Annotated in this window: 38 protein-coding genes (1 of these 38 running past the window's edge); 18 read left to right on the top strand and 20 right to left on the bottom strand. The window is 72.3% G+C overall.

Translation table 11 applies throughout. The features are described from left to right. The 7 genes from VIS07_09970 to VIS07_09940 all read right to left on the bottom strand — a co-directional run. On the bottom strand, positions 1-1,673 hold the 5' portion of the coding sequence (locus tag VIS07_09970) for a PBP1A family penicillin-binding protein (protein HEY8515825.1). The gene continues 595 nt to the left of window position 1, outside the view; 1,673 of the gene's 2,268 nt are visible here — the first part of the coding sequence; its start codon is at positions 1,671-1,673; its stop codon lies off the left edge, out of view. Then, the gene (locus VIS07_09965) at positions 1,667-4,570 is read right to left on the bottom strand and encodes a DUF748 domain-containing protein (protein ID HEY8515824.1); all 2,904 of its coding nucleotides are present in this window, start codon (positions 4,568-4,570) and stop codon (positions 1,667-1,669) included. The genes VIS07_09970 and VIS07_09965 overlap by 7 nt, the downstream gene beginning before the upstream one ends. Before the next feature lie 330 nt (positions 4,571-4,900). Then, positions 4,901-6,535, bottom strand: coding sequence for a 4-alpha-glucanotransferase (malQ, locus tag VIS07_09960; GenBank protein ID HEY8515823.1), 1,635 nt, complete (start codon positions 6,533-6,535; stop codon positions 4,901-4,903). A 316-nt stretch (positions 6,536-6,851) separates the two neighbouring features. Then, positions 6,852-8,060, bottom strand: coding sequence for a serine hydrolase domain-containing protein (locus VIS07_09955; protein ID HEY8515822.1), 1,209 nt, complete (start codon positions 8,058-8,060; stop codon positions 6,852-6,854). 47 nt (positions 8,061-8,107) lie between these two features. Further along, a complete protein-coding gene (locus VIS07_09950) occupies positions 8,108-8,785 on the bottom strand; it encodes a sterol desaturase family protein (GenBank protein ID HEY8515821.1) in 678 nt (225 codons plus the stop codon). Continuing rightward, positions 8,782-9,525 carry a GntR family transcriptional regulator gene (locus VIS07_09945; protein HEY8515820.1) on the bottom strand — a complete coding sequence of 248 codons (744 nt, stop codon included), beginning with the start codon at positions 9,523-9,525 and terminating at the stop codon, positions 8,782-8,784. Before VIS07_09945 ends, VIS07_09950 begins: the two co-directional genes overlap by 4 nt. Positions 9,526-10,301: 776 nt before the next feature. Then, entirely contained in the window at positions 10,302-10,979 is a 678-nt protein-coding gene (locus tag VIS07_09940) for an HAD-IA family hydrolase (GenBank protein HEY8515819.1), read from the bottom strand. A gap of 94 nt (positions 10,980-11,073) precedes the next feature. Between VIS07_09940 and VIS07_09935 the strand changes: the two genes are divergently transcribed. From VIS07_09935 to VIS07_09900, 8 genes are all read left to right on the top strand, one after another. After that, on the top strand, positions 11,074-12,471 hold the full coding sequence (locus VIS07_09935) for a hypothetical protein (GenBank protein ID HEY8515818.1): 1,398 nt from the start codon (positions 11,074-11,076) through the stop codon (positions 12,469-12,471). Positions 12,472-12,508: 37 nt separating this feature from the next. Beyond that, on the top strand, positions 12,509-12,898 hold the full coding sequence (locus VIS07_09930; GenBank protein ID HEY8515817.1) for a hypothetical protein: 390 nt from the start codon (positions 12,509-12,511) through the stop codon (positions 12,896-12,898). After that, complete coding sequence (locus tag VIS07_09925; protein ID HEY8515816.1) at positions 12,882-14,360, top strand: TldD/PmbA family protein; 1,479 nt, start codon at positions 12,882-12,884, stop codon at positions 14,358-14,360. Before VIS07_09930 ends, VIS07_09925 begins: the two co-directional genes overlap by 17 nt. Positions 14,361-14,364: 4 nt before the next feature. Next, the gene (locus tag VIS07_09920; GenBank protein ID HEY8515815.1) at positions 14,365-15,687 is read left to right on the top strand and encodes a metallopeptidase TldD-related protein; all 1,323 of its coding nucleotides are present in this window, start codon (positions 14,365-14,367) and stop codon (positions 15,685-15,687) included. A gap of 108 nt (positions 15,688-15,795) precedes the next feature. Beyond that, positions 15,796-16,764 (top strand): peptidylprolyl isomerase, encoded by a 969-nt coding sequence (locus VIS07_09915; GenBank protein HEY8515814.1) that lies wholly within the window; start codon positions 15,796-15,798, stop codon positions 16,762-16,764. A gap of 53 nt (positions 16,765-16,817) precedes the next feature. Next, positions 16,818-17,948 (top strand): 4-hydroxythreonine-4-phosphate dehydrogenase PdxA, encoded by a 1,131-nt coding sequence (gene pdxA, locus VIS07_09910; protein ID HEY8515813.1) that lies wholly within the window; start codon positions 16,818-16,820, stop codon positions 17,946-17,948. Positions 17,949-17,958: 10 nt separating this feature from the next. Then, a complete protein-coding gene (locus VIS07_09905; protein HEY8515812.1) occupies positions 17,959-19,344 on the top strand; it encodes a phosphomannomutase/phosphoglucomutase in 1,386 nt (461 codons plus the stop codon). 4 nt (positions 19,345-19,348) lie between these two features. After that, the gene (locus VIS07_09900; protein ID HEY8515811.1) at positions 19,349-20,260 is read left to right on the top strand and encodes a cyclase family protein; all 912 of its coding nucleotides are present in this window, start codon (positions 19,349-19,351) and stop codon (positions 20,258-20,260) included. Here the strand turns inward: VIS07_09900 and VIS07_09895 are convergent. Both VIS07_09895 and VIS07_09890 read right to left on the bottom strand, forming a co-directional pair. Then, positions 20,238-22,166 carry a HAMP domain-containing sensor histidine kinase gene (locus tag VIS07_09895; GenBank protein HEY8515810.1) on the bottom strand — a complete coding sequence of 643 codons (1,929 nt, stop codon included), beginning with the start codon at positions 22,164-22,166 and terminating at the stop codon, positions 20,238-20,240. The two genes, VIS07_09900 and VIS07_09895, sit on opposite strands and share 23 nt — an antisense overlap. Before the next feature lie 307 nt (positions 22,167-22,473). Continuing rightward, complete coding sequence (locus VIS07_09890; GenBank protein HEY8515809.1) at positions 22,474-24,396, bottom strand: hypothetical protein; 1,923 nt, start codon at positions 24,394-24,396, stop codon at positions 22,474-22,476. A 184-nt stretch (positions 24,397-24,580) separates the two neighbouring features. Between VIS07_09890 and VIS07_09885 the strand changes: the two genes are divergently transcribed. Next, complete coding sequence (locus tag VIS07_09885) at positions 24,581-26,374, top strand: hypothetical protein (protein ID HEY8515808.1); 1,794 nt, start codon at positions 24,581-24,583, stop codon at positions 26,372-26,374. Here VIS07_09885 and VIS07_09880 read toward each other — a convergent pair. Beyond that, entirely contained in the window at positions 26,268-27,794 is a 1,527-nt protein-coding gene (locus VIS07_09880; protein ID HEY8515807.1) for a sulfatase, read from the bottom strand. The genes VIS07_09885 and VIS07_09880 overlap by 107 nt on opposite strands. Before the next feature lie 185 nt (positions 27,795-27,979). Between VIS07_09880 and VIS07_09875 the strand changes: the two genes are divergently transcribed. Beyond that, on the top strand, positions 27,980-29,530 hold the full coding sequence (locus VIS07_09875; protein ID HEY8515806.1) for a hypothetical protein: 1,551 nt from the start codon (positions 27,980-27,982) through the stop codon (positions 29,528-29,530). Here VIS07_09875 and VIS07_09870 read toward each other — a convergent pair. Continuing rightward, positions 29,500-30,741 (bottom strand): sulfatase-like hydrolase/transferase, encoded by a 1,242-nt coding sequence (locus tag VIS07_09870; protein ID HEY8515805.1) that lies wholly within the window; start codon positions 30,739-30,741, stop codon positions 29,500-29,502. The genes VIS07_09875 and VIS07_09870 overlap by 31 nt on opposite strands. Before the next feature lie 37 nt (positions 30,742-30,778). Here VIS07_09870 and VIS07_09865 point away from each other — a divergent pair, with 37 nt between their 5' ends. The 4 genes from VIS07_09865 (at position 30,779) to VIS07_09850 (ending at position 37,670) form a co-directional block, all read left to right on the top strand. Then, positions 30,779-32,284 (top strand): DUF2142 domain-containing protein, encoded by a 1,506-nt coding sequence (locus tag VIS07_09865; GenBank protein ID HEY8515804.1) that lies wholly within the window; start codon positions 30,779-30,781, stop codon positions 32,282-32,284. A 112-nt stretch (positions 32,285-32,396) separates the two neighbouring features. Beyond that, positions 32,397-33,740, top strand: coding sequence for a sulfatase (locus VIS07_09860; GenBank protein HEY8515803.1), 1,344 nt, complete (start codon positions 32,397-32,399; stop codon positions 33,738-33,740). Then, a complete protein-coding gene (locus VIS07_09855; GenBank protein HEY8515802.1) occupies positions 33,730-36,333 on the top strand; it encodes a sulfatase-like hydrolase/transferase in 2,604 nt (867 codons plus the stop codon). The genes VIS07_09860 and VIS07_09855 overlap by 11 nt, the downstream gene beginning before the upstream one ends. Next, on the top strand, positions 36,330-37,670 hold the full coding sequence (locus VIS07_09850) for a glycosyltransferase family 39 protein (protein ID HEY8515801.1): 1,341 nt from the start codon (positions 36,330-36,332) through the stop codon (positions 37,668-37,670). Before VIS07_09855 ends, VIS07_09850 begins: the two co-directional genes overlap by 4 nt. 22 nt (positions 37,671-37,692) lie before the next feature. Here the strand turns inward: VIS07_09850 and VIS07_09845 are convergent, their stop codons facing one another. From VIS07_09845 to VIS07_09835, 3 genes are read right to left on the bottom strand one after another with little or no spacing between them, the layout of a single operon-like run. Continuing rightward, complete coding sequence (locus tag VIS07_09845; protein HEY8515800.1) at positions 37,693-40,827, bottom strand: multidrug efflux RND transporter permease subunit; 3,135 nt, start codon at positions 40,825-40,827, stop codon at positions 37,693-37,695. Next, a complete protein-coding gene (locus tag VIS07_09840; GenBank protein HEY8515799.1) occupies positions 40,824-42,038 on the bottom strand; it encodes an efflux RND transporter periplasmic adaptor subunit in 1,215 nt (404 codons plus the stop codon). The genes VIS07_09845 and VIS07_09840 overlap by 4 nt, the downstream gene beginning before the upstream one ends. Continuing rightward, a complete protein-coding gene (locus VIS07_09835; protein ID HEY8515798.1) occupies positions 42,035-43,510 on the bottom strand; it encodes an efflux transporter outer membrane subunit in 1,476 nt (491 codons plus the stop codon). Before VIS07_09835 ends, VIS07_09840 begins: the two co-directional genes overlap by 4 nt. A gap of 55 nt (positions 43,511-43,565) precedes the next feature. On the opposite strand from VIS07_09835, the gene VIS07_09830 reads away from it, so the two are divergent. Continuing rightward, complete coding sequence (locus VIS07_09830; GenBank protein HEY8515797.1) at positions 43,566-44,360, top strand: TetR/AcrR family transcriptional regulator; 795 nt, start codon at positions 43,566-43,568, stop codon at positions 44,358-44,360. Here VIS07_09830 and VIS07_09825 read toward each other — a convergent pair. After that, the gene (locus VIS07_09825; protein ID HEY8515796.1) at positions 44,266-45,873 is read right to left on the bottom strand and encodes an amidase family protein; all 1,608 of its coding nucleotides are present in this window, start codon (positions 45,871-45,873) and stop codon (positions 44,266-44,268) included. The genes VIS07_09830 and VIS07_09825 overlap by 95 nt on opposite strands. 124 nt (positions 45,874-45,997) lie before the next feature. After that, positions 45,998-47,542 (bottom strand): hypothetical protein, encoded by a 1,545-nt coding sequence (locus VIS07_09820; protein ID HEY8515795.1) that lies wholly within the window; start codon positions 47,540-47,542, stop codon positions 45,998-46,000. Positions 47,543-47,579: 37 nt separating this feature from the next. On the opposite strand from VIS07_09820, the gene VIS07_09815 reads away from it, so the two are divergent. Then, positions 47,580-48,926 (top strand): aryl-sulfate sulfotransferase, encoded by a 1,347-nt coding sequence (locus VIS07_09815; protein HEY8515794.1) that lies wholly within the window; start codon positions 47,580-47,582, stop codon positions 48,924-48,926. Positions 48,927-48,980: 54 nt separating this feature from the next. Here VIS07_09815 and VIS07_09810 read toward each other — a convergent pair whose 3' ends face one another. From VIS07_09810 to VIS07_09795, 4 genes are read right to left on the bottom strand one after another with little or no spacing between them, the layout of a single operon-like run. Continuing rightward, positions 48,981-50,399: a sulfatase gene (locus VIS07_09810; GenBank protein HEY8515793.1), complete on the bottom strand. Its 1,419-nt coding sequence runs from the start codon at positions 50,397-50,399 to the stop codon at positions 48,981-48,983. Beyond that, positions 50,399-52,927 (bottom strand): hypothetical protein, encoded by a 2,529-nt coding sequence (locus VIS07_09805; protein HEY8515792.1) that lies wholly within the window; start codon positions 52,925-52,927, stop codon positions 50,399-50,401. Before VIS07_09805 ends, VIS07_09810 begins: the two co-directional genes overlap by 1 nt. Positions 52,928-52,949: 22 nt before the next feature. Continuing rightward, the gene (locus VIS07_09800; GenBank protein ID HEY8515791.1) at positions 52,950-54,380 is read right to left on the bottom strand and encodes a sulfatase; all 1,431 of its coding nucleotides are present in this window, start codon (positions 54,378-54,380) and stop codon (positions 52,950-52,952) included. Further along, positions 54,377-55,675 (bottom strand): sulfatase, encoded by a 1,299-nt coding sequence (locus VIS07_09795; GenBank protein HEY8515790.1) that lies wholly within the window; start codon positions 55,673-55,675, stop codon positions 54,377-54,379. Before VIS07_09795 ends, VIS07_09800 begins: the two co-directional genes overlap by 4 nt. On the opposite strand from VIS07_09795, the gene VIS07_09790 reads away from it, so the two are divergent. Beyond that, positions 55,662-55,931, top strand: a complete 270-nt coding sequence (locus tag VIS07_09790; protein HEY8515789.1) for a hypothetical protein — start codon at positions 55,662-55,664, stop codon at positions 55,929-55,931. The genes VIS07_09795 and VIS07_09790 overlap by 14 nt on opposite strands. Positions 55,932-56,075: 144 nt before the next feature. Beyond that, positions 56,076-57,239: a steroid 3-ketoacyl-CoA thiolase gene (locus tag VIS07_09785; GenBank protein HEY8515788.1), complete on the top strand. Its 1,164-nt coding sequence runs from the start codon at positions 56,076-56,078 to the stop codon at positions 57,237-57,239. Positions 57,240-57,671: the final 432 nt, after the last annotated feature.

Below are 57,671 nucleotides of genomic sequence, written 5' to 3'. Positions count from 1 at the left end.
TCGAGCAGCGTCACCTCGCTCGTGCCGAGCGCCAGCGACAGGTGGCGCGGGAACTCGGTCGGGAAGCCGAAGATGCGCAGGTGCTCGCGCAGGCGGTCGATGCCCACGTCCATCGCCACCCGGATCGACGCCGTGTTCAGCGACTTGACGAGCGCCGTCCGCAGCGGCACCGCGCCCATGTAGCGGTGGTCGAAGTTCTTCGGCGTCCAGCGGCCGCGCCGTCCGTCGGGCAGCGAGAGCGGCGCGTCCTGCACGATGGTGGTCGCGGTGTAGCCGTTGTCGATCGCCGCCGCGTAGACGAACGGCTTGAACGCGGATCCCGGCTGACGACGCGCCTGCACCGCGCGGTTGAACTGGCTGCGTCGGTAGTCGACGCCGCCGACCATCGCCTTGACCTCGCCGGTCTCGAGGTCGATCGCGACCAGCGCGCCCTCGAGCTGCGGGTCGGTGTCGAGCGCGAACCGCATGACGCCGTCGTCGCCGCGCGCGACCGGATCGACCGAGATCACGTCGCCGCGCTTGAACGAGCTCGTGGCGCGCTTCGCCGCATCCTCGGTGCGCGGCACGATGCCGTCCTCCCACGGCGTGCGGATGTGCACCGCGTTCGCGTCGACGCTGGTGACCACCGCCTCCTGCGGACCGTCGGGCGTGCGGCTTCGACGCTGCCGGGCGAGGAAGTCCTCGATCTCGTCCGCGGCGATCCGCCGCACGACGCGCCGCTTGCCGAGCCGGCGCTCGATCTTCGTGAGGCCGTCGCGCAGCACCTCCTCGGCGATCGCCTGCAGCCGGAGGTCGAGCGCGGTCTGCACCTGCAGGCCGAGCGTCGCGAACGCGCTGCCGTACTCCTCCTCGAGCAGCGTGCGGACGTGGTCGACGTACCAGGGCGCGGCCTCGTAGCGCACCGACTTGCGCTCGGCGATCGTCAGCGGCTCGGCGAGCGCCACGGCGTGCTCCTCGGGCGTGATGAAGCCGACCGCGAGCATGCGATCGAGGACGTAGCGCTGACGGCGACGCGCGGCCTCGGGGTAGCGGCGCGGATCGTAGCGGCTCGGCGCCTTCGGCAAGCCCGCGAGCAGCGCCGCCTGCGCGAGCGTCAGCGACGCCGGCTCGACGTCGAAGAACGAGCGCGACGCGGCCGAGATGCCGTAGGTCCCGGAGCCGAAGTAGATGTGGTTCAGGTAGAGGTAGAAGATCTCGTCCTTGGTGAGCTTCGACTCGAGCTCGATCGCGAGGATCATCTCCTTCGACTTGCGCTCGAAGCTCCGCTCCGGCGACAGCAGGAGTTGCTTGACGACCTGCTGCGTGATCGTGCTCGCACCCTGCACGATCTGACCCGAGCGGACGTTCGCGACGATCGCGCGCGCGATGCCCATCGGGTCGATGCCGCGGTGCTGGTAGAACTCGGCGTCCTCCGCGGCGAGAAATGCGCGCTTGACGTGCTCCGGGATCGCCGCGATCGGCACGAGGTAGCGCCGCTCGACGTAGAACTCGCCGATCGGCGTGCCGTCGGACGCGTACACCCGCGTCGCCGTCGGCGGCCGGTAGTCGAGCAGCTCGGTGACCGCGGGCAGGTCCTGCGTGAGCTCGCGCCACACGGCGACCGCCGCGAGCAGGACGAGCAGCGTCGCGCCGACGATCGTCCACAGCACGATCCGCAGCGCGAGCCTCACCATCGCCGCACCTCCGCGCGCGTCGCCGACGCCTCGAGCGTCGTGTCGAGCTCGACCGACGCCCGCACGGTGGGCGGCCCGGCGCTCGCTGCCGTCGGCGACACCTCGTTCACCATGATGCGCGAGGGCTCGACGCCGTGCCGGTCGACGAGCTCGCGTGCGACCTTCGCGACCCGCGCGCGCGCCAGCGCCGTCAGCCGGTGCGGATCGATCGGCGGAGCCGCCGCCACGATCTCGCGCAGCACCGCCTCGTCCTCGGGGCTGAGCCGTCCGGGCCGTCCCGCGCGCCGCTCGGCGAGCGCCTCGCGGATGCGCGTGTCCTGATCGCGGACGCCGAACACGCGCAGCACGCCCATGAATCCTTCCGGCTCCTCGAGGTACTGCGCCGCGGCCTGCTCGGCGAGGAAGCGCCGGTCGTGCTCGGACACCGTGCTGCTGAGCTCGACCACCGCGTCGCTTCGCGACGCGAGCAGGTAGGCGATCTCGCCGAGCTCCTGCTTGGCGCGAACGCCGAGCTCGTCGCTGCCGGGCGCGAAGCGGATCTCGATCGGTCTGTCGGGGAGCGGCGCGAGCCGCGCGCGCGTGACCGCCGAGCGCAGCGCGCTCGCCACCATGGTCGGCACGTCGCCGCGCGAGCCGAGCGTGAGGCGCAGCGTGATGTCGCCGTCGGAGTCGCGCAGCGTCGCGATCGCGTCGCGCACCGGCATGCCGAGCGCGCGTCGCAGCGCGTCCTCGTCGCCGACGATCTCGGGGCGCTGCAGAGCGACCGTCGCGTCGGCGCTCCAGCCGTCCTGACGCAGCCAGATGCGCGCGAGGAAGCGCGCGGTCCCGCCGGCGAAGCCGTAGGGCAGCTCCGCCTGCTGCAGGTACGGCGTGAGCGCGGCGAGCGGCACGTCCTGCGCCGAGAGCTCGATCTCGCTCGTGCCGCCGGAGCGCGATGCCGCGACCGTCATCCGTCCGAGGCGGCGGTCGCGGCCCTGCACGACGAGCTGCGACGCCCCGAGCCCGGGCAGGCGGACGTCGCGCGCCCAGCCCTCGAGCAGATCGACGTCGAGCGCGGTGCGCCGCTCGTGCGCGAAGTCGAGCACGATCACGCGACCGCCGATGGTGGTGAGCTCGCCGAGGACGATCGGTGTCGCGGCATCGAGCGTTTGCGCGGGCGACGGCGCCGGCGGCTCGGCTGGCGCGGCGGCCGCGGGGACGACGGCCGCGTCCGTCTCGGGCGCCGATTCCGACTCGGCGCGCACGGGCATGAGACGCGCCCAGAGCAGCGCCGGATCCTCGGCGAAGGGCGGCACGAGCCAGCCGTCGGGGGCGCGCGTCAAGAGCACGTACGGCCGCCGGACGGTCGCCCTGCGGAAGTGCAGCGCCGCGGGACGCACCGTGCCGCGCGGACCCGCCGCCGGACGGACGCCGTCGAGCTGCAGCTCGAGCGTCGAGGCGCCGATCGCGAACAGTCCTGGATCGGGCGCTGCGAGCCAGAGCCCGTCGACCGCGAGCTTGCCGCGCACGGCGACCGGCGGACCGTCGGTGGCGCCCGGCGCCACGTCGACCGTGAGATCGGCCGAGGCGACGCCCGCCTGCACGAGCTCCGCGAACGGCAGCTTGAACGCGCGCGCGAACAGCGCGGCGTCGATGCCGTCGGCGGTGAGGCGGCCGTCGATCGTGAAGCCGCGCGTCAAGCGCGCGGTGCCGTCGAAGGTCGCGATCTGGTCGCCGCGTCCGAGCCACGCGCGCAGCGGCGACCAGTACGCGGCGGGCCCGAGGTTCTCGCCGACGACGCTCGCCGGAAGCACGATCGCGGGCTCGGCGCCGACGACCTCGACGCGCGCGTACGGCGCCGCAAACCGCGCCACGGACCACGTCCAGCGCGGGCTCGCGGCGGCGCTGCTCGCCGCGCGCCGCTTGCCGTCCGTCGCGGCCGGCTGCACGGCGGTCGCGTCGAACAGCGGCACCGGCGCCGTCAGGTCGGGACGCACGGCGAGCCGTGCGCCGTGCAGCGTCAGCGCCTCGAGCACGACGCGCTGGCGGCGAAAATCGATCTTGTCGAGCTCCGCCTCGACGCGGCGGATCGCGAGGGCCGGCGCGTCGAACGTCGGCACGTGCACCGTCACGCGACGCGCGCGCAGGCGGCCGCTCAGCGTGTCGCGCCGTCCGGGCTCGCGCTGGTAGTGCAGCTGCCCCGAGAGCCTTCCGGCGACGAGCGCGCCGCCTGGCTCCGGCAGGTACTCGCGCAGGCGCTCGAGCGGCACGTCCTTGACGCGCAGGAGCGCGTCCACCACGAGGCTGCCGTCGTCGAGCACGTCCGTCGTGCCGTCGATGCGGATGCGTCCGCCCTCGACGAGCACGTCGACGTGCAGGTTCGGCGCGCGCTTGAACGCGCTTGCGCGCCGCCGCATGGTCGAGAACTCGGCGTCGCGCACCCCGAGCTCGAGCGGCGCGCCGTCGTCGCCCGTGTCGCGCACGCGGACGAGCGAGTCGCGCAGCATCACGCGGTCGATCGCGAAGCTCCAGCCGGGCGGCAGCTCCGGCGCCGCGTCGACGTTCAGCAAGCGGTCGAGGCTCGTGCCGCCGTCCGCCGTGCGCTCGACCTCGATGCGCGCCGACTCGAGCGCGACCTCGCGCACGACGAGCGCGCGGTGCAGCAGCGGCAGCCACTGCAGGTCGAGGCGCACGCGCGCCGCGTGGATCGCGGGCTCGAGCTCGTCGCCGTCGGAAGCCGGCGCGCCCGGACGGTCGACGCGGACGTTGCCGAGCGTGACCACCGCGTCGATCGGCGCGAAGCTGACGTCGCCGACCTGCACGCGCGCGCCGAGCGCGCGCGACAGACGCTCCTCGAGAAACGGCCCGACGACGAAGGGCGCCGCGATGCGCAGCCCGACGAGCAGCGCCAGCAGCACCAGCCACGCTCCCCAGCGCCGACGATGCCGCGCATCGAGAGATGGCGTCGCCGCTTCGTTCGGTGGCGCTGTGTCGTCTGCGAGATCGACCGAGGCAGGAGAAGCGTGATCCTGCAAAGCACTACGATCGTATCGCCGACCAAAGGGGAGACAAGCGGGTCGGCCGAATCTTTGGCGCGCCGGGCGGGGCGGGCGCGCAGACGGGGCTGGCGAGGGGGAGGCTGCCGTGCGCAGCGCGCAGTCGAGCTAGGTGCGGCGAGCAGGATCGTTGCGCACGTCGCTGCTGCAGCGCACGGTCGGTGCGGCTGCGGACGTTCGGGGCTCGCGCGCTCACCTCGGCGCGCGCTCGTCGGACGGCGGCTCGTCGAGGTCCTCGTCGTCCTCGTCGGGCGCCCCGCCGTCGGTCGCGGCCCGGACCACGGTGCCGGTCGCCGCCGATGGTTTCTTGACGGCGCCCGGCTTCTCGGGCGCGCGGCCGTAGAGCTCGGCCATCTCGGCGAGCCGCCCGACGTGCCAGTCGGTGATCGCGTCGGCGCGCATGCGCCACTGCCAGTTCCCCGACGGGCGTCCCGGGTGGTTCATGCGCGCCTCGCTGCCGAGGCAGAGCACGTCCTGCATCGGGATGATCGCGGTGTCGGCGACCGAGCTCAGCACGCCGCGGATGAAGTCGTAGGCGATGTCCTCGCCGCTACGCGCGAAGTAGCGCTGCGCGTTCGAGCGCTCCTCGGGCGTCGTGGCGTGGAACCAGCCGACGGTGGTGTCGTTGTCGTGCGTGCCGGTGTAGGCGACGCAGCGCCGCGGGTAGTTGTGCGGCAGGAAGGGGTTGGTCGCGTCGCTGTCGAAGGCGAACTGCAGGAGCTTCATCCCGGGCAGCTCGAAGGCGTCGCGCAGCTCCTCGACCTCGGGCGTGATCGCGCCGAGATCCTCGGCGATGATCGGCAGGTCGCCGAGGGCGTTGCGCGCCGCCTGCAGGAAGTCGGCGCCGGGCCCGGGGCGGTAGCGTCCCTTGATCGCGGTCTTGGCGCGCGCCGGGATCTCCCAGTAGCGGTGGATGCCGATGAAGTGGTCGATGCGCAGAATGTCGACCTGCGCGAACGTCGTGCGCAGCCGGTCGAGCCACCACGCGTAGCCCTGCCGCGCGAGCACGTCCCAGCGGTAGAGCGGGTTGCCCCAGAGCTGTCCGGTCGCGCTGAAGTAGTCGGGCGGCACGCCGGCGACGACCGTCGGCTTGCCCTCCTCGTCGAGGAAGAAGAGCTCGGGGTGCGCCCAGACGTCGGCGCTGTCGTAGGCGACGAAGATCGGGATGTCGCCGATGATGCGCACCCCCGCCTGGTTCGCGTAGCGCCGCACCTCGTCCCACTGGCGGAAGAACATGAACTGGATGAATTTGTGCTTGAAGATCGCCTCGGCGTGCTGCTCGCGCGCCGCGGCGAGCGCGTCGGGCTCACGACGCGCGAGCGGACGCGGCCACGCGCTCCAGGTCCGCAGCTCGTGCGCTTCCTTGAGCGCCATGAAGAGCGCGAAGTCGTCGAGCCAGTGCGTCTGCGCGCGGCAGAAGGCGTCGAAGTCGGGCGCGAGCGCCGCGCCCGCGTGCCCGCGGTGGAAGGCCTCGGCGGCACGCGCGAGCAGCGCCATGCGGTACGGGATCACCGCCGCGTAGTCGACGCGCTCCTCGGGGAAGGGCGGCGGGTCGCGCAGGTCGTCCTCGGACAGGAGCCCGTCCGCGACCAGGCCCTCGAGGCTGACCAGCAGCGGGTTCCCCGCGAACGCCGAGAAGCACTGGTAGGGCGAGTCGCCGTAGCCGGTCGGTCCGAGCGGCAGGACCTGCCACAAGGTCTGGCCCGTGCGCACCAGGAAGTCGACGAAGCGCTTGGTCTCGGGGCCGAGGTCGCCGATGCCGAAGCGACCGGGCAGGGACGTCGGGTGGAGAAGGATGCCGCTCGCGCGCTGCTGGATCTTCTTCAAAGCCGGGTCCTCTCGCTGCAAGACGGGGCGTCGGATGCCGGAGCCGACTTGCGCCTAGCATTCGGCGCTGTGCGCGGCTGCAAAGTCGAGGCCAGTGGGGACGACGCGACCGCGCGCACGACGCGCGGGCCACGCGTGCGCACCCGCGTGCGACGCATGCACACCCGCAAGCGTGGGCCGCGACGGCGCCGACATCGCGTGCGGATGATGTCATGCGGAGCCGGCCGACGTGAAGCGGCGGCGCGTGAACGGACGGAGCGCGAGTGGGCCGCGAAGACTTCGGCGACGCCGCCCACCCGTGCGCCCGCGACGCGGCTCAGAGACTCGCATAGACCGCGTCGAGCAGCGCGCGGTTGCGCGGGTTCTGCCAGCGCGGCCCCATGTCGTTCATCACGTAGCCGAGCGCGACGTCGGCGTCGGGGTCGCAGAAGCCGAGCGCGCCGCCCGAGCCGAAGTGGCCGAAGGCGCGCGGGTTCGGACCCAGCGGGCGCTCGGCCTGGGTGAGCTGGAAGCCGAGCCCGAAGCGCGACGGGCGCTCGAGGATCAGGTCCATGCCCGAGGAGTGCTCGACGATCGCCTGCTCGAGCGTCTCGCGCGCGAGCACGTGCACGCCGTCGAGCGCGCGTCCGTGGCGCAGCGCCGCGACCAGCGCCGCGTAGACGCGCGCCACGCCGCGCGCGGTCGCGTGTCCGTTCGCCGACGGGATCTCGGCGAGGCGCCACTCCGGCCGGTTCACCCAGCCGTCCTCGCCGGAAAGCCCCGGCGGGTTGAGGTACGCGCAGTAGCGCAGCGCCTGGGCGTCGGGCAGCATCGTCGGGTCGGTGCGCGGGAACGGCAGCGTCGCGTTCCAGAGGAAGGTGGCGATCCGCGCGTGCTCGCTGCGCGGCACGCCGAGGTGGACGTCGGCGCCGAGCGGTCCCGTGATCACGTCGCGCAGGAACGTCCCGATCGACGTGCCGCTCGCCCGGCGCACCGCCTCCCCGACCAGGAAGCCGAAGGTGTTGACGTGGTAGCCGTGCTGCGTGCCGGGCGGCCACCATGGTGCTTGACGCTCGAGCGCGCGCGTCATCGTCGCCCACTCCAGCATCGCGCCCTCGGGAAGCGGCGCGCGGATCGCCGGCAGCCCGGCGCGGTGCGCGAGCACCTGGCGCAGCGTGACGCCTTCCTTGCCTGCGGCCGCGAAGCCCGGCCAGGCGCGCGCGAGCGGCTCGTCGAGCCCGAGGCGACCTTCCTCGACGAGGCGCAGCGCGCAGATCGTGACCAGCGCCTTGGTCACCGAGAAGACGTTGACCAGCGTGTCCTCGCGCCACGGCGTGCCGCGCGCGGGATCGGCGAGGCCGCCCCACAGGTCGACGACGACGCGCCCCTCGACGACCACGGTCACCGCCGCGCCGACCTCGCCGTGCTGCGCGAAGTTGGCGGCGAACGCGTCGCGCACGGCGGCGAAGCGCGGGTCGCAGCGCCCGCCGATCTCTGGGACCGGCGCAGACCGCGGCGCGGGCGGGCTTGGCGGCGCTTCGCTCACGCTTCTCGATAGCGGCGCCGCCGCGCCGAGAGAAGCCGCCGCCGCGATTACGCGTTCGCCGGGCTGCTCGCGCCGAGCGTGTCCTCGAGGCCGAGCGTACGGCAGGTCGGCGAGGTCGGCACCTCGTTCAGCGCCGGCGCGGTGCCGAGCAGACGGTCGCCCGACAGCATGCTGACGCCGAACCAGTAGTTCTCGTTCTTGCAGTGGTGCAGGCGGTGGTTGCGCCACAGCCGGTCGTAGAGCCACGACTTCGGCCGGTAGCGCGTGTGCACGAGGTAGTGCACCCACTCGTAGTGCAGCGTCAAGAGGAAAAACGTCGCGAGCCCGGTGAAGGCGAGCTCGAGCGTCGGCGCGAGCGTGATCCAGAGGAAGAACTCGAGCGGGATCGCGTACAGGAAGACGTGCGACGGGATGAACAGGATGTCGATGTTCCAGGGATCGCGGTGGTGGCGGCGGTGCGAGCGCGGCACCGGGAAGTCGATCGTGCGGCCGAACAGCGTGATCGGCTTGTAGTGCAGGATGAAGACGTGGATCAGCCACTCCTGCAGCGGCCAGAAGGCGACGATGCCGGCGACGATCGCGAGATCCCACCAGGAGAAGCCGTCGAGCGCGAGCCGGACGCCGAGCGTCACGGCGCTCGCGGTCACGAGGACCCGCGGGCTCAGGTAGCGGAAGAAGCAGCGCGCGGCTGCGGGCAGCGTGTTCGGGCTCTCGCTGACGGTCATACGGCAACTCCCTTCGGGCTGCGGCCGGCCTCGAGCAGCTCGGCCGCGGCGAGCAGGCGCTCCTCGCCGCGTCGCGTGAGCGTGCGCGCGACGCGCTCCGCGCGCTTCGCGTCGCCCCGGCGCACGGCGTCGGCGATCGCGGCGTAGCTGCGCAGGTCGCGCAGCTCGTCCTCGAGCACGCCGGTCAGGATGTCCATGCACTTCTCGTAGGTCTGGCGCAGCGAGTTGTAGGCGAGGCGGTAGGCGACGTTGTCGGTGCCGTCGACCAGCGCCGACCAGAACTCCATCGCGAGCGTCTGCAGCGTGCGGTTGTCCTCGCCCGCGGCGCGCATGCGCTCGACGATCGGCTCGAGCAGGTCCGCGACGCGCTCGCCGCCGCGCAGCGCCGCGAGCCGCGCGATGTCGGGTGCGAGCGCCGAGCGCATCTCGATGACGCTGCGCACGACCTTCGGATCGAAGCCGCCTTCGGTCACCAGCAGGTCGGAGAGCAGCTCGAGCCCGGCCGACGAGCGGTAGTCGAGGACGCGCGACGCGCCGCCGTGCTGGACCGAGACCAAACGCGCCTGCGCGAGCCGCTTCAGCGCCTCGCGCACCGCGCCTCGGTTGACGCCGAGCGCCTCGCACAGGGCGCGCTCGGCGGGCAGGCTGTCGCCGGCCTGGAAGGCGCCGCGCACGATCTGCTCGCGGAGCTGCTCGAACACGGCGTCGGAAAGGGAGCGCTTCTGCACGGGCCTCAGCACGAGCCTCGTCCTAGCAGCAGCTCATCTGCTGGTCAACTGGTATGACCAATTGCGCGGCGATGCAGCCGGTTTGGAGCGGGTGGTGTGAGCGCGTCGGTTTGGGCGCGTCGACGGTGACGCTGAGCACGACGTGAGCTCGCGCGACCACCGCGCGACCAGCAGCGGCGACGGCGGGCGCGCAGGGGCTGCCCGCACGCCGGCCCGCTGGGCGTTTCAGGCAGGCCGGGGCGAACGTGGTGCATGCGATGCGCCAAGTTCCGTGCGTCCAGAGCGGCGGCAGGTTGGCTTCCGGGGTGTCTCGCCAGGGGTGGTCGCGGCCCGTCGTCGCGTGAAATGAGCCCGTGCCGTCGCCACCCGACCCGCAGGAGCCACGTGCGTGCCGGACGCGTCGACGGCGGCGTCGTCGGTGGAGCAAGCTGCTCGCGATAGCCGTCGAACCCAGGGCCCCGACGAGCACGGATCGATGCCTGCCACGGCGCGCAGGTGCTTCCGAGCGTTGGCAAGAACATGAATCAACGCGTTGCGCACCATGCGCGGCGTCGACAGGGCGAGGGCATGGTACCGGTCGCGACCGCGGCCGCTCCTACGCGGTGATAGGGAGCCGAGCGACTGAAGCTGCAGCTCGGTGGTTGGCCTGCGTGCGCACCGCCCTCACTCCGAGCGTGGTGATCCGCGCGATCGCAAGGCTCCTCAGGCGCCTGCGTCCCAGTTCTCGAACCGCTTCCACGTGCGCCGCGATCGCCCAGTCTCCGCGACGACGTTCAGAGCAACGCCACCTACCGCACGGGCTCGAGCGGCAGATCCTCGACCCTGAGCTCGCGCAGCGACCCCAGCACCACGTCCGCCGCCGCGAGCCGCGCCGCATCCATCCCCGGGTAGGGCACGCCGATCACCTGCATGCCGGCCGCGCGCGCCGCGGCGATGCCCGACGGCGCGTCCTCGAGCACGAGGCAGGTCGCAGGATCCGCGCCGAGCTCGCGCGCCGCGAGCAGGAAGATGTCGGGCTCGGGCTTGCCGCGCGCGATCCGCGGGTCGTCGCCGGTCACGACGGCATCGAAGGTCGAGAACCAGTCGCGGTGGCGCGTCGTCTTGAGCTCGAAGAAGCGACGGTTCGAGCTGGTCGCGACCGCCTGCGGCACGCCACGCTCGCGCAGCGCGCGCGTCAGCTCGACGGCGCCGGGCATGGGCTCGGCGCTCGGCATCCGCGCGGCGAGCAGCTCCTCGCGCTCGCGCAGGTAGTCCTCGGGCGTGATCGGCAGGTCGAGCGTCGCCACCAGGTAGCGCGCCGACTCCATCGCCGGTCGGCCGACCATGTGGCTCTTCACCGACCAGTCGAACACCTTGCCCCAGCGGCCGACGATCTGCTGCGTCACCTCGGTGTAGAAGCGCTCGGTGTCGAGCAGCAGACCGTCCATGTCCCAGATGACGTGGCGCACCGGGCGCTCGAGCAGCATGCGGGAGCGCTTGCACGCGCAACCGCGAGCCGCAAGCATGCTCGAGCGACGGACGGCCGCACGCGAGCGCGGCCCGAAGGTCATCGGAGGGAACATGCGGCGATCGCACGCGGTCGCGGCGCTGGTACTGGCCGCGCTCTGCTTCGGATGCTCGGACGCGGAGCGCGCGCCCGCGCTGCTGGTCGGCGTCGCGCGACGCGACATCACGCCGAGCCCGGCGACCGCGCCGCCCGACGGCAGCGTGTACCTCGGTGGCTACGGCTTCGGACCGGAGCGTCCGTCGACCGGCGTGCTGGCGCCGATCCACGTGCGCGCCTTCGTCGTCGAAGGCGAGGGCGGTGCGGTCGCGTTCGCCGAGAACGAGACGCAGGGCGCGTTCGCCGCCTACCGCTCGGGTCCGTACGGCGCGGTCGACATCGCGGCCGAGGTCGAGCGCGCGACCGGCGGCGCGATCGCGCGCACCGCGGTGATCGTCGGCTCGAGCCACAGCCACGCCGGACCGGACACGACCGGCGTCTGGGGCGGGCTGCCCGACACCTACCTCGAGTTCCTGCGCGAGCAGACGATCGGCGCGATCCTCGACGCGTGGAGCGCGCGCCGTCCCGCGCGCCTGTGGACCGGCACCACCGACGCAACCGATCTCATCCGCAGCCAGTTCTCGGAGCCGCCGAACGACCAGGTCGACGGCGAGCTGCGCGTCCTGCTCGCGACCGACCCGGGCGGCGATCCCGCGCGTCCCTTCGGCATGCTCGTCAACTACGCGGCGCACGCGACCGTCATGGGCGGCGGCAACACGCTGATCTCCGGCGACTGGCCGGCGGTGGTCGCGGACGCGCTCGAGCGCGGGCTCGGCGTCGAGACCGCGCTCGTCATGGTGGCGGACGTCGGCCGCACGCAGCCGCGCGACGGCGACGTGCCGGGCGACACCGACGTCGAGAAGCTCGACGCGTACTCGGCCGTCGTCGAGCAGCGCGTGCTCGACGCCGTCGCCGCCGCGCGACCGCACGAGGGCGCGACCGTCGCCGCGACGCAGCTCTTCCTGCGCGAGCCGTACGCGAACCCGTTCTTCCCGCTGTCGTTTTTGGGCCAGCAGATCTCGCGCAAGGATTCGCCGCCGTGGCTCGACGGCGAGACCGTCGGGACGTTGGTGTCGGCGGCGCGCGTCGGCGACCTGCTGTTCGTCGCGGTCCCGGGCGAGGGCTACCCTGCGATCCAGTTCACGCTCGAGCAGAACGTCGACGCCCGGGAGCACTTCGTCTTCGGCCTCGGCAACGACCAGCTCGGCTACCTGATCGCGCCCGAGAGCGGCTACCCGCAGGTCGCGGCCGCCGCGCCCGACAACGACAACGCGATCTTCAACGTGAGCCCGAAGATCGGCGACCACGTCGCCTGCACCGCGCTCGCCGCGGCGCGCGCGGTCGGCTTCGCGGTCGGCGACGATCCCGAGTTCTGCGCGCCGTACGCCGCGGAGGACCGATCGCTACCGTTCTGAGCCGCGTGCCGAGCCACCTGCCGAGCCGCGTACGCCGATGACCGAGCTCGTCGTCCTGGTCGCCGCCATGCTGGCCGTCGACGGGCTCGTGTGGGGCGGCGCGGGCTACTTCGTCTTCCGCCTGCTCGGCGGACGGCGACGCTGGTGGATCGGCATCCTCGTCACGGTCGCCGCGCGGCTCGCGCAGCAGGCGTTCATCCTGCTGCCGCTGATCCGGCTCCTCGACCTGCGCGTCGGCGACGAGCAGATGGAGTGGCTGCTCAGCACGGATCGCATGGTCGACCTGCTGACGCTCGACCCGCTGTCGGACGTCTTCCTCACCGCGCTCGCGACCGTGCTGGGCTTTCTGCTGGCGGGCTGGCTCGACGAGCTTCGCGAGCGTCGCGCCGCGCGTCGCGCCATGGCGCGCGATGACGCCCGTCGCTAGCCTGCACGCGGTGTCCGCGTCGCTCGAGTCGCTCGCCCGACGTTTCTCGGCGCTCGCGCCGCGCGCCGAGTTCTGGTCGCTGCGCGCGGTCGAGGAGCGCGACGACCAGATCGCCGTGCGGCGCGGCGTCGTGCAGCCGCCGCGCACGACGCTCGACCTCGGCGTGATGGTGACCGTCGCCGACCAGGGCGGCATCGGCTACGCCGCGACCTGCGACGTGAGCGACGCGGGGCTGCGCCGCGCCGCCGAGCAGGCGCGCGCCTGGGCCGCGAGCAGCGGGCGCTACGGTCTCTTCGACCGCGCGTGCCTCGAGCGTCTCCTGCGCGCGCCCGCGCGTGGCACGTACGAGAGCGTCGTGCGCCGGCCGTGGGACGCGCTCTCGCTCGCCGACAAGGTCGACCTGCTGCGCGCGCAGTGCGAGCGCTTGAAGCGCGACGAGCGCATCGTCGACTGGTCGGCGGCGCTGTGGCGCACCGAGAGCACGACGCTGCTCGTCACCAGCACCGGCAGCGAGATCCGGCAGACCTTCCACTGCCTCCTGCCGATGCTGAGCGCGACCGCGGCGGCGGACGGCGAGTCGGTGACGCGCAGCCTCGGCGGCCACCACATGGCGCGTCAGGGCGGGCTCGAGATCCTCGACGACGTCGGCTTCCTGGATGCCGCGCCGCGCGTCGCCGAGCAGGCGCTCGAGCTGCTCGCCGCGCCCGACTGCCCGACCGCGACGCAGGACCTGCTGCTCGCGCCCGACCAGATGATTCTGCAGATCCACGAGTCGATCGGGCACCCGCTCGAGCTCGACCGCATCCTCGGCGACGAGCGCAACTATGCCGGCACGAGCTTCGTCACGCCGGACATGTTCGGCCGCTACCGCTACGGCTCGGAGCTGCTCAACGTCACCTTCGATCCGACGCGCGCGGGCGAGCTCGCGAGCTACGCCTTCGATGACGAGGGCACGCCCGCCGAGCGCACGTGGATCATCCGCAACGGCATCCTGCTGCAGCCGCTCGGCGGCGCGCTGTCGCAGGCGCGCGCGGGGCTGCCGGGCGTCGCCAACGCGCGCGCCAACGGCTGGAACCGTCCGCCGATCGACCGCATGGCGAATCTCAACCTCGAGCCCGGCACGTCGAGCTTCGAGGACATGGTGCGCGCCGTCGAGCGCGGCGTCTACATGGAGAGCAACTGCTCGTGGTCGATCGACGACTCGCGCAACAAGTTCCAGTTCGGCTGCGAGTGGGGACGCGTGATCGTCGACGGCGAGCTGCGCCACGTCGTCAAGAAGCCGAACTACCGCGGCGTGTCGGCGAGCTTCTGGCGGAGCCTCGCGATGGTCGGCGACGAGAGCACGGTGCAGGTGCTCGGCACGCCGTTCTGCGGCAAGGGCGAGCCCAATCAGGTGATCCGCGTCGGACACGCGTCGCCCGCGTGCCTGTTCCGCAACGTCGAGACCTTCGGAGGTGCTTGACGGCATGCGCGACTACTTCGAGGAGCTGGCGCGCGCCGCGAGCACCCTGCTGCGCGGCGACGAGAGCTTCGACCTCGGGCTCGCGGCCGAGGAGTCCGACTTCGTGCGCCTGAGCCGCGGCGCCGTGCGTCAAGCAGGGACGGTCACGCAGCGCATGCTCACGCTCGACCTCGCCGAAGGACGCCGTCACGCCGCCGGCACGCTGACGCTGTCCGGCGACCTCGAGGTCGATCGCGCGCGGCTCGGCGAGCTCGTGCGGACGCTGCGCGAGCAGCGCGCCGCGCTGCCGGAGGATCCCTGGCTGCTGCACCCCGACGAGGTCGCGTCGAGCGAGCGGACGCGCACCGGGCGTCTGCCCGAGCGCGCCGAGGTGCTCGAGAGCCTGCGCCGCGCGGGCGAGGGGAGGGACCTCGTCGGCCTCTGGGCGGCCGGACCCGTGCACGTCGGCTACGCGAGCTCGCGCGGGCAGCGCTGCTGGCTCACGCAGACGAGCTTCAACTTCGACTGGAGCTTCCATCTCGACGGCGATCGCGCGGTGAAGGCGAGCTACGCGGGGCTCGAGTGGAGCGCGGACGAGCTCGAGCGCAAGGTCGCGCAGGCCGCGGCGCAGCTCGAGCTGCTCGCGCGCCCGACGGTGCAGCTCCCGCCCGGACGCTACGACGTCGCGCTCGCGCCCGATGCCGTCGCCGAGCTGCTCGGGATGCTCTGCTGGGGCGGCTTCAGCCTGCGCGCGCTGCGCACCAAGACGAGCCCGCTCGTCCGCATGGCGGAGGAGGGCGCGACGCTGCACCCGAGCGTGACGCTCACCGAGGACACGGCGAACGGCTTCGCGCCGGACTTCCAGGAGCAGGGCTTCCGCCGTCCGCCGCGCGTGGCGCTGATCGAGCGCGGCGTGCTGCGCGAGAGCCTGGTGTCGCCGCGCTCGGCGGCGGAGTTCGGGGTCGCGTGCAACGGCGCGAGCGCGGACGAGGCGCCGCAGTCGCTCGACATGGCCGCGGGCGACGTGCCGCGCGCCGAGCTCGTGCGTCGCCTCGGACGCGGCATCCTGGTGAGCAATCTGCACTACCTGAACTACTCGGACCGCGTGCAGGCGCGCGTCACCGGCATGACGCGCTTCGCGTGCTTCCAGGTCGAGGACGGCGAGATCGTGGCGCCGATCGGCGTCCTGCGCTTCGACGACACGATCTACCGCATGCTCGGCACGAACCTGCTCGGCCTCACCGCCGAGCGCGACACGATCCTCGACCCGCTGACCTACGGTGGGCGCTCGCTCGCCAGCATGCGCGTCCCGGGCGCGCTCGTCGCGGACGTGGCGTTCACGCTCTGACCCCGTCGTCCGCGGCGTGTGGCCAGCGCGGTCGGCAGCAGGTAGAACGGCCGGAGCTCCCGCGGGCGAGGGCCCGGCGGAGCAACGAGGAACAGGAGAGAGACGGCAGTGAGGCGAGAATCGATCTTCCGTGGACGCGCTTGCGCGGCCGCGCTCGCAGTGGCGCTGCTGCTCGCGGCCGGACCGGCGAAGGCGGTGGTGGTGGTGAATCGCGTCGTCGCGACGGTCGACGGTGAGCCGATCACCTCCTACCAGGTCGACGCCTTCATCGCGGCCAACGTGCGCGGCGTCGACCCCTCCACGATCAGCGAGGCCGATCGCAGGAAGGTCCTCGACCTGCTGATCAACGACATGATCGTCGAGCTCGAGAGCTCGCGGCTCGGCGTCGGCGTGAGCAACGAAGAGGTCAACGCCTACATCGAGCAGATCAAGAAGCAGAACAACCTGGACGACGCGAAGCTCGCCGCCGCACTCGAGCAGCAGGGGCTCACGATGGAGAGCTACCGCGCGCAGGTGCGCAAGGAGATCCAGCGCAGCCAGCTGCTCGCGCGCAACGTCCGCTCGCAGGTCAACATCACGCCCGAGCAGATCCAGAAGTACTACGACGAGCACAAGGAACAGTTCTCCGAGGCCGACGCCGTCACCGTGCGGCACATCTTCTTCACGATCCCGCAGGAGGGCGGGCAGGCGGCGATCGAGCAGCTCGGCCAGAAGGCGCAGCGCGCCTACGAGCGTCTGCAGAAGGGCGAGCCCTTCGCGCAGGTCGCGCGCGACATGTCCGAAAGCCCCGACGCGAGCCAGGGCGGCATGCTCGGCACGCTGAAGCGCGGTCAGATGCGGCCCGAGCTCGAGCAGGTCGCGTTCTCGCTGCGCAAGGGCCAGTACAGCCAGCCGATCCAGAGCCCGTTCGGCCTGCACATCCTCTACATCGAGGACCGCCAGCTCGGCACCAGCGTCCCGCTCGAAGAGGTGCAGGACAAGATCCGCGAGCGCCTCTACGCGCAGGCGGTCGAGCAGCGCTTCCAGGAATGGGTCACCGAGGACCTGCGCAAGGGGCACTCGGTGGTGATCAAGTAGCGCTCACGCTGCGCTGAACCAGCATGCGATCGCCGCGGGCAGCGACACTGGCCGTGACGCTCGGCGACCCGGTCGGTGTCGGGCCGGAGGTCGCACTGCGCGCGGTGCGCGACCTCGTCGTCGAGGCGCGCCGGCGCGGCGAGCGCGCGCCGGCGCACGTCGTGCTGATCGGCGACGCCGAGGCGACGCGCGAGACCATCGAACGGCTCGGCCTCGCGATCGAGCTCGAGCCGACGTCGCCGGACGAGCTCGCGCGTCATCTCGCTGCGCAGCCGGGCGCCAAGGATGCCGGCGCGCGCTCGGGACGCGCGCGCTCCGCGCGGACACGCGGCGCGCTGCGCCTGCCGCTGGTCGCCCCCGACGCGGCGCTCGCGCGCCCGCTGCGCGCGCGCGAGCGGCGTCCGGGAAAGCCGAGCGTCGCCGCGGCGCACGTCGCGTACGGCTCGATCCGCCGCGCGGTGGAGCTCGCGCAGGCAGGCCTCGTCGACGGCATCTGCACGGCGCCGATCAGCAAGGAGTGGCTCGACCGCGCCGGCGTCGCCTCGACCGGGCACACCGAGATCCTGGCCGAGCTGACCCGCTCCGACGTGCGGCTGATGATGGCCTACCGCGACGAGCTGCGCGTCGTGCTCGCGACGACGCACCTCGCGCTGCGCGACGTGCCGCGCGCGCTCACCGTCGACGGCATCCGCGACACGATCCTCATCACCGCGCGCCACCTCGAGCGCTGGTTCGGGATCGCTCGTCCGCGCGTCGCGGTGTGCGCGTTGAACCCGCACGCGAGCGACGGCGGCGTCTACGGCGACGAGGAAGCGCGGATCATCGCGCCGGCGATCGCGCGCGCACGCGCCGCGCGCGTCGACGCGTTCGGGCCGGTGCCGGCCGACACGCTGTTCTCCGCGATCGGCCCGCGTCACGACGCGGTCGTCGCGATGTACCACGACCAGGGCTTGATCCCCGTCAAGCAGCTCGACGTGCACCACACGGTCAACGTCACGCTCGGGCTGCCGTTCATCCGCACCTCGCCCGACCACGGCACGGCGTACGATCTCGCCGGCCGCGGCACCGCCGACCCGCGCAGCATGCGGGCAGCGCTCGACATGGCGCTCACGCTCGCCCGCATCGAGCGGCGTGCGCGCGCGTCGTCGGGCAGGTCGCACCGACGTTCCGCCCCCGCGGCTTGAGGCTCCGCCCATGAAGATGAATCCCACGATCTTTCGCGAGTACGACATCCGCGGCGTCGCCGGCGCGGACTTCGACGAGGAGTTCGCCTACGCGCTCGGGCGTGCCATCGGCACGCGGCTGCGCGCGCGTCACCCGGGCGAGACGCCGACGATGGCGGTCGGGCGCGACTGCCGCCTCACCTCCGACGCCTACGCCGACGCCGTGATCCGCGGCCTCTGCGAGACCGGCGTCGACGTCGCGGACATCGGCATGTGCCCGACGCCGCTCATGTACTTCTCGCTCTTCGAGCTGCCGGTGCAGGGCGGTATCGAGGTGACGGCGAGCCACAACGCGTCCGAGTACAACGGCTTCAAGATTTGCCTCGGGCGCGAGGCGATCTACGGCGAGGCGATCGCCACGCTGCGCGGCGAGATCGAGCGCGGCGAGTTCGCGCAGGGCGCGGGTAAGGTCACCAAGCACGACATCGTCACGCCGTACGTCGAGTACTGCCGCAAGCAGTTCGGCACGCTGCCGCGCAAGCTGCGCGTCGTGGTCGACGCCGGCAACGGCGCCGCGGGGCGCATCGGTCCGACCATCATGCGCGCGCTCGGCTGCGAGGTGATCGAGCTCTACTGCGAGCCCGACGGACGCTTCCCGAACCACCACCCCGACCCGACGATGCCGGAGAACCTCGCCGACGTGATCCGCAAGGTCGCGGAGACGAACGCCGACGTCGGCATCGCTTACGACGGCGACGCGGACCGCATCGGCGTCGTCGCGCCGGGCGGGCGGATCCTCTGGGGCGACGAGCTGCTGGTGATCTTTGCACGCGAGATCTTGTCTCGTCGTCCGGGCGCGATCGTGATCAGCGAGGTCAAGTGCTCGCAGCGCCTGTTCGACGACGTCGAGCGTCGCGGCGGCAAGCCGATCATGTGGAAGGCCGGGCACTCGCTGATCAAGGCGAAGATGAAGGAGACCGGCGCCGCGGTGGGCGGCGAGATGAGCGGCCACATGTTCTTCGCCGACCGCTTCCTCGGCTACGACGACGCGATCTACGCGTCGTGCCGGCTGCTCGAGATCCTGGCGCGCTCGGAGGGCGGCGTGCTCGACCTGCTCGAGGGCCTGCCGCCCGCGTTCAACACGCCGGAGATCCGCGTCGACTGCCCGGACGACGTCAAGTTCGCGGTCGCCGAGCGCGTGCGCGACGTGCTGAAGAAGGACTACCCGGTGAACGAGGTCGACGGCGTGCGCGTCAGCTTCCCGGACGGCTGGGGGCTGGTGCGCGCGTCCAACACGCAGCCCGCGCTGGTGCTGCGCTTCGAGGCGTCGAGCGAGGCGAAGCGCGACGAGTACCGCGCGTTCGTCGAGCGCATCGTCGCCGACGCGCGGCGCGCCGTCGAAGGCGCGAAGGCGTGACGCCGTGGCCGTGCGACCGCCGCTGACCCGCGAGCAGGTTCTCGAGCTGCACCGCACGCTCTCGAACTGGGGACGCTTCGGCGAGCGCGACCAGCTCGGCACGCTGAACCTGATCACGCCGGAGAAGCGGCTCGCGGCGACGCGGCTCGTGCGCAGCGGTCGCACGGTGTCGTGCGCGCGCCCGCTGCCGACCGAGCCCGCGATCGACAACCCGCACCCGGTCGTGCACCTGATGACCGGGACCGCGACCGAGAGCTACGGCGGCGACTACTTCGCGCTCGCCTCGCACGGCTACGCGACGTCGCACATCGACGCGCTCTGCCACATCTTCCACGAGGGCAATCTGTACAACGGCTATCCGGCGACGCGCGTCACCGCGCACGGCGCGCTCGAGCTCGCGATTCACGAGCTGCGCGACGGCGTCGTGACGCGCGGCGTGCTGCTCGACGTGCCGCGGCTGCGCGGCGTACGCTGGCTCGAGCCCGGAGAGCCGATCTACGTCGACGACCTCGAGGGCTGCGAGCGCGCGCAGGGCGTGCGCGTCGAGCCGGGCGACGCGCTGCTGATCCCGACCGGACGCTGGGACTACCGCGACGTGCACGGCCCGTGGGAGCCGCACGCGAAGCTCGCCGGACTCGACGCCTCGTGCTTGCCGTGGCTGCACGAGCGCGGCGTGGCGGCGCTCGGCTCGGACGGCATCTCGGACGTCGTGCCGTCGCGCATCGAGGGCGTGCGCCTGCCGATCCACAACGTGGCGATCGTCGCGATGGGCCTGCACCTGCTCGACAACCTCGAGCTGCGCGACCTCGCGCGCGCCTGCGCCGAGGAGGGGCGCTGGGAGTTCCTGCTGACGATCGCCCCGCTCGTCGTGCGGCGCGGCACCGCCTCGCCGGTCAACCCGATCGCGCTGTTGTAGACGTCGGGGTGCGGACGCCGGCGTCGGCGAGCGCGCGCGCAACCAGCGCTTGCGGCGACGTCGTCGTGACGCGCGTGAGCGGTAGGCGGACGACGAACGTGGACCCGACCCCCGGCTCGCTCTCGACCGTGATCCTTCCGTGCATCCGGTCGACGAGCTGGCGCACGATGTAGAGCCCGAGCCCGACGCCGCCGTACGTGCGGGTCGCGGAGCCGTCGATCTGGCGGAACATCTCGAAGATCGTCGTCAGGTGGTCGGGCTCGATGCCGATGCCGGTGTCGGACACCGTCAACACGACGTCCTCGCGGTCGCGCCCGATCCGCACGTCGACCGTGCCCTGCGGCGTGTACTTGATCGCGTTGCCGACCAGGTTCTTGATGATCGTCTTGAGCTTGACGCGATCCGCGGCGACGACCTCGCCCGGACAGCCATCGTGCCAGCGGACCTCGAGTCCGGCGCGCTGCGACAGCGGCTCGAACTCGCGCTGCACTTCCTGCAGCAGCGCCGCGAGCTCGACCGGCTCGACGTGCAGCTCGTCGCGACCGGACTCGATGCGCGCGAGGTCGAGCGTCGCCGTGACCAGCTCGAGGAGCTCGGTCGCGCTGCGCCGGATGCCCTGCGCGAGCTGCTGCAGCTCCTGCGGCGAGACGTCGGACGAGTCGCCGAGCATCTCGGCGTAGCCGAGGATGACGTTCAGCGGCGTGCGCAGCTCGTGCGACATGGTCGACACGAAGTCCGACTTGAGGCGGTTCGCGGCGCGCAGGTCGCGGATCAGACGCTCGTTCTCGACCCCGACGGCGACCGCCTGCGCGATGCCGACCGCGAGCCGACGCTGCTTGCGCGAGAACGGCCCGGTCCGCGTCCGGTAGCCGCAGGCGATGAAGCCGATCAGGTGCTCGTTGCGGCAGATCGGCACGCACAGCATGGACGCGACCTCCCAGCGTGCGAGCAGGTCGGGCGGCACGAGGCTCTGCGTGTTGCGGTCGGCGATCTCGACCAGGCGACCGCGGTGCAGCTCGTCGAACAGCGGCAGGCTGCCGAACGGGAAGTCGATGTGCTCGAACTCGGTGCGCACGTCTTCGGGCGAGCCGACGTTGGCGACGAAGCGCAGCGACTTGGTCTGCTCGTCGAGCACGAAGGTCGAGCACCAGTCGCAGCCGAGCGCCCGGGTGACGAGCTGGTTCACCTCCTGCAGCACGCCCGCGCGGCCGACGAACTCGTTCAGCGTCTGTCCGGCGTAGAGCAGCGCGGTCGAGATCTCGGCTTCTTCTTCCTGCAGCGCGTACGCGCGCGAGCGCTCGGCGGCGCGGGTGAAGGCCTCGAAGCGGTAGCGCTCGAGCAGGAACGCGGCGACGCACGACGACGCGACGCCCGCCGACAGGCCGATGAGCGAGAACAGCGCAGGCGTCGTCCGGCTGAACAGCGGCAGCAGCAAGGTGAAGCCCGCGAACGAGATCGCCGCGAGCACGAGCTGCGCCCGCACGCCCCACGGCAGGACGACCGCGAGACAGGTGATGAGACACACCTGGCCGATCACGACCGCCTCGGCCGGCGCGGCGATCGTCGCGCTGTAGCCGAGCATGATGAGCGCGAGGCCCGACGTCGCGCCGACGGCGAGCGGGATCGTGTGGCGCGCGAGCCTCCGGACGCGGGTGAGAAGGCAGGCGACGACGCAGAGCAAAATTTCGAGACCGTACGCGCCGACGACGCCCTCGTGGCCGGGCATCCGGTGCTCGAACAGCACGTCGATGCCCATGAGGAGCGAGAACAGCGCCAGCGAGACGTCGAGCCGCGAGCGCACGAGACGCATCGTCTCGGCGGCGTACGAGCGCCGAAGGCCCAGCGGCTCCGTGGCGAGCGTGGTGTCGCCGGAGTCAGCGGCCGAGCCGTCGAAAGCTCCGGTCATCGCCCTCACATCGGCCTGATGGGGCCGTTTCTTGAGCGTTCGCGGGGGGCCGCAGGGCCGCGCCACGTCCGGTCCGCAAAGGCGAGAGCACGCGTCGGGACGCCTCGACCGGACGTCGAGAAGCGCGAGCCCACGACGCTCCCCGACGAGGATGCGGCGGCGCCAGTCGCCCCAGCGACGCCGTCAAGCAATCCCACGCGCGTCATCGCTCTTGCTGTGGCAACTGCCAGATGGTCGCCGCGATGCGATGGACGGCGGGGCTGGAGACTCTGGCGGCGCTGCAGAAGCGCGCCGCCGTCGCGGCGCCTCAGCGCAGGTCGACGAGCCGCGCCCCGAGCCGCTCGCCCGCCGGCGGCTCGCGCACGAAGGTGATCGGGTTGCTGAACACCTTGGCCTTGCCGTCGGCGGTGAACACCTCGACGCGCACCACCGTCGGCCGCGTCTCGTCGAGCGTGACCTCGTACGGCTCGACGAGCAGCGGCGTCGTCGCGCTCCAGCGCGCCGCCTCGTTGCCGGAGACGATCAGGCGGACGTCGTCGCCGACCGCGAGACCGTCGATCCGCACCTGCACCACCTCGCTCGGCGCGTCGGTGACGACGATCTGGCCCATGCGCGCGCCGCCCTTGGTGATCAGGTCGAGCGAGCCGTCGAACAGCACGAGGTCGCCGAAGAACACGCGGCCCGCGCGCAGGCCTTCGAGGAGGTCCGCCTTCTCCGGCGAGCGCGCGTAGATCCAGCTCACGAAGTTGTTGGCGTCGGTGCGCCAGCGCTGATCGGGGCCGCCGTGCGAGTCGCTGACGCCGGTGCCGACCAGGAACAGCCCGTGCTGCGCGAGCTGGTCCCACACCCAGAGGTGGTCGGCGAGCGGGTGGCCGCCGCGGTCGCGGTAGCCGACCTCGAGGATGTCGGCGCCGTACGCCTCGTTCGCGACCAGCTCGTCGAGCACTTCCTCGCGCGTCGCGTGCGGCCTGGCGCCCTCCATCATGGCGCCGAACATGTGGTTGTAGGAGACGAGCCCGCCGCGCGCGTGGACGTCTTCGATCAGACGACGCGTCAAGCGCATGCGCCAGCTCTCGTCACCCGGCGGCGGCAGCTCCTGTCGGATGCGCTCGTAGTCGACGAGCCGGGTGTCGACGCTGAACTCGTTCAGGTGGTGTCCGAGCCACGACAGCTCGACGCCCTGGAGCTGGCGCAGCTTCGGGTAGTCGCGTGCGACCTCGTCGATCAGGCGCCCCTGACGCTCGAAGGCGGCCGTGCCGCTCAGCTCCTGCTGGATGCGCAGGTCGTCGAAGCGGACGCGCGCGGTCGCGCCGCGGCGCGCCTCGACGCCGAGCACGATGGCGCTCAAGCTGTTGTCCTCGCCGTGAATGAACGGGAAGCCGCGCACGGCGTCGCGGCTCACCGGCAGCGCGAGGTCGTTCCACTCGCCGGGACGCCACGGCACCGGCACGACGAAGGTCGTGCCGTCGCGGTACGGCTGCTCGGTGTCGCCGCCGAGCACGTAGCGCAGGTGGTAGACCGTGAACGGCAGCCCCTCGCGCGGCGGGTGCTCGGAGAGCGTGATGTCGATCACCGCGCGCGCATCCTCGCCGAGCGCTTCCGGCAGCACCGACAGCTCGAGCGTCACCTCGGAGGCGAGCGGCCGCTTGAAGAGCCCGCGATCCGCGGTGAGCGCGTAGCGCCGTCCGACGAAGTCGTCGCTCTCGTTCGTCGTCTCGACGCGCAGGCTCTTCGCGCCCTCGCGCGGCTCGTCGGTGACGAACTCCTCCGTGCCCTCGAGCATCGTCGTGCCGCCGAGCGGCACGAGCTGCTTCTTGCGCTCCCGCGCGCCCTTGCGCCGCCGCCGTCCCGGCAGCCCGGCTTCGGGCATGTCCTCGCTCCAGTCCTCGAAGCCGAAGGTCGAGACGTGGCCCCAGGTCGCGATGCGGAAGTCGTGGTCGCTCCACCAGATGACGTCCGCGCCGACGTCGGTCGCCTCGTAGCTGTGCGAGTCGATGCTGCCGATGCCCTCGCTGAACGAGCCGTGCACGTGGAGCTGCACGGAGTACGGGCGCTCGCCGTCCTCTGCGGACGCGCCCGGCGCGGTCGCCGGCGAGATCGCCGTCGTGGTCGCCGTCGCCGCGGCCGCGGGTGCGGCCGCCGTCGCTGCGACCGTGGCTGTCGCCGCCGGCTCCTCGGCGCGGTCGCGGCACGCGCTCGACGCGCACGCGACGAGCAGCAGCGCGAGCACGGCGACACACGCTCGCGGCCGTGAAGCGCCGCGTCGGGTGCGGTCTCGACGGCCACGGGGACCGTTCTTGCAAAACGTCTCGTACACGGTCGCTCGTGTGACCGGGGGGCGTCGGTGCATTACACTCGCCCGCTCGTTTCGCCCTCGCGCGACGAGCCGGCGAGGCGCTTTGGTTACCAGGGGCATGGACGAGCCTCAACGTCGCCACCGCATCCAGCGCGCGCTGTTGCTGGCGCTGCTGCTCGCGACGTTCGTCGCGGTCGTCCTTCGCGATCGCCCGATCCCCGGCGGCTTCGGCGTCGACGGCAGCTACTACGTCCACGTCGCGCGCCACGTCGCAGACGGCGACGGCCTGGTCACCCGCGTGTCGATGCACAACCAGGGGCTGCGCGAGCTGCCGAGCCCCGCGACGGTGTATCCGCTGTGGCCTCTCGTGCTCGGTCTCGGCGGGCGGCTGATCGGCGTCGAGCTCGCCGCGATTGCGTTGCCGATCGTCCTTGCGGCCGTCGCGCTGAGCTTGCTCTACGCGCTCGCGAACGCGCTCGCGCGTGGCTTCGGACCACGCGCGGACGTGCTTGCGTCGCTCGGACCGCTCGAGGTGACCTACGGCCACGTCGCCGTGCTGCTGCTCGCGTCGAGCCGGTCTTTCGTCGACGCCACCCTCCAGCCGCTCACCGAGCCGCTCGCGTTCACGATGCTGCTCGCCTCGCTGCTCGCGCTCGAGCGGGCGCTCGGAAGCACGCGTCCGCTCGGCTGGGCGGTGGCGTGTGGCGCGCTTGCGGCCGGGGCGTATCTCACGCGCTACCAGCTCGCCGCGGCCATTCCCGCCGTCGTCGTGGCGCTCGCGCTCGCCGCACGCCGCGAGCGGCGCTTCGTGGCGAGCGTCCTCGGGGCTCTCGCCGGCGCCGCCCTGGTGCTGGCGCCGTGGATCGTGCACCTCGCGGCGCGCGTCGGTGACCTCAACCCCGCGTTGCTCGTCGACTTCGCCGCGCACCGCGAGACACCGGAGCTGCCGCCGGGGCCGGTGAGCCTCGGCGGCGACGCGCTCGCGAGCATCGCGGCCGGCTTCCTGCCGGGCGCGCCGTCGCGGGTGTCGTACGTCGCGAGGTTCGGCATCGCGGCGCTCGCCGTGCCGCTCGCGACGCTCGTTGCCTTGGGCCAGCGGCTCGTTTCAGGGCGCTGGCCGCTCGCCGGGCGCTCGGCCGACCTCGCCGTCGCCGTCGTTCTCGTGGGCTTGGGGTCTCTCTTGCCCGGGCACCTGTCGCCGCTGCTGAACGCGCGCCACCGGCTGCCGTTCATCCTGCTCGTCGCGGTCGCGCTCCCCGTGGTCGGGCACGGTTTGCTCGCGCCGCAGGGGGATCGTGCGGCGCGGACGCGTTGGCGCGCGCTCGTCGCCGGCATCCTGCTCGTGGTGATCGCGCTGCCCGCAGCCGGCGCGCTTCCGCGCTCGCGCGGCGGTCGCTCCCGCGTCCTCGAGCTGATTGCGCCACCGCCGGCGCACGACGTGCTGGCGGCGGCGTGGCTCGATCGGAACGCGAAGCTCGTGGCGATGGTGATTCCGCAGCGGCTCGCGGCGCTGACGACCTCGACCGGTTTCCACTGGATCGGCTGTCGGAGCGCGCCCAGCGACGTGCGCGCGCTGCTCGAGCACCTTCCCATCGAGATGGTGGTCGTCCGGCAAAGCCAGCGCCGCTGCCGCTGGGCGTCGTCGCTTCCGCCGCCCCGGGACGCCTTGGTCGAGCTCGGGACCGGGCCCGATGCGATCGCCGTCTATCCCGCCGCTGTCGTTCGTTCGAGCTTGACGCACGTCGGCGACGACGACCGGCGACGTCGTCGCGACAGGCGACGCAAACGGCGGTCTCCGGCGCAGTTCAATGAGGCGCCGGCGCACTCGGAGGCGTCGGCGCGGCCGTCGCCTCCGGCGCCGGTTGCGTCGCGGCGGCCTTGCGACGCTGGCGCCTCTTGCTCCTTGGCTTGACGTAGCCGAGCGCCTCGAGGCGCCTTTCCAGCTCGGGCTCGAGCGTGAGCCGCTTGTACGCACGCGGCAGCGTGGGGATCTCGCGCCGCCAGCCCGTGACCAGCTCCATCAAGCGCGCCTGCACGTCGGCGGTCGGCGACGACGGGTCGTCGGAAGCGAGGTTCTTGGTCTCGGCGCGGTCGGCGACCAGGTCGAACAGGTACGGCGGGTGGTGGTTCTTCAGGTGCACGATGAGCTTGTGCTCGTTGGTACGCACCGCGATGAGCCCCTTGCGCAGCTCGAGGATCGCCGGCAGGTCGGGCAGGTCGCCGATCCGCTCGGGGTCGGTGATCCACGGCGTGAGGTCGCGCCCGCCGACGTCCGGGAACGACGTCCGGCTGCCGAAGCCCGGCGGCGGCGTCACGCCGACGAGACCGAGGACGGTCGGCGCGACGTCGACCAGGCGCACCTGCCGCTCGACCACCTGACCCGCCGGCACGCGCCGCGGGTAGCGGATGACGAGCGGGATGTGCACGACCTCCTCGAACAGCGTGTGGCCGTGGCCCTTGCCGCCGTGCTCGAAGAACTCGTCGCCGTGATCGGCGGTCACCACGACCAGCGTGTCGTCGAGCACGCCGAGGCGATCGAGCAGCGCGATCACCCGCCCGATGTGCTCGTCGGTGAAGCGCAGCTCGCCGTCGTAGAGCGCGAGCAGGTGCTGGAGGTCCTCCTCCGGCATGCCGGCATGGATCGCCGGGTTCATCTCGAAGCCGTCCGAGGTGATCGTCCCGCGGTAGTCCGGGTCGAACATGCGGTCGTAGGGCGGGGGCGGCTCGTAGTCGTAGTGCACGTCCCACCAGTGGAGGAACAGGAAGAACGGCTTGCGCTCGTCGCTCGCGTGCCAGCGCTCGAGCCAGCCGCTGGCCAGCTCGGCGATGGTCGGCGACGTGATGCCCTTTTGCGACAGCAGCCGGTTCGGCGCGACGATGGTGTCGTCGTCGTAGGTTTCGAAGCCTTGGGCGAAGCCGTACACCCCGCGCACCGTCGGGCCCGAGACGAAGCCTGCGGTGGCGTAGCCGTTGACGCGGAACGCGTCGGCGAGCGTCACCACGTCCTCGCGGAGCTGGCGCGTCGGTGCGATCACGCCGTGCTCGCCCGGCAGCATCCCGGTGAGCAGCGTCATGTGCGCGGGGATCGTCCACGACGACGACGAGACCGCGTTGCGAAACAGCACGCCATCACGCGCCAGCGCGTCGATGGTCGGCGAGGTCTCGTGCGGATTGCCCATCGCGTGCACGCGATCCGCGCGCAGCGAGTCGATCGAGACCAGCAACACGTTGGGCGGCGCTTGGGGCGCAGGGGAGGGCGTGCTCGCCCAACGCCAGCCGAGCAGCGCAATGCCGATCGCGGCCGGCAGCAGAAGCAGCTTCCAGATTCGCAAGGTGGATCCTTCCGCTCGACGGTGCATTCAGGTCCCGCGCGAGCTTGTCAACCTGTCGCCGCCGCGCACGTGCAGGGCGCGGGCTTCGCGCGCGCGGACCCGCGAGCCGACGTCGCGTGACGCGCGTCGCGCTCGCGCACGGTGCACACCTTGACGTGCGCGGCGCGCTTCTCCAAACGCTGCGCATGGACGGAGGCGGGCGCTCCGCGCGCTCCACCTGGGTCGTCGCGCTGGCGCTCGTGCTGCTGACCCTGGCGAGCCTGCCCTGGCTCGTGCAGGACTGGTGGGACGACCGGCCGGACGCGGCGCGCTACCTGCTCGCCGCGCGCTCGCTCGCGAACGGCGAGGGCTACACGGTGATGGGCGAGCCGTTCCGTCTGCGGCCGCCCGGCTTCAGCTCGACCCTCGCGCCGCTCGTCGCCTGGCGCGGCTTCGACTTCCTCGCGCTCAACGTGTTCGTGAGCCTGTTCGCGGTCGCGGCGGTGGTGCTGCTCTTCCTGCTGCTCGCGCCACGCATCGGCACGACGCTCGCCTTCGCGACCGCGCTCGTCGTGTGGGTGAACCCGCTCCTGCAGTCGCTCGCCAACCAGGTGATGTCCGACGTGCCGGCACTCGCGCTCGCGCTGCTCGCGCTGCTCGCCATGCGCTGGGCGAACGCCGCACCGGGCTTCGCGCGCGACGCCGTGGTCGCCGTCGCGATCGCGCTCGCGTGCTACTTCCGCACGGCGAACCTCGTGCTGCTGCCGGCCTTCGTCGCGGAGCGCGCGGTGCGCTGGCTCTTCGCGGACGCGCGCGAGCCCGCGGCGCGCTTCGCGGCGCGACGGCTCGCGGCGCCGAGCGCGCTCTTCGTCCTCCTCTACCTGCCGTGGGCGCTCGAGCCGTCGTACGCGTCGCAGTACGACTCGCCCGACCTGTACTCGTACACGACGGCGTTTCTGCGGCGCGACCCGAACGATCCGACGGCGAGCTTCGTCGACGTCGGGCTGCTGCTCGAGCGCCTCGAGCGCAACGCGACGGGCTACGCCGCGACCTTCGCGAGCGCCGGCACGACGCGCCGCCCGTCGCCCTGGGCGCCGCTCGCGGGAGCGATCGGTGTCGGCGCGCTCCTCGTGACGCTCGTGCGCAGGCGCGAGAGCCCGGAGTGGTTCGCGCTCGGCACGCTCGCCGTCCTGATCGGCTACTACGTCGCGGCCGTGCGGCTCCTGCTGCCGGTCATGGTGCTGGCGCTCGGCGCGCTGGTCGACACGCTGCGCTGGCTCGGCCGGAAGATCGCGCCGGCGCGCGCCGTCGACGCGGTGCTGCTCGGCGCGCTCGTCGTGCTCGGCATCGCGATGCTGCCCCTCGAGGTCGAGCACTCGCGCGGACCCGAGCACTGGGCGAGCCTGCGCGCGACGACCGAGCACCTGCGCGCGACGGTTCCGGCCGACGCACCGCTCGGCGGCGACGTCGGCGCGGTGTACGCGCTGATGCTCGACCGCCCGGTGTACAGCCTGCGGCCGATCAGCCGCCGTCACCGCCGCAAGGAGCTCTTCGCGATGCTCGAGAAGACGCCGCTCGACGCGATCGTCGCGCGGCGCGAGGGGCCGCTCGCGCCGGTGCTCGCCGGCCTCGCGCGCTCCGGGCGCGGCGAGCTCGTCGAGCTGCCCGAGCACGTGGTGCTGCACTTCGCGCCCGCGGCGCGGAGCGAGACCGAGAGCTCCCGAGATCAGAACGTGGGCAGCGGCGACAGCTCGTAGGGGTCGTTGCGTAGATCGAAGGTCGTGATCGTGCCGTCGTCCCAGGTGATGCGCTTGCGCGTCGTGCTGCGCACGGCGCTCGAGCTGCTCGCGCGGATCGACACCTCGTCGTGCCCCGGCGCCGTCAGCAGATCGGTGCCGTCGATGTCGCCAACCGCAACGCCCGCGAGCGCGAGCACCGTCGCCGCCACGTCCTCGTGGATGGTCTGCACGTCGCGCACGCCCGGCTCGATGTCGGAGCCGAGGACGACGAGCGGGACACGGATCGACTCCTCCCAGACGACGTCCTTGTGCAGCAAGCCGTGCGCGCCCTGCTGTATGCCGTTGTCGACGGTGAAGATCAGCCGCCACGGGCGATCGCTCGACTCGAGCTGGTCACGCACCGCCTCGACCATCTCGCCGAGCGCGAGCGAGGTGCGCATGAGGCGCCGATGCCTCGACCGCGCGATCGCCTCGTTCGCCGCGAACGACGGCGGGAGCTCGAGGGGCGGGACGTCCACGTTGGCGTGTCGCGAGGGCGGATCCATCGGTCCGTGCGGCGCGGGCGGCGCGAGGTAGACGAACGTGGGCCGCTCGTCCGCCTCGCGCAGGAACTCGAGCGTGGCGTCGCGCAGGAAGTCGGTCTGGTAGACGCGCGACCAGTAGACGCGTCCGTCATTGCTGATTTTGTACCTGCGCGCGTCGTAGAGCGAGCGGCAGACGCAGAGCCAGCGGTCCCAGCCATCGGGGCGGTGGTTGCACGGCGTCGCGTTGATGTACTTGCCGGCGAGCATCGTGCGGTAGCCGGCTGCCTGCAGCAGCGGGCCGAGCGTCCGCTGCTCGTGCTCGAGCATCGTCTGGAAGGAGCGGCCCTTCTCGCCGACCCCGACGCCGTGCCGCTCCCAGCCGAGCCCGGTGAGCAGCGACGCGCGCGATGGCGCGCACACGGGCGTGCGCGTGACGTGCTGGCGGAACTCGAGCCCTTGCGCCGCGAGGCGCTGGTAGAACGGCATGCTGCGCGCCGAGCGCAGGTCGAGGTCGTCGGCGACCACGACGACGATGTCCGGCCGGCGCTCCTCTCCCGTCTCGCTGCTTGGCCGCCACTCGGCCGGTGAGTCGTCCGCAAGGGGTTGTTCGCGCGCCGCGCAGCCCAGCGTCGCCGCCACGGCGAGCAGGATCAAAATTGGCGCCCGGTGGCGCGCGGTCCTGGCCGTGCCTGGCGAGGGTCTCACGGTACGCGTAAAAAGGGCCGCTCGCGGAGGGGCGTGAGTGTCAGGCCTCCGTCGAGCGACTCGGAGGAACGAGACCATCGACACTACGGGCTCGACCAACTACGCGAAGTTCGCGACCTCGGCAACGGATCGCACGTCTGAGCGCGCCGACGACGCAACGTTCGCGACGCGTCCACGCGTCGCGTGGTGGCTCGATCCCGCGCGCCTGTTCGCGGTGCTCGCGATCCCGCTCGGCCTCGTCTACGCGCTGCTGACACCGCCGTTCCAGGTCCCCGACGAGCTGCGCCACCTGCGCCGCGTCGTGCAGATCGCATACGGCGGCGTCACGGGAGGCACCGACATTCCGGCGAGCATCGACGAATTCGCGAAGCGTGCGCAGGCGGATCGGCGTCCGCGGGCGCGCGTCGCGCGGCGCGCGTTCTCGATCGACAAGCTGCGCGAGCTCGCGGCGATGCCACTCGAGCCCGAGCGCGCCGTCCACTTCGCCGGCGATCGCACGCTCCCGTACAGCCCGGTCGTGTATCTGCCCGCCGTGGCGGCGGTTGGCGTCGGACGCGCGGTCGGGGCGCGTCCGCTCGCGCTGCTCTATCTCGCGCGGCTCGCGCTGCTCGCGGGGGGCGTCGCGCTGGTGTGGTGGGCGCTGCGGCTCACGCCCGCGCTCGCCTGGCCGCTGTGTCTGCTCGCGCTGCTGCCGATGACGACGTTTCTGCGCAGCGGGCTCACCGCCGACACGATGACCACCGGCTGCGCCTTGCTGTTTTTTGCCCTGATGCTGCGCGCGTGGCGCGGAGCGGGACCCCTGTCGACCTCCGAGCTGGTCGCGTTGACCGCGGCCGGCTGCGTGCTCGCGCTGTGCAAGCAGGGCTACCTGCCGCTCACGCTCGGCGTGCTCGGGATTCCGCGCGAACGCTTCGCGACGCCACGTACGCGCCTGGTTTCCCTCGCGCTGATGCTCGGCGTCCCGCTGCTGGTGAGCGCCCTCTGGCTCGCGTCGCTCGACGACTGGATGTGGGACAACCCCCGGCGCGCGAACCCCGACGTACAGCTTCGCATGCTGCTCGAGAATCCGCGACGCTTCGTCGAGGTGCTCGGCGCGACCTGGCTCACCCCCGGGCGCATCTGGCGTCTCGCCGACACCTTCGTCGGCAGGTTGCTGCTGCTCAGCGTGAGGCCGCCGACGCTGGTCGTCGTGCTCTGCCTGGCGACGCTCGTCGCGCTGATCGCCGGCGACGCGACCGCGCCGTCGGCGCGCATCCGCGAGCGTCTGCTGCTCCTCGGCGCCGTGCTCGCGTGCATCGTCGTGATCTCGCTCGGCGCCTGGATCAAGTGGTCAACCGTTGGCGGCGCCGCGATCCACGGCATCCAAGGTCGCTACCTGCACCCGCTCGTTCCCTTCGTCGCGCTGGCGCTCGTGCCGCCGAGGGCGGTGCGCTGGCGGTGCTCGGCGCGAACGGCGGCGCTGCTCGTGGTCGTCGTGGTCGGCATCGCGAACGCCGTCGGCCTCGCCGGCGTCGTGGCCGCGACCTGGGCCGCGTCGCGGTAGCGACGCGATGGCTTGAAGGTCGCCGACCGTTTTGCCTACGAAGCGCGGGATGCCGCTCCGCCGAAGCCGTCGGAGGCCGGCGCGGTCGGAGGTCGTTCGGCTGATCGCGCTGGTGAGCTGCCTGGTCGCGTCGGCGTGTGACGCTCCGGCGCGCCGCGAGCCACCGCACGTGCTGCTGGTCACCATCGACACGCTGCGCGCCGACCACCTCTCGGCCTACGGCTACGAGCGAAAGACCTCGCCCAACCTCGATCGTCTCGCCGCCGAGGGCGCGCTGTTCGAGGTCGCGTACGCGCCGGTGCCGACCACCGCCCCATCGCACGCGACGCTGCTCACCGGACGCTACCCGCTCGGCCACGGCGTGCTGCGCAACGGCATTCCGCTCGGCGCCGAGCCGCCGACGCTGCCCGAGCTCCTCGCCGCGCGTGGCTACCGCACCGCCGCCTTCGTGAGCTCCTTTCCGGTGTCCGCGGAGTTCGGCTTCGCGCGCGGGTTTGCGCACTTCGACGACCGCTTCGAGGAGGGCCGAGGCTCGATGAAGCGGCGCGAGTGGAACCAGCGTACGGTCGAGTCCGCTTTCGACCGACTCGGTGCCGACACGGTCGATCGCGCGATCGCCTGGTGGTCGGAGCAAGACGACGCCGCGCCGCGCTTCGTGTGGGTCCATCTCTTCGACCCGCACGCGCCCTATCGGGCGCCGGAGCCGTATGGCAGCGCGTTCAGCGACCCCGCCCGCCGTGGGCGTCACGACCGCCGGATGGACGCCTACGACGGCGAGATCCTCTACGCCGACGCGCAGCTCGGACGCCTGGTCGACGCGTTCGCGCGCGCCGCGGGCTCGCGCGGGCTCTTCACCATCGTGACCGCGGACCACGGCGAGGCGTTCGGCGAGCACGGCATGTTCGGGCACAACCACACGGTGTTCGAGGAGGAGGTGCGCGTGCCTCTCGTCCTGCACTGGCGTGGCGTCCTCGCCCCCGGCGTGCGCGTCGCGAGCGCCGCGCACCTGGTCGACGTGCTGCCGACGGTGGCCGCCGCGACGGGCCTCGATCTCGCTCGTTCGCGCGGCGTGCTCGCGGGCATCGACCTGCTCGCGGTGGTCGCCGATGGCGCCGGGGACGAGCAGCGAGCGGTCTTTCTGCAGCGCCCGTTTTTCGAGGACCGGAAGCGCGCGCGTCGGCGCGGCATGCTCGGCTTCGGCTTCGGGGTAAGGCGCGGCGACTGGAAGTACATCGAGGCGCTCGAGCAGGGGCAGCGCAAGCTGTTCGATCTCGCGTCGGATCCCGGCGAGCGCACCGACCTCGCGGCGCGCGAGGCGGAGCGCGTGAGCGAGCTCTCGGCCGCGATCGCGAGCTGGCGCGAGCACGAGACGGCGAACGCGGTCGCCGTGCAGCCGCCGCCGCTGCGCTCGAAAGAGGTGCGGCGCAAGCTCCGTGCGCTCGGGTATGTCGAGTAGGAGCGTCGCGGCCCTGGTCGCGGTGCTGCTGCTCGCCGCGGCCCTTCGCTTGACCGCCGTGCTCACCTGGGGCGACGTCCAGGTGCTGCGCGGCGACGAAGGCTGGTACGTGCGCGCGGCGCGCTCGCTCGCCGCGGGCACCGGCTACACCGGCGCGCTACGCCCTCCCGGACACCCGGCGCTGCTCTCCGTGGTGTTCGCCGCGGGCGGCGATCTGCGCGAGGCGCGCTTTGCGCAGATCGCAGTGTCGCTCGCGGGCATCGCGATGCTGTTCGGCATCGTGCGAGCGGGCTTCGGCACGCTCGCCGCGACGCTGTCGGCGCTGCTCATGGCGCTCCACCCGACGCTGATCTCGTACACGCACTTCCTGTGGACGGAGACGCTCGTCGCGACGCTGCTGCTGCTCGCGTTCTGGTGCCTCGACCGCGCCGAGCGCAGCGCGCGCGACGGCTGGCTCGTCGGCGCCGGGCTGGCGCTCGGCGCCGCGGTGCTGACGCGCGACATGCTGTTCGCGTTCGTCCCGGTCGTGCTGCTGTGGCTCGCGATCGGACCTGCGCCGCGCACGGCGACGCGGATCCGCCGCATGGCGCTCGTCGCGCTGCCGGTCGTGCTCCTGATCGCGCCGTGGATGGCGCGCAACTACGTCCTCCTCGGGAAGCCGTTCGTCCTCTCGACCAACAGCTGGTTTCCGATCGCGGTCGGCAACCTTCTGCCGGAGAAGCGCATCCTCGGCATGTCGCAAGAGAACAGGGAGTTCCACGAGCGCTATCTCGAGATGGAGGACGAGCTCGAGCGCGCCGCGTACGCGCGCGAGACGGCGCTCGCGGCGATCGCCAAGGAGCAGCCGTGGTGGATCGTGCGCAAGGTCCTGCGCAACACGTACTACCTGTTCTCGACCGCGTCCCAGCTCAAGCGGTTCGTGAAGTCGCGCTGGCTCGCGCGAGGCTGGAACGACTTCATGCGCAACGTGACGACGGTCGAAGCGACGTACTACGCTGTCACGATGGTGCTCGGCATCGTCGCGCTCTGGCTCGTGCCCGGCGGGCGCCTCAAGCTGCTCGTGGTCGCGCTGATCCTGTTTCACTGGGCGGTCTACATCGTCGCCAACGCGAACCACCGCTTCCGCGTTCCGTTGCTGCCGTTCTTTCTGCTCTACGTCGGGCCGCTGCTGGTCGGCGCCGGTCGTCGAACCGTACGCGAGCGCTGGCGGCTCGCCGGCGCCGGCGCGAGCCTGGCCGCCTTCGCGGCCGTGCTGGCGACGCCCTGGCTACGGCGTCTGCTGGTCGCGCTGCTGGTCGTGCCGCTGCTGACCGGCTGCCAGACGACGAGCGCGACGTCCGGGCCGCCGAACGTCGTGCTCGTCTCGATCGACACGCTGCGGCCCGATCACCTCGGCGTGTACGGCTACGAGCGCACGACGTCGCCGAACATCGACGCGCTCGCGCGCGACGGCGTGGTGTTCGAGAACGCGGTGTCGCCGTCGTCGTGGACGCTGCCGGCGCACGCGAGCATGCTGACCGGCGTCTCGCCGTACCGGCACGGCGCGGTGACGTCGGCGACGCCGATCCGCGACGACGTGCCGCTGCTCGCCGAGCTGCTGCGCGCGCACGGCTTTCACACGATCGGGCTGATCAACGCGCCCTTCGTCAATCGCAGCTACGGCTTCGCACGCGGCTTCGAGCGCTTCGAGCAGAGCTTCGCGCGCAAGAAGCGCGACGGCGCGCGCCGTCACGCGGCGGTGCTCGAGGCGGTGCGGACGCTCGAGCCGCCGTTCTTCCTCTTCGTGCACTACATGGACGTGCACTGGCCGTACCGGCCGCCGAAGGCGTTCAACCGCTTTGCGCGCGACAGGCGCGGCAAGAACGTCCTGCAGCCGCTCGGCGTGCGGGGCTTCCTCGACTTCCAGAAGGCGGTGCGCGAGGGACGGGTGAAGCTGTCCGCCGAGGATCGCCAGCGGCTCGTCGACCTCTACGACGGCGAGATCCTCGCGATGGATGCGAAGATCGCGGAGCTCGTCGAGGCGGTGCGCGAGCGTGCGCCGAACACGGTCTTCGTCATCACCTCGGACCACGGCGAGGAGTTCTTCGAGCACGACGGCTTCGGTCACTCGCGGACGCTGTACGAGGAGGTCGTGCGCGTGCCGCTGATCGTGTTCGGTCCGGGCGTCGCGCGCGGCGAGCGCGTCTCCGCGCTGGTGTCGCTCCTCGATGTCGTGCCGACCGTGCTCGAGCTGGCCGGCGCGCCGCTGCCGCAGGGCCTCGAGGGCAGCTCGCTGGTACCGGCGCTGCGCGGCGACGACTTGCGACGTGACGACACGCTGATCGCCCTGCAGACCAGCTCGCACGACGGCTACGAGGCGCTGCGCGGCGTCCGCTCGCCCACGCGCAAGCTGCTGCACGACGGTCGCAGCGACCGGAGCGAGCTCTTCGACCTGGCGCGCGATCCGGGCGAGCGCACCAACCTGTGGCCCGCGACGAAGGACGAGCGCCTCGAGGCGGCGCTCGCCGCCCTGCAGCAGCCCGAGCGGGGTCGACCGCTACCGACCCCCGACGCGGACACCGTCGAAGCGCTGAAGGCGCTCGGCTACCTGTGAGCGTCGAGCCGCAGGTCGCACGCACGGCACACGGTGGGCGCGCCTCCACCGAGCAGGCGGCGACGCGAAGGCGCGCGGCGCTCTGCCTGCTGCTCGTGCTGCTGGTCGCGGTCGCGGTGCGCTTCGCCGCGTTTTTCGCGTTCGCCGACCTCGAGGGAACGCACGGCGACGAGACCTACTACGTCGCGCGCGCCCGCTCGCTGCTCGCTTCCGGCAGGTACGCCGGCGGGCTCAGGCCGCCCGGGCAGTCGAGCGTCATCGCGGCCTCGTTCGCGCTGTTCGGCGACGAGCTCGCCAGCGCGCGGCTCGTGCAGGTCGCGCTCTCGCTGGTGACGGTCGCGCTGGTGTTCGACGTCGTACGGCGGCGTGTCGGCGTTGCGGCGGCGACCGCGTCGGGGCTGCTGTGCGCCGTCCACCCGACGCTCGTGCACTACGCGCACCTGCTGTGGTCGGAGAACCTCTACGCGCTGCTGCTCGTGCTCACCATCTGGGCGCTCGAGCGGGCCGAGCGGAGCGGTGCCGTGCGCTGGGCCGTGCTCGCCGGCTGTGCGCTCGGGCTCGCCGCCTTGACGCGCGAGAGCGCGCTCTATCTCCTGCCGATCGCGGCCGTCTGGCTCGTCGCGCGGCGCGGGCGCGAGGTCGCGCTCGCCGCACGCGCGCGCGCCGCGGTGCTGCTCGCGGTCGCGACGCTCGCCGTGGTCGCGCCGTGGATCGCACGCAACGTCGCGCGCTACGACATGGCGGTCCTCGCCACCGGCCGCTGGCGGATCCTCGCGCACGGCAACCTCGACGAGCAGACGGTTCGGCGGCTGCGACCGCGCGCCGGCGAGGCGTACCTCTACCGCGGCATCCGCAGCTCGCGCGAGCGCGAGCGGATCGCGCGCGACCTCGTGCTGGGCGCGATCGCCGAGCGCCAGCCGCGGTGGATCTTCGAGAAGGCCGTCGAGAGCACGCGCGATCTGCTCGGCACGCGCTCGCAGCTCGAGCGCTTCGTCAAGCGTCGCTGGCTACGCGAGGGCGTACGCGACGCGGCGCGCGTCGTGGTCGCGCTCGAGCGCGGCCTGCTCGTGCTCGTCGTCGCCTGCGGCGTCGCCGGGCTGTGGCTCGCGCCGCTCGGACGCCTGCGGTCACTGGTCGCGAGCGTCGTGCTGCTGCACTGGGCGATCTACGTGGTGGCGCTCGCTCACCACCGCATGCTCGTGCCGCTGCTGCCCTCGCTCGCGATCGCGGCGGGTCCGCTCGTCACCTCGACGCATCCCTGGCGGGACGCGCGGCCGTGGCGGCTCGCCGGCACCGTCCTGACGCTGCTCGCGCTCGGTCTCCCGTTCGTGCCCTGAGCTTTGCGCCGCGTGCCGCCGCTCAGTGCAGGCTGCGCCCGAAGCGGCGCAGCGTGACGTAGAACACCGGCGTCAAGAACAAGCCGAGGATCGTCACGCCGAGCATGCCGCTGAACACCGCGGTGCCGAGCGCGCGCCGCATCTCGGCGCCCGGACCGAGCGCGCGGACCAGCGGCACGACGCCCAGGATGAACGCGAACGAGGTCATCAGGATCGGCCGCAGACGCAGGCGGCAGGCCTCGATCGCGGCGGTGAAGCGGTCCTTGCCTTCCTCTTCCGCCTGCTTCGCGAACTCGACGATCAGCACCGCGTTCTTCGCCGCGAGACCGATCAGGACGACGAAGCCGATCTGCGTGATCAGGTTGTTGTCCATTCCCGCGAGCACCGTGCCGGCGAGCGCGAACGGCAGACACATCGGAGCGATCATGATGATCGCGAGCGGCAGCAGCCAGCTCTCGTACTCGGCCGCGTGCACCAGGAAGACGAACAGCACGCAGAGCGGGAAGATGAACAGCGCCGTGTTGCCGGCGAGCTTCGCCTGGTAGGCGATGTCCGTCCACTCGATCGCCATGCCCTCGGGCAGGATCTGCTGCGCGAGCTGCTCCATGATCGACATCGCCGTGCCCTGGCTCTCGCCGGGCGCGGCGTCGCCGTTGACCTCGGCGGCGGGGAACATGTTGTAGCGCACGACGCGATCGGGGCCGCTGCGCGACTCGATGTTGAGCACGGAGCCGAGCGGCACCATCTCACCCGCGGTGTTGCGGGTGCGCAGCTGCATGATGTCCTCGGGCAGGTCGCGGAAGCTGCTCTCCGCCTGCGCGCGCACCTGGAAGGTGCGGCCGAAGCGGTTGAAGTCGTTGACGTACACCGAGCCCAGGTAGACCTGCAGCGTGTCGAACACGTTGCCGAGCGGGACGTCGAGCTTGTTTGCCTTGACGCGGTCGATGTCGGCGTAGAGCTGCGGCGTCGCCGAGCGGAACGGCGTGAACACGCCGACGAGCCGCGAATCGGCGCGCGCGGCGTCGACGTAGGCGTCGGTCGCTTCCTGCAGGGCGTCGAGGCCGCGGCCGCCGCGGTCCTGGACGTAGAGCTTGAAGCCACCCGACGTGCCGAGGCCGCGCACCGGCGGCGGCGCGATGACGAAGATGTCGGCGTCGGTGATCTCGCCGAGCCGCTCCTGCAGCGTCTGGCGGATCTCGTCGGCCGTCGGACCGTGCTTGGCGCGCTCCTCGAACGGCGCCTGGCTGACGAAGATCGCCGCCGCGTTCGACGCATTGGCGCGCGTCGCGCCGGAGAAGCCGGCGAAGGCGACCGCATTGTTGACGCCGGGCGTGTCGAGGATGATCTCGCTCGCGCGGCGCACGACGGCGTCGGTGCGCGAGAGCGACGCGCCGTCGGGAAGCTGGATCGCGACGATGAGGTAGCCCGCGTCCTGCGGCGGGATGAAGCCGGTCGGCACGCGCGAGAAGCCGATCGCGGTCGCGACCAGCAGCAGCGCGTAGACGGCGAAGCCGATCACGGAGCGCCGCACGAGCCAGCCGACTGCGCGCGCGTAGCCGTGCGTCATGCGCTCGAAGCCGGCGTTGAAGGCGGCGAAGAAGCGGCCGAGCACGCGGTCCCAGAGGCGCGAGAACCAGTCGCGACGCTCGCCGTGCGGCTTGAGCAGCAGCGCGCAGAGCGCCGGGCTCAGCGTCAGCGAGTTGAACGCCGACAGCATCGTCGACACCGCGATGGTGAGCGCGAACTGGCGGTAGAACTGACCCGAGATGCCGCTGATGAACGCGGTCGGCACGAACACCGCCGAGAGACCGAACGCGATCGCGATCACCGCGCCGGTCACCTCGTCCATGGCTTTACGCGCCGCTTCGCGCGGCGGCAGCCCGGCGGCGATGTGCCGCTCGACGTTCTCGACGACGACGATCGCGTCGTCGACCACGATGCCGATCGCGAGCACGAGGCCGAACAGCGACAGCATGTTCAGCGAGAAGCCGAGCACCGCCATGACGGCGAACGTGCCGATCAGCGACACCGGGATCGCGAGCAGCGGGATGACGCTCGCACGCCAGGACTGCAGGAAGACCAGCACGACCAGGACGACGAGACCGACCGCCTCCCACAGCGTATCGATCACCGCGTTCACCGACTCGCGCACGAAGACCGTCGGGTTGTAGACGATCCGGTACTCGAGCCCCGGCGGGAAGCTCTTCGAGAGCTCGTCCATCTTCGCCTGCACGGCGTCGGCGGTCGCGAGCGCGTTCGAGCCCGGACGCTGCAGGATCGCCATCGCGACCGCAGGCTGGTTGTCGAGGTAGCTGTTGACGCCGTAGTCGCGCGCGCCGAGCTCGATGCGCGCGACGTCGCGCAGGCGCGTGATGCGTCCGTCCTCGCCGCGCTTGATGACCACGTTCTCGAATTGCTCGGGCTCGAGCAGACGTCCGAGCGTGGTCACCGGGAGCTGGAACGCGACCTCCTTGCCGACCGGCGGCTGGCCGATGATGCCGGACGCGACCTGCACGTTCTGCTCGCGCAGCGCCTGCACGACGTCGCTCGTCGCCAGGTTGCGTGCGGCGAGGCGCTCGGGGTCGAGCCAGACGCGCATGCTGTACTCGCGCAGGCCGAACAGGCTGACCTCGCCGACGCCGTCGATGCGCGCGAGCTGATCGCGCAGCTGAATGAGCGCGTAGTTGCCGATGTAGAGCTGGTCGTAGCGCTCGTCGGGCGACAGCAGGTGCACGACCATCAGCAGGTCGGGCGAGCTCTTGAGCGTCGTGACGCCGATGCGGCGCACCTCCTCGGGGAGGCGCGGCTCGGCGGTCGCGACGCGGTTCTGCACGAGCACCTGCGCCTTGTCGAGGTCGGTGCCGAGCTTGAAGGTGATGGTCAGCGTCATCTGACCATCGGTCGTGCTCTGCGAGGACATGTAGAGCATGTCCTCGACGCCGTTGACCTCCTGCTCGATCGGCGTCGCGACGGTCTCCGCGATCACCTCGGGCGGCGCGCCGGGGTACGACGCGCGCACGACGATCGTCGGCGGCACCACCTCGGGGTACTGTGCGACCGGCAGCGCGTTGTACGAGAGCGCGCCGAGGATGACGATGACGATCGACAGGACCGCCGCGAAGATCGGGCGGTCGATGAAGAAGTGCGAGATTCTCACTTCCCGTCCTCGACGAACGCGGGCGGCGAGGTCGCCGGACCGTTCGGCTGTCCCTGCGCGACCGTGGTGAGCGTCCTCTCCTCGGGCTCGACCGGCGCGCCCGGCCGGACGCGCTGCACGCCGCTCACGACGACGCGGTCGGTCGGCAGCAGACCTTCGCGGACGATGCGCATGCCGTCGAACATCGAGCCCAGCGCGACGGGCCGGCTGTGCGCGACGTTCTGGTCGTCGACGACGTAGACCATCTTGCGCGCCTGGTCGCTGACCACCGCCTCGTCCGGGATGAGCAGCGCGCGGTAGCGTCCGCGTCCTGGCAGACGCAGACGCGCGAACAGGCCAGGCGTGAACTGCCCGTAGGGATTCTCGACCACGGCGCGGAAGATCATCGTGCCGGTGCCGGCGTCGAGCTGGTTGTCGACGAAGTCGATGTAGCCCGTGTGCGGGAACGACTCCTCGTCGGCGAGCGCGATCTCGACCGGGACGCGCGCGTCGCGCCAGTTCGGCCGCTCGCCGAGCTGCGCGAGCCGCTGGTACTTGAGGAAGGCGCGCTCGTCGGCGTCGAAGTAGACGTACATCGGGTCGAGCGACACGACCGTGGTGAGCAGCGTGCCCTGCGTGCCGGAGCCGCCGTTCACCAGGTTGCCCTCGGTGACGAGCTTGCGTCCGACGCGGCCCGAGATCGGCGCGCGCACCTTCGTGAACTCGACGTCGAGCTTCGCCGCGTCGACCGCGGCCTGCGCGGCGAGCACCGCCGCTTCTGCTTGACGCGCTTCCGCGGCGCGCGTGTCGGCCTCCTCGCGCGAGATCGCGTTGCGCGCGACCAGGCTGTCGGCGCGCTCGAGGCGCTTGCGCGCGAGGTCGAGGCGCGCTTTCGCGACCGCGAGATCGCCCTCGGCGCGCCGCAGGATCGCCTCGTAGGGGCGCGGGTCGATGGTGAAGAGCAGCGTGCCCTCCTCGACGGTGGCGCCGTCGGTGAAGTGCACCTTCTCGAGGTAGCCGCCGACGCGCGGCCGGATCTCGACGTAGTCGGTGGCCTCGAAGCGCGCCGTGTACTCGTCCCACTCGGTGACCTCGCGGTCGAGTGGGTGCGCGACCACGACCTTGGGCGGCGGTGGCGGCGGAGGGGGCGGCGGGCTGCACGCGGCGGCGATGAGCAGCGTCGCGGCCGCGAGCGCTGCGACGAGCCGGTTGCTGGTGATCGAGCTCCTCATGCGTGACCTGCTTCCTCGGGCCGTCCGTGCGCCTGCTGCGGTCCCTCCTCCACCGGCGGCTCCATCGCGGCCCAGCCTCCGCCGAGCGCGCGGTAGAGCTGCACCAGGCTCTGCACCAGCGCGCCGTCGACGCGAGCGAGCTGATCCTCGAACTGCAGCACGGTGCGCTGCGCGTCGAGGACGTTCTGGAAATCCACGAGCCCGTCCTTGTAGAGCGCGGTCGAGAGCTCGAGAGAGAGGTTCGCCGCGTCGACCGCGTCGAGCGTCGCCTCGCGCTCGTCGCGCAGCCGCGCGAACGCAACCAGCGCGTTCTCGACCTCCTCGAACGCGAGCAGGATCGTCTGCTCGTAGCGGGCGAGCGCTTGCGCGGTGCGCGCTTCCTCGGCGCCGATCAGCGAGCGGATGCGTCCGGCGTCGAACACCGGCCACGTCACCGATGGGCCCACCGAGTAGGACCGACTCGGACCTTGGAAGAGGTCGGCCGCCTTGGTCGCGTCGAAGCCGAACTGGCCGAGCAGCGTGAGGCGCGGGTAGAGCTCCGCGGTCGCGACGCCGATGCGCGCCGTCTGCGCCGCGAGCTCGCGCTCGGCGCGGCGCACGTCGGGGCGCTGGCGCACGACGTCGGCCGGCAGCGAGACGGTGAGCGCCGCCGGCGGCGGCGGGATCGGCGCGGGCTGCGCGAGCTCCTCCGCGATCGCGCCCGGGTTCTCGCCGAGCAGCACGCTCAGCCGGTTGAACTGCTGCGCGAGCGCGGACTCGAACGGCGGGATGATCGTGCGCGTGCTCGCGTAGACGCTCTCTGCCTGCGCCACATCGAGTGACGACGCGATGCCGCCCTCGAAGCGCACCCGCGTCAGCTCGACGATCTGGCGCTGCGACTCGAGGTTCTTGCGCGCGACCGCCAGACGCTGCTGCAGCGTGCGCGCGTCGAGGTAGGAGCGCGCGACCTCGGCCATCACCGCGACCAGCACCGCGCGCCGGTCCTCGTCGCTCGCTTCCAGGCTCGCGCCCGCCGACTCGACCGAGCGCCGCACGCGCCCCCAGAGATCGACCTCCCAGCCCGCCGACACGCCGATCTGGTAGAGCGTGTCCTCGTCGCCGCCCGGGAAGAGCGCGTTCACGCTCGAGCGCTGGCGAAAGACGTCACCCTGCGCGTCGATCGCGGGGAACAGCGCCGACGCCGTGGCGCCGTAGAGCGCCTGCGCCTCGGCGACGCGCGCCGTCGCCTGCACGAGGTCGAGGTTCGCATGCACCGCGCGCTCCACGAGGCGCGTCAGCTCCGGGTCGCGGAACTGGTCCCACCAGCGTCCGACCGGGGCGCCGGGCTCGAAGGAGACCGGTTCCACGCTCGTGTGCCAGGCGGGCGGCAGAGGCGGCTCCGGGCGGACGTAGTCCGGTCCCACCATGCAGGCGGCCAGAAAGACGGGTGCGAGAGCGATGGTGAGGGGACGGAAAGCGTTGGACGACACCATTCAAAAACGATACGTACTGTCTAGAAACGACTACCCTGTGTCAAGCGAGGGTCAAATGGAGGGAGAGATCACGACGCGGCCGGGCCGTCCGCGGAGCGAAGCGGCGAAACGCGCGATCCTGCGCGCGGCGCTCACGCTGCTGAAGAAGCACGGCGTCGCCGGCGTGACGGCCGAGGCAGTAGCGGAGCGTGCCGGCGTCAGCAAGGCCACGCTCTACCGCTGGTGGCCGTGCGCGGCCGCGGCGGCGATGGACGCGTTCTTCGAGGAGATCAACTCGCGCCTGCCGTCGGTCACGACGGACGCGCCGCTCGAGGACCTGCGCGGTCGCGCGCGCCACGTCGCGCGTCTGCTGGGCGGCGAGCTGGGCGACGCGCTCGCCGAGCTCATCGCCACGACGCACACCGACGCCCGCCTCAAGGAGGTCTTCCAGGAGCGCTATCTGCGCCCGAAGCGCGAGAACCTGCGTCGCGAGGTCGACCGTGCGATCGCGGCGGGCGCGCTGCGCGACGACGTCGATCGCGACGTGATGATCGACGTCATCTGCGGCGCGTATTACTACCGCAAGCTCGTCCGGCACATCGACACGACGCCGCGCACGATGGACGAGATCATGAGCTGCGTGCTCGAGGGCCTCATGCCGCGTGCGGCGCGCGCGCAGCGTCCGACGTCGTCCGCGCGCACGGAGCGCGCCACGTCACGCACGCAGCGCAGGACGCCGCGCACGCAGCGCGCAGCTCAGCCCCAGCGCGCGCGCGTCAGCCGGCTGCGGACGAGCCGAAAGACGGCGGCCGCCGCGCCTGCGTCGCCTGCTCGAAAGCGTACGCGAGGCGAAGGAGCGTCGGCTCGCTGAACGGACGTCCGAGGAACGAGACCCCGATCGGCGCGCCGTCTCGGGTGTAGCCCGCCGGCACGGTGATCTCGGGGAGACCTGCGAGCGAGGCGAGTAGGATCGGGTCGCCGCCGAACGCTTCGCCGAACGCGTACGGCATCGGCGGCGCGCCGACGCAGACGAAGTCCGGATCGATCACGCCCGGCAGCGGCGTCGCGGGGCAGAGCAGCGTGGGAAAGACCAGCGCCTCGACGCCCGCCGCGTCCATCGCGCCGACGACCGCATCGACGAGCCGCGCCCGCAGCGCGAGCGCGTGCGCGCGCTGCTCCGGCGTCACGACGGTCGCGACCGCCGCTTCGAGCTGCGGCAGGTTCTTGACGACGTCGGGGCCGAGCGCGCGCGCCGCACGAAGGATGTCCTCCGCGCTCCGGACCGGCGCGCCCGCGCCGTCGGTCGCGAAGTACGCGTCGACGTCGGGCGCGAACGAGCCGCTGCCGAGCACGACCAGCATCTCGAAGAAGTCGTCCTCGCCGACGACGTGCGGCACCGTGGTCGGATCGACGAGCGTCGCGCCGTGCGCGCCCATCGCCGCGAGGCTCGACGCGAGCGTCGCGTCGACCTCCGGATTGAGCCCGCCGAGCGGGTTGCCGAGCAGCTCGCGCAGCACGCCGAGCCGCGCGCCGCGCAGGCCGTCCGGGTCGAGGAACGGCGTGTAGTCGGTGAAGAAGCGCCCGGCGCTCGCCTCGGTCGCCGGATCGCCCGGGTCGATGCCGGTCATCGCGCCGAGCGCGATCGCGGCGTCCGTCACGGTGCGCGCGAGCGGACCCGGGACGTCGAGGTCGAGCGACGCCGGGACGATCCCCGAGCGGCCGATGAGGCCGAGCGTCGGCTTGATGCCGACCAGCGAGTTGAACGCGGCCGGGATGCGGATCGAGCCCGCGGTGTCGCTGCCGGTCGCGAGCACGGCCATGCCGGCGGCGACCGCGACCGCCGAGCCGCCGCTCGAGCCGCCGGGGATGCGGTTCAGCTTGTACGCGCCGAGCGTCTGGCCGCCGCGCGAGCTGTAGCCCGTCGCGCCGGTCGCGAACTCGTCCATGTTGACCTTGGCGATCGGCAGCGCGCCCGCGGCGCGCAGCTTGGCGATCGAGAGCGCGTCCTCGCGCGCGACGAAGTCGCCCATGGTCAGCGACGCCGCGGTGGTGCGCATGCGGTCGCCGGTTCCATAATTGTCCTTGACGGCGAGCGGCACGCAGTGCAGCGGCCCGACCGGTCCGCGCTCGGCGTAGGCGGCGTCGAGCTCGGCGGCGATCGCGAGCGCGTCGGGGTTGGTCTCGAGAACGGCGTTGAGCGCGGGGCCTGCGTCGTCGAGCGCGGCGATGCGCGCGAGCGACCGGCGGGCGATCTCGACGCAGGTCGTGCGCCCGTCGCGCAGCGCGGCGTGCAGCTCGGCGATCGTCAGCGTCGCGGGATCGAGCGGCGCGGGGGCGTCGCTGCAAGCCGCGAGCACGAGCGCGAGCAGGATCGCGCCCGCCACCGCACGCCCCGTCCCCCGCGACGTCCGTTCGCGCTCCCTCGCCTGCATCCGTGCACCTCCGCGCAGCGAGATTCGGCAGCTCACGGCGGCGTCTTTAACGAAAGAAAGGGCCGCCGTGCGCGCTCTAGAACCGTGCGTGGGCGTCGCCTGCGGCGCTGCCCGCGCCGTCGTGCGGGCGTGCGTCGCGCCGGCGCAGGAGGACGATCTCGTACTCGCCCTCGTCGGCGCGCAGCACGAGGCGCTCGAAGCCGCGGTTGCGCTCGAGCTCGCGCTCGATCGGCTTGGTCGGACACGCGACCGCGTCCGGATCGGCCGCGGTGATCATGCGGATCAGCGTCGCGCGCGAGATCTCCGGCGAGGTGCCGCGGAAGTAGTCGTGCGAGGCGCGGTTCCAGAACGCGATCGGCAGCAGGTTCGTGCGTCCCGTCAAGTAGAGCTGCTCCGAGCAGTTGACGATGAGCAGGCGCAGCCCGCGGGTCTCCTCGTCGAGCTTGCGCGCGACGCTCACTTGATCCGCGAGCGCCGTCGCGCCGCGCGTGATCTCGTGCGGGAACGCGATGTCGAGGCGCGGGCGTCCGATGCGCAGCGCGACGAGCGCGACGAGCACGGTCGCGACCGCGACGGCGCGCGACGCGGCGGGCCGGGTCACGAGCCGCTGCTGCACGGCGGTGTAGAGCAGGCCGAGCGCCGCGCCGGCGAACACCGAGAGGCTCGCGAGCAGCGCGAACAGATCGCCGAACGCCTGGAAGTCCGTCAGCGTGAAGGCGACGATGCCGGCGCCGAAGACGCCGATCACGAGCGCGAGCCGCTGCGTCGGACGTCCGCGGTTGCGCCACACGACGAGCGGAAACAGCAGCAAGCCGAGCAGGCCGAGGACGACCAGCCACTCGTGGCCGGGGCACCCGCGCTCGACCAGCTCGGCGATCTGGGCGACGCGGTCGGGGAGCGTCTTGCGCGCGAGCGCGCTCGAGCCGCGCGCGAGCGAGGTCGAGACCACCTGCTCGTACGTCGTCACGAGCGCGCCGTGCCAGGCGAGCCAGCCGGCGACCAGCGCGAGCATCCCGGCGCCGCCGGCGACCGTGCGCACGACGGCGCGCGTGCGCTCCTCGCGCTCGGCGAGCGATGCGACGAACACCGCGACGCCCACGAGCGCGCCGATCTGCCAGTCGAAGAACGCGAGCGCGCCGCACGCGCCGGCGACGAGCCAGGCGCCGCGCGCGGCGAGCAGCGCCGCGGCGCAGGCGAGGACCATCATCAGCAGCTTCGGCAGCGGACCGATCGACGGCAGGAAGCCGAGCAGCGAGAAGCCGAGGTAGCACGCGAGGCCCAGCAGCCCGGCGACGCACGAGCCATCGAACAGCCGGCGCAGGATCGCGAACACGAGCAGCGCCGCGAGACCGGTGAGCGCGAGGTAGCCGACGCGCATCGCCAGCAGCGGCTCGACGCCGAGCGCGCGTCCGACGAGGTCGAACGCCGCGCCCGCCATCGCCGCGAGCTGCGTCTTGTTGTCGAAGTAGTCGCGGTGCGGGATCGCGCCGTCGACGATCCGCTCGGCGAAGTAGACGTAGTAACGGACGTCGGTGACGATCGGCTGCCGCGTCGGCTCGAAGCGCGCCAGGTGCACGACGGCCAGCAGCACGGCGAGCAGCAGGCAACGGTTGATCCGCAAGGGGCCAATCCATAGTGCAACGCGGCTGGGCGTGCCAATGCGAGGCTTCCTCCGCACCGCCATCGTCGCCGCGTGCGCCACGGCGCTCGCTCCGTTCGCCGTCCTCGCGGACGAGCAGGCCGCCGGCGGGGACGCCAAGGCGCCGCCGGCGAGCGCGGCGCGCGCGCCCGAGCCGTCGCGTGCGGAGATCGAGCGGCTGCAGGCGCTCGGCTACGTCGACGTCACCCAGGAGCCGCTCGACCCCGCGCGCTCGGGCGTCGTGCTGTACGACCGCGCGCGCTCGCAGCCGGGCTACAACTACTTCACCAACGCGCACCTCTGCTCGGCGCAGCTCATCGACGCCGAGGGCCACGTGCTGCGCACCTGGGCGCTCGAGCCATGTCACCGCTGGGACAACTCGAGCTTCACGCCCGACGGCGACGTGCTGGTGATCGGCCGCGAGCTGCCGCCCGGCGGGGGACGGCCCTGGTCCGCCGGTCGCTACGTGGCGCGTCTCGGCTTCGACGGCCGCGTCGTGTGGCGGCGTCCGCTCGGCGCGCACCACGACATCCAGTGGACGCCGCGCGGCGAGATCGCGGTCCTGACCTCGACCTTCCGCCGCGTGCCCGAGCTCGACGAGGCGCGCGACCTGAAGGACGACTCGCTGACGCTGCTCTCACCCGACGGCGAGGTGCGCGCGTCGGCGTCACTCTACGAGCTCCTGAAGACCGCGCCGCGCGAGCAGTTCAAGCTGCGCGGCCGCAAGCGCGGCAAGCGCCACCTCGACCTGCTGCACGCGAACTCCGTCTTCTGGATGCAGGATCCGAAGCTCGCCGCGCGCGACCCGCTCTACGCGCCGCAGAACGTCGTCGTCACGATCCGCCACCAGGACGCGGTGGTGGTGATCGACTGGGACGCGAGGAAGGTCGTGTGGGCGTGGGGACAGAGCGAGCTCTCCGGTCCGCACGACGCGGTGGTGCTGCCGAGCGGCAACTTCCTCGTGTTCGACAACGGGCTCGGCCGCGGCTGGTCGCGCGTCGTCGAGCTCGACCCGAAGACGCGCAAGATCGTCTGGCAGTACCGCGCCCCCGAGCCAGAGACGTTCTACACCCAGACCCGCGGCGCCAATCAGCGGCTCGCGAACGGCAACACGCTGGTCGCGCAGTCGGACAGCGGGCGCGCGTTCGAGGTGACGCCGGACGGGGAGATGGTGTGGGAGTTCCTGAACCCGAACGGTCGCGACGGAAAGCGCGCCGCGCTGGTGCGCATGCGGCGGCTCGAGCCGCGCGTGGTCGACGCGTGGATGGCCGCGGCCGCGGCGTCGGGGAAGGGCGAGGGCGCGGAGAAGGGCGAGGGCGCGGAGAAGGGCGCCGCGGGAACGTCGGCCGCGGGCGGCACGCCGTGAGCGCCGCGCGCTGAGCGGCGTCTCGCGCGCAGACGCGCGCCGCTTTCGCGCCGCCTACTGCACGTACCCGAGCGCGCGCAGCGTCTCGCGCAGGCGCGGGTCGATCGTGCCCGGCTCGAGCACGCGCAGCGGCGTCTCCGCGAGCTTCGCGTCGAGCCGCTTCTCGAGCTCGGCCGTGCGCGCGGCGTCTTGCGTCGCGAGGTTCGTGCTCTCGGCCGGGTCGGAGGGCAGGTCGTAGAGCTCGAGCACGCCCGGCTCGCGGATCAGCTTCCAGCGCTCGCCGCGCAGCGCAGCGCCGCGCCGCTCGATCGCCGGCGGGCGCGTCGGCATGCCCGCGACCGAGAGGATGCGGTCCTGCTTGCGCCTGCGTCGGCTCGCGCTGCCCTGCGGGTAGAGCGGGTGCTCGATCAGCGCGAACGCTTCGGGGCCGCCGCGCTCGGCGGGCGCGGGCGGCGTCGGCAGGAGCGCGCGGCCGCGGAAGGCGTCCGGCACGTCGACGCCGGCGAGCGCGAGGATCGTCGGCGCGACGTCGAGGTGCTGGACCTGCGCCACGACCCGCGTGCCGGGCGCGATCCGTGCCGGATAGCGCACGATCAGCGGAACCTTCGCAGCACCCTCGTACAGGCAGTCGGAGTGCTCGAAGAACACGCCGTGGTCGAAGCACTCGCCGTGATCCGCGGTGAAGAGCACGATGGTGTCGTCGAGCAACTCGAGGCGCGTCAGACGGTCGAGCACCTGGCCCACCCAGTGGTCGACGTACGCCACCTCGCCCGCGTAGAGCTCGAGCGCGCGCTCGAGCACGCTCGCCGGCACGTCGCCGCCGTTCTGCTCCGCGGTCGCGAGGAGGCTGCGCCACGAGACGCGCGCCGGGCCCTCGTCGCTGACGTATTCGGGAGGCGGCGCGTAGGGCAGGTGCGGGTCGAAGAGGTGCAGCCAGACGAAGAACGGACGCGCGCGATCGTGCGCCTCGATCCAGTCGAGCGCCGGCGGCGCGACGCCATCGGCCGGCAGGTGGTGCGCTTCGGGCGCGACGTAGGTCGCGAAGCCCTGCGCGAGGCCGGAGTGCTGATCGAGGAGACGCACCGGCGTGAAGGCCGCCGTCGTCCAGCCCGCGGCGGCGAACGTCTCGGCGAGGGTCTGCGCGTCCTCGGGTAGCGCGAGCGAGTTGTTCACGACGCCGTGCTCGCGCGGCAGCAGCGAGGTGTGGATCGTCGACAGCGACGGGCGCGTCATCGGCATCGGGCACGCCGCGTTCTCGAACAGCACGCCCTCGGCCGCGAGGCGATCGATGTTCGGCGTCGCGACGCGCGTGCCGCCGTAGCAGCCGAGGTGGTCGGCGCGCAGCGTGTCGATGGTGAACAGCAGCACGCTGGGCGGCGCGCTGCGCTGCGCGGGTCCGCGCCGCGCGACGCCGAGCGCGAGCGCGACGACGCCCACGACCACCAGCAGCACGACGACGAGGGGCCTACGCATCAAGCACTCCGAATCCTGCGCGGGCGCAGCACGAGCGCCGCGGCGAGCAGCGAGACGACCGTGACCGCGACGCCGAGGTGGAAGGAGCGCGGCACGTAGACCATCTCGACCTCGTGCTCGCCCGCCGGCAGCACGACCCCGCGAAATGCGGTATTGACGAGCAGCGTCGGGGCGACCTCGCCGTCGATCCGCGTCTGCCAGCCCGGGTAGAAGACCTCGCTCGACACCAGCACCGCGGGCTGCGGCGCCGTGACGCGGAGCCGGACCGCGTGCGCGCTCCGGTCCTCGACGCGAACGCGCGTCGCGCCCGAGCTCGCAGCACCCGCCGGCGACGGCGGCAGCGTCACGTCGTCCTCGGCGCGCAGCAGCACGCGCCGCGACGGATCGAAGCTCGGCGACAGCAGCCGCGCGCGTCCTTCCTCCGGCGTCGCGTAGCGCTCGATCTGCTCGACGAGGAAGAAGCGCGGCAGCGTGCGCGGGTTCGCATACAGCGTGACGCCGTCCTCGCTCGCGAGCGGCTCGTAGGGCGGCGGCAGCTCGACGTTCGCCAGCACGAGGCCGACGTTCAGCAGGTCGAGCAGCCTGGTCGACGCGACCTCCGCGTCGCGAAAGGCGCGGAAGTACTTGCTCCGGGCCACGGCTTGCGGGTCCGCGGTGGCGATCAGGTCGAGGTAGCCGCCGACGCCGGCCGCGCTCGCGCCGTGGATGTCGTCGACGCCGAGCTGCTGCAGGGTGTTGGCCGGCAGCGCCTGGCGCAGCCCGACGAGGATGCGCGCGACGCGCACGCCGCCCCGCGCCTCGTTCGCGCGCAGCAGCGCCTGCTCGAACGCCGTCGTGCCGAACTCGGGGCGCACCTGCATGGGGTTGAAGCGCCAGCCGAAGAGCAGGAGCGGCACGACGAGCAGCGTCGTCCAGCAGGCGAGCTGCACGGCGCGCGGCAGCCGACGCGCAGCGAGCACGAGCGCGCCGCAGGCGAGCGCGAGCACGGCGGTGGCGATCGTCTGCGGCCGGAGCGCCGGAGCATGGAGCGCCCAGCGCGCGCGCGCCTCGGCGAGCCAGGTCGCGAGCTCGGCGCGGGCCTGCGGGTCCACGACGCGCGTCGCGACCGGCCAGGCGACCATCATTCCGAGGACCAGCAGCACGGCGAGCGCTTGCCAGCGCGTGCGCCGCCTCTGCGCGGCGTCGTGCGCAGCGGCGTCGTCGCCCGCGAGCGCCGCGAAGCCGTACGCGGCGAGCAGCGCGACGGCGCTCATGTAGAGGAAGACCACGCGGTCGGGACGCGAGTGCCGAAAGCCCGGGATCGTGAAGTAGGCGAGGTCGAGGAGCGGTCCGCCGAGCAGGATGCCGAGGCTCGCGATCGCGACCGCGGCGAGGAACAGCACCGCACGCCGCCGCGAGGAGCGCGCGACCGCGACCGCGGCGAGCACCGGCGGCACGAGCCCGGTGTAGAGGTTCTGTCCGCAGTAGTTGAGCACCCAGCCGCGCTCGTCGTCGGCGATGCCGTCGACCAGGTGCGCGAGTTCGGCGAACCAGTAGTTGGTCTCGTTCGGGTGGCCGAAGACGTCGGGCACGATCGCCTGCAGGAGCCCGGTGAACGGCAGCGTCGAGCGCCGGTAGACCTCGAGCGGCTCGGCGCCGCGCGCCGAGCTCCCCATCAGCTCGAGGAAGGGCACCACCTGGAAGCCCGCGACGCCGACGCCGAGCACGACCAGCACGGCCATCGCGCCCACCGCGTGGGCGAGGCGCGCGACCCGGCGCTCGCCCGCCGTCGCCAGCACCTCGACGACGAGGAAGGCGCCGGTCATCGTCAAGCACAGCGAGGTGATCTGCGGATGGCCGCCGAGCACGCTCAGCGTCACCGCGATCAGCAGCGGCCAGCCCGCGCGGATCTCGCCGCTGCGCGCGAGCCGCAGCGCGCCGAGCAGCATCAGCGGCAGCCAGGTGCCGCTGAAGACGTAGCTCGGCGCGCTGATGCGGACGAGGAACATGCCGTTCAGCTCGAACGCCGCGGCGCCGACGAACGCCGGCGCGTCCGCGAGCCCCTGCGCGCGCAGGAACGCGAACGTCAAGCATCCCGCGAGCGCCAGGTGCAGCAGGATGCTGAAGCCCATCCCCGAGATCGGCTCGATCAGGTCGAAGAGCGCGCTCAGCGGGTAGAGCGCGTTGTTCTGGATGAGCGCGTAGTGCGGGTAGCCTGCGAAGACGTGCGGGTTCCAGAACGGGATCTCCCCCGCGCGCAGCATCTCGCCGTTGTAGACCCGCGCCGGCAGGGTGAAGATCAGCGTGTCCATCATGAGCCCGTTGCTCGGCACGGCGGCGGCTTCCGGGCTCACGTCGCCGATCCACGGCGCGACGGTGGCGGGATTGGTCGGCAGCAGGATGCGGCCAAGGAGCAGCAGCTCCCAGCCGAAGATCGCCGCCAGCAGGAAGAAGCCCGCGTAGGGCCAGCGCGCGCGGCGTCCGGCCGCCGTCCCGGCGGCAGCGCCCGGCGCGGCGGCGGACGCGGGGAAGCCGGCGGCGACGGTCATCGACGGCAGCGGCGCCCGGGCCTCACTCGACGTAGCCGAGGGCGCGCAGCGCCGCGGCGTGGTCGGCGCTCGGCGGCGGCGGCTCGGCACGCGCGACGTTGCGCTCGCCCACCGCCGCGTCGAGCCCGGCGCGCAGCTCGGCGAGCGACACGGGCGGCTGCGCGATCAGGTTGCGCGTCTCGCCGGGGTCGGTGCGGTGGTCGTAGAGCTCCTCGCTACCGTCTTTGGTATTGACGATGTAGCGCAGCGGCCCTTTGCGGACGCTGAACTGCGTGCCGACGTTCTTCTCGAGGTTGTCGGTGCCGTAGCCGCCGAGCGAGTACATCGGCGCGTCGGGCTGCGGCTCGGCGGTGAGCAGGTTGCGGCCGCGGAAGGTCTCCGGCGCGGGCACGCCGAGCAGCGCGAGCAGCGTCGGCGCGACGTCGAGCGACGACACCGGTTGATCGCGGTCGACGCGCGCGAGGCGCTGCTCCCCGGGCTCGCGGATGACGAGCGGGATGCGCACCGTCTCCTCGTACGTGATCGCGCCGTGCGAGAAGTAGCGCTGGTGGCCGGGCTCGGCGAGCGTCTCGCCGTGGTCGGCGGTGACCGCGATCACGGTGTTGCGATCGAGCCCGCGCTTGCGGAGCTCCTCGAACAGGCGGCCGAGCGCGCCGTCCATGTAGCGGATCTCGGCATCGTAGCGCGCGACGTAGTAGTCGGCGTCGGTGCGGCCGTCGAGCACCTGGTAGCGCGGGATCTTGTAGTGCTCCCAGTCGGTCGTGCCGATCGGGATCTGCTTGCCGATCTTGCCGTAGTGCGCGTCGCCGACGTAGCGGTCGGGGTCGACCGGCGCGGCGTACGGACCGTGCGGGTCGATCAGGTGCAGCCAGAAGAAGAACGGCTTGTCCTTCGGCCGCGCATCGAGCGCCGCGAGCGCCGCGTCGACGGTCTGCTCGGCGGGACGCTCGTAGCGCGTCCTTCGGTTTGGCTCGGGCGTCGTGAGCTCGTCGTCGAAGTGGTCGAAGTGGTGCTGCACCTTCGACTTGCGGCTCATGACGAAGCTCGAGACGAAGCCCGCGGTGTACCAGCCGCGCTCGCCGAGCGCGCGCATCAGCGACGGCTTGTCGGGAAACGGCTGGCTGTTCGCGGTCACGCCGTGCTCGCGCGGCGGCAGCGACGTGAACAGCGACGCGTGCGCGGCGCCGGTGGTCGCCGAGTGCGAGTAGACGCGCGAGAACCAGACTCCTTCCTTGGCGAGGCGGTCGAGGTTCGGCGAGGTGTCGCGCGGGTAGCCGGCGAAGCCCAGGTGGTCGGCACGCAGCGTGTCGACCGTGACGAAGATCAGGTTGAGACGCTCGCTCTTCGCAGCGTCCGCAGCCGCGGTGGCCTCGGACCCGGCCGGCGCCGGGCGCACCGCCACGGCGAGCGTCGCGAGGACGAGCGCCGCGCACGCCGCGCGCAGCGCCGTCATTGCACGTAGCCCAGCGCCTCGAGGCGCTTTGCGTCCTCCTCCGAGACGCGACGCGGCTGCATCTTGGTCGCGGGCGTCCGGAGCCAGTCGTCGAGCGCGGCCGCGAGCCGCTCGCGCTCGGCGGGCTTCTCCTCCGACAGGTTGCGCTTCTCGCGCGGGTCGCTGACCAGGTCGAAGAGCTCGAAGGTCTTCTCCTCGGGCGCCGCGATGTACTTCCAGCGCCCGACGCGCACCGCGTGCTTGTCGCCGCGCACCGGGACGCCGCGCTCGGCGCGCGACGCGTAGAAGCGGCGCTGCAGGTGGACGCGACGCTCGGGGTCGAGCTTCTCCTTTCCGGTCGCGGCGGCGATCAGGCTCTTGCCCTCGGGCTGGCGGGCCGACGCCGGCAGCGAGCCGCCGGTGACCTCGAGGATCGTCGGCGTCATGTCGGTGAGCTCGATCGGCTCCGCGACCACCTTGCCGCGCGGCAGCTTCGCGGGCCAGCGCATGATGAACGGGATCCGCACCGACTCCTCGTAGATCTGCAGGCCGTGCAGCATCCAGCCGTGGTCCATCAGGCCCTCGCCGTGATCGCCGGCGACGATCACCAGCGTGTCGTCGAGCTTGCCGGCCTGGGCGAGCGTGTCGAGCAGCTTGCCGACCTGCTCGTCGGCGAAGTGGATCTCGGCGTCGTAGGCGGCGATCTCGCGGTCGAGGCCGGTCGGCGGGTTGCCGCGCGGCGGGAAGAGCTTCGCGTGCTCGGGCGGCGGATCGTACGGATTGTGCGGATCGAAGAGGTGGACCCAGACGAAGAACGGCTTCTCGGGCGACGACTCGCGCGCGAGGTAGCCGTTCTCCCGGAGCCACGTCTCGGCGCGCACGCGCGTCAGGTCGCCGCGGCGGCAGAAGTCGCCCTGGATGTTGTGGCCTTCCCAGCGGTGGACGTCCCACTTGCACTCGCCGTCGCGGAAGTTCTCGTCGTAGACCTCGAAGCCGCGCGCGAGGCCGAAGCGCGACGCGACCGCGAACGAGCTCAGGAAGGCTGCGGTGCGGTAGCCGTCGTTGCGCAGGATCTCGGCGAGAAGCGGCAGCTTCTGGTCCACCACGAGGCCGTTCTTGAGCGTGCCGTGCGTGCGCGGCAGGAGGCCCGTGAACATCGTGGTGTGCGACGGCAGCGTCGTCGCCATCGGCGCGTAGGCGACGTCGAAGCGCACGCCGTCGCGCGCCATCTCCTCGAGGCGCGGCGTCGTCGGGCGGTCGTAGCCGTAGGCGGAGGTGTGGTCGGCGCGCGTGGTGTCGAGCGTGATCACCAGCACGCTGGGACGGCTCGTGGCGCCCGCCGCGGCGGTCGTTTGCGACTCGTTCGTCGTCTCCGACCTTGCAGCGGTTGCGGCGTCCGACTTGGCGGCGGTGGCTGCGCCCGGCGCGTCGGCGGGGCGCTCCGGCGCCGCGAGCGAGGCGGCGAGAGAGGCGCCGGCCACGAAGACGGCCAGCGCGAGCGGGAAGCGTCTCGGCATTCTCATCGAAGACTCGCGTCGTGTGGCGTCGATGGCCCGGGCGGCCATTCTCTAACGATCTCGGCGTGGCGGGGAAAGCTGGAATCGTCAGCCCCGGCGCCTCCGTCGGACCGCGCGCGACGCTCGCTGGCGTCGCGGCGGAGCGCACGATAGTCGAGACCGGTGGCGAGGTCGAACCACAGAACATCAGGAGTCGTTCATGCGTGAGGTGTACATCGTCGAAGCCGTGCGGAGCCCGATCGGGCGCAGGAAGGGTGGGCTCTCCGGGCTCCATCCGTCGGATCTTCTCGGTGCGGTGCAGCGCGCGGCGATCGAGCGCGCCGGCATCGACCCCGGCCAGGTAGGACAGGTCGTCGGCGGCTGCGTGTCGCAGGTCGGCGAGCAGTCGTTCAACATCGCGCGCGTCGCCTGGCTCGCGCAGGGCTTCCCGATGGAGGTCGCGGCGACCACGGTCGACAGCCAGTGCGGCTCGTCGCAGCAGGCGACGTCGCTCGCGGCCGGCATGATCGGCGCCGGCATCGAGGACCTCGTGCTCGCCTGCGGCGTCGAGATGATGACCCGCGTGCCGCTCGGCTCGAACATGAAGGGCGGCTCACCGCTCGGTCAGAGCTACATGGACCGCTACGAGCCGACGTCGCAGTTCGAGGGCGCCGAGCGCATCGCCAAGGAGTACGGCATCACGCGCGAGGACACCGACCGCTTCGGCCTGCAGAGCCAGCAGAAGGCGGCGCGCGCGTGGGCCGAGGGCCGCTTCACCCGCGAGGTGGTGCCGATCACCGCGCCGGTGCTGAACGAGGAGGGCAAGGAGACCGGCGAGAAGCGCGTCGTCGAGAAGGACGAGGGCCTGCGCGACACATCGCTCGAGAAGCTCGCGACGCTGAACCCGGTCGTGCCGGGCGGCATCCACACCGCGGGCACCTCGTCGCAGGTGTCGGACGGCGCCGCCGCGGTGCTGCTCGCCTCGCCGGAGAAGGCGAAGGAGCTCGGCCTCAAGCCGCGCGCGCGCATCGTCGCGACGACGTTGGTCGGCGTCGATCCGGTGACGATGCTCAAGGGCCCGATCCCGGCGTCGCGCAAGGTGCTGAAGCAGGCCGGGCTGACGGTCGACCAGATCGACACCTTCGAGGTCAACGAGGCCTTCGCCTCGGTCGTGCTGGCCTGGGAGAAGGAGCTCCAGCCGAACCCCGAGCGCGTCAACCCGAACGGCGGCGCGATCGCGCTCGGCCACCCGACCGGCTCGACCGGCGCGCGCCTGATCACGACCGCGCTGCACGAGCTCGAGCGCACCGGCGGGCGCTACGGGCTGATCGCGATGTGCTGCGGCGGCGGCCTCGGCACCGGAACGATCATCGAGCGGCTCTAAGTCGGCGAGCTCTCAGGGCTTCCGGCAGAGCCCTTTCGGCGGAGCGCACGTGCGCCGTGCGCTCCGCCCCCGCTGCCGGCCTCGACCCCCGCGACGCGCTCGTTCGCGACCGCAGCGTCGCTCCTCTCGGACGCCCACCTCTCGGGCTTCCGCCTCGTTCTGACGCTCCCCGTCGCTCCCTCGATGTCCCGGCCTCTTTCTCGGAGGCATCGTGACGGTGTTTCTTGGACTGACACCGAGGATTTCTAGCTCCTGACGCGCATCCGCGGCCCCTCCGCGGCGCCCTGGCTCGGTGCGCTCCCTTTGACAACCGTTGTCAGACGCGGACCGTGCGCGGGCGAAGGATGGGCGAAGAATTTTGACAGCGGTTGTCAGCTGCAAAATGGGCCACCCAATTTTTGTTGTAGAACTTCCTCAAATCCTTTATCTGAC

This window comes from Candidatus Binatia bacterium (assembly GCA_036563615.1).
In the GTDB taxonomy this organism is placed as follows: domain Bacteria; phylum Desulfobacterota; class Binatia; order UBA12015; family UBA12015; genus DATCMB01.
Note: the sequence above shows the minus strand (reverse complement) of the source record. Positions and strands in the feature narration are given on the sequence as shown.

Bases quoted from the DNA above. Each gene is read 5' to 3' on its own strand.
- VIS07_09835 (HEY8515798.1), bottom strand. From the start codon at position 43,510: ATGGTGTCGTCCAACGCTTTCCGTCCCCTCACCATCGCTCTCGCACCC.
- VIS07_09815 (HEY8515794.1), top strand. From the start codon at position 47,580: ATGCGAGGCTTCCTCCGCACCGCCATCGTCGCCGCGTGCGCCACGGCG.
- VIS07_09810 (HEY8515793.1), bottom strand. From the start codon at position 50,399: ATGCGTAGGCCCCTCGTCGTCGTGCTGCTGGTGGTCGTGGGCGTCGTC.
- VIS07_09785 (HEY8515788.1), top strand. From the start codon at position 56,076: ATGCGTGAGGTGTACATCGTCGAAGCCGTGCGGAGCCCGATCGGGCGC.
- VIS07_09905 (HEY8515812.1), top strand. From the start codon at position 17,959: ATGAAGATGAATCCCACGATCTTTCGCGAGTACGACATCCGCGGCGTC.
- VIS07_09855 (HEY8515802.1), top strand. From the start codon at position 33,730: ATGTCGAGTAGGAGCGTCGCGGCCCTGGTCGCGGTGCTGCTGCTCGCC.
- VIS07_09925 (HEY8515816.1), top strand. From the start codon at position 12,882: ATGACGCCCGTCGCTAGCCTGCACGCGGTGTCCGCGTCGCTCGAGTCG.
- VIS07_09930 (HEY8515817.1), top strand. From the start codon at position 12,509: ATGACCGAGCTCGTCGTCCTGGTCGCCGCCATGCTGGCCGTCGACGGG.
- VIS07_09800 (HEY8515791.1), bottom strand. From the start codon at position 54,380: ATGACGGCGCTGCGCGCGGCGTGCGCGGCGCTCGTCCTCGCGACGCTC.
- VIS07_09840 (HEY8515799.1), bottom strand. From the start codon at position 42,038: ATGAGGAGCTCGATCACCAGCAACCGGCTCGTCGCAGCGCTCGCGGCC.
- VIS07_09805 (HEY8515792.1), bottom strand. From the start codon at position 52,927: ATGACCGTCGCCGCCGGCTTCCCCGCGTCCGCCGCCGCGCCGGGCGCT.
- VIS07_09920 (HEY8515815.1), top strand. From the start codon at position 14,365: ATGCGCGACTACTTCGAGGAGCTGGCGCGCGCCGCGAGCACCCTGCTG.
- VIS07_09875 (HEY8515806.1), top strand. From the start codon at position 27,980: ATGGACGGAGGCGGGCGCTCCGCGCGCTCCACCTGGGTCGTCGCGCTG.
- VIS07_09895 (HEY8515810.1), bottom strand. From the start codon at position 22,166: ATGACCGGAGCTTTCGACGGCTCGGCCGCTGACTCCGGCGACACCACG.
- VIS07_09950 (HEY8515821.1), bottom strand. From the start codon at position 8,785: ATGACCGTCAGCGAGAGCCCGAACACGCTGCCCGCAGCCGCGCGCTGC.
- VIS07_09885 (HEY8515808.1), top strand. From the start codon at position 24,581: ATGGACGAGCCTCAACGTCGCCACCGCATCCAGCGCGCGCTGTTGCTG.
- VIS07_09940 (HEY8515819.1), bottom strand. From the start codon at position 10,979: ATGCTGCTCGAGCGCCCGGTGCGCCACGTCATCTGGGACATGGACGGT.
- VIS07_09935 (HEY8515818.1), top strand. From the start codon at position 11,074: ATGCGGCGATCGCACGCGGTCGCGGCGCTGGTACTGGCCGCGCTCTGC.
- VIS07_09830 (HEY8515797.1), top strand. From the start codon at position 43,566: ATGGAGGGAGAGATCACGACGCGGCCGGGCCGTCCGCGGAGCGAAGCG.